The sequence below is a fragment of the Streptomyces olivaceus genome, assembly GCF_000721235.1.
Lineage (GTDB): Bacteria > Actinomycetota > Actinomycetes > Streptomycetales > Streptomycetaceae > Streptomyces > Streptomyces olivaceus.
Window position 1 is genome coordinate 57,086 of the sequence record NZ_JOFH01000012.1, and the last position, 56,847, is coordinate 113,932.

Here is a 56,847-nt window from a genome sequence, read left to right on the forward strand (position 1 = left end):
GCCGACCGGCCACCCGCAGCGCCGCCCCGCGACGCCGTGCCGCCGCGCGAAGCGGAGCCGCCCCGCGAGGAGGCGCCGCCGCGCGAGGGGGCAGAGCCGCGGGAAGGGGCGGAGCCCCGCGACGGAGCCGAGCCCCGGGAGGCCGGACCCCGCGACCCCGACGTGCCGCGCGGCGCCGGAGTGCCCTGCGCGCGCCGCGGTGCCCGCTCCGGATACGTGTCGGCCAGCGGTCCCGTCGGCACATCCGCCTCCGCGGAGCGCGGCGCGGGCGGCCGGACGTCGGCCAGGCCCTGGGCCTCCCGGGCGGCGATCTCCTTGAGGCGCAGCGACAGCTGCAGGGTGCTGGGGCGTTCGTCGGGGTCCTTCGCCAGACACGCCCGGACCAGCGGGGCGAGGGCGTCCGGCACGCCGTGCAGCTGTGCCTCCTCGTGCACCACGCGGTACAGCATCACCTCGGAACTGCCGTGCCCGAAGGGGGAGTCGCCCATCGACGCGTACGCCAGCGTGGCCCCGAGCGAGAACACGTCCGTCGCCGGTGTGACCGCGGCACCGCGCACCTGCTCGGGCGCGAGGAACCCGGGGGAGCCGACGGCGGTCCCGACGTGCGTGAGCGTGGAGGCGCCCGTCGCCCAGGCGATGCCGAAGTCGATGATCCGCGGACCCTTCGGGGACAGCAGGATGTTGGACGGCTTCAGGTCCCGGTGCACCACCCCGGCCTCGTGGACGGCGACCAGCCCCTCGGACAGTGCGGCGCCCACGGCCGCGACGTCGGCCGCGACGAGCGGACCCCCGTCGGCGACCTTGTCGTGCAGGGAGGGGCCGGGCACGTACTGGGTGGCGAACCAGGGGCGGTCCGCCTCCAGGTCCGCGGCGACCAGCCGGGCGGTACAGCCGCCCCGGATGCGCCGGGCCGCCGAGACCTCACGCGCGAACCGCGACCGGAACTCCTGGTCCTCGGCGAGGTCCGGCCGGATCACCTTCAGCGCGACCCGCTGCCCCTTCTTGTCGGAGCCCAGGTAGACCACGCCCATCCCACCCGCGCCGAGCCGCCTGTGAAGCCTGAACGAGCCGACGACGCGCGGGTCCTCGCGCCTCAGGCGCATCATCGCCATGTTCATCCCCGCTGCCCGGTCCCTGTGACGAGCCACAGCTTACGTTTCCACGGCCGCCCGCGCGCAGAGGCCGCGCCCTCCCGGGACGACGGATTGTCAGTGCCGGGCGGGAGAGTTGAGAAGCGGTCAGGAACACCTGAGCGGTCCCGGTGCCGGGCCGCAGGTGATCCCAATGCCTCGGCACCGGGGGCGGATTGGAGTGGGGGAGGGAGGCGGGCCCGGGGCCCGCGGAGGCACCGGTCCGCGGCTCCGGACCGGCGGTGCGGCCGTGCCCGGGCCGGGGGCACCGGGGGAGAAGGGCCGCGTGTCGGGTCACCCGGAGTGAGCGAAGTCACCGGACACTACGGCGATACCGGGGCACGCTGGGCGCCCCGTGGGGGAAGACCCCGAGACCCGTGCGCAGGTCTCCACCCAGGGGAGTACACCGCAGGTGGCGGCTCATCCTCCTGGAGGCCCGGCAATCGGTACGAGGGCATGACGTTTGGCGATCGCCGGACACCTAGATTTGAGGTCAAGCGGCGGGTGCAGCACTCGTCCCCCGAGGTCAGACACCCGCCGCTGCACGAGACAACGGAATCGGTCAGGAGAGGGACCATGGCCCAGACGATGCCGCGGACGCTGGTCCGCACGCGGGAGAGCCGCCGTCAGGGCCGCCGCCACCCCGTGGTGGCGACACTCATGGCCCTGCCCCTGGCGGTCCTGCTCCTCCTCGTCTTCGACGGGTGGGAGACAGTGGCCACACAAGCGTCGTCCGTGGGTGTGGTGCTGGGGCGCTGAGCGGCGACCCCAGGCCCGGAAGAGCGGTCCGGGCGGGGACATCCACCCATGAAACCCCGTGGGGACGGGGGTGCGGCGGACGGCAAAATGCCGGCGCAGCTGGGGAGCTGCGCCGGCATTGCTCTGTCCGCGGCCGCCCGCACAGCCATCCCGAATACGGCACAGATGGCATCGACGGCACCGACGGCACCGACGGCACGGCGACCGGGTCCGCCGGCGGAACCGCCGGCGCTCCGCTCAACGGAACCGGCAGCGCTCCGCACAGGGGTGCGACGGCGGTGCGTACGCTCACCCCCGTGACCACGGACGCCCTCCTCCCCGCCCTGGAAGCCCGCGTCAGGGCGACGGCCCACGCCCGCACGCCGGCCTGCCCCTGCGGCGCGGCCACCCTCGCCGACCGCCCGGACGCCACCGTGGTCCGGCACGCCGGCACCGTCGCCAAGGCCCACGCGGCGGACGCCGACCCCGCCGGACTGGCCCTCCGTGTCACCGCCGCCGCCCGGCTGACCGGCGTACTCCTGCCGCCGCTCGCCGAGGCGCCCGTCGTTCTGCACGGGCGGCTCGTGACCTACTGGCCGTACGGCGAGCCCGTGGACGCGGAGGATCCGGACGCCGCGCCCTGGGAGGCCGCCGCCGGACTCCTCGCCCGCCTCCACCGCACGCCGATTCCCACCCCGGTGCCCGCCATGCGCGGCCCCGCGAAGGCGGCCCGCGCCGTCGAGCTGCTCCTGGACACCGCGCCCCACCACCCCGCCACCGCCCCCGTCGTGGCGGCCTGGTCCGCGCTGCCCGCCTGGGCCCGCGGCGAGGCCGCCATGCCGGGCCCGGCCGGGCTCTGCCACGGCGACCTCCACCTCGGCCAGCTCGTCCGCCACCCCGCGCCCGCGGGCCCCTGGCTCCTGATCGACATCGACGACCTCGGCACCGGCCCGCCGGCCTGGGACCTGGCGCGTCCGGCGGCCTGGTACGCCTGCGGCCTGCTCCCGCCCGACGAGTGGCACCGCTTCCTGACCGCCTACCGGGCGTGCGGCGGCCCCGCCGTCCCGCCCGACGGCGACCCCTGGCCGGCGCTGGACGTCCCGGCCCGCGCGCTCACCGCGCAGACCGCCGCGCGAGCCATAGCCAAGGCGGCCGCGGCGGACCGGCCGCTGGACGAGGTGGAGCGGTCCCTGGTCGACGCCTGCACGCGCATGCCCTCCGCCCGAGTCCCAGGCCCGCACTGTTGAGCCGGAGTTGGGCGAAGTAGTGTGCAACCGACCCGCGGCCGGACAGAGTCTGTCCTGGCGATACGCGAAGCAGACCCGACCGGCGAGGAGTTGAGCCGAGCATGCAGTGCCCCAAGTGTCACGCACCGATGCACACCTACAACCGCAACGGCGTTCAGATCGAGCAGTGCAGCGGCTGCCGCGGGATCTTCCTCGACTACGGCGAGCTGGAGTCGCTGACCCGCCTGGAGGCCCAGTGGTCCCAGCCCGCTCCGCCGCCGCCCGCCCCGCCCGTCGCCCCGCAGGCGTACCCGGCCCCGCAGGCCCCGGCCTGGGGCGCCCCGCACGGCGGTCACCACGGTCACTACGGCCACCACCGCCAGAAGGGCTTCGGCCGCATGCTCTTCTCCAGCTGATCCGTCGCGCGCGGGCCCGTCCGGACGGGCCCGCACACGACGAAGCCCCCTGCCGTACGGGACGGCCGGGGGCTTCGGGCGGTGTGGACGATACTGGGATTGAACCAGTGACCTCTTCCGTGTCAGGGAAGCGCTCTCCCGCTGAGCTAATCGTCCGGGACGGTGCGAGTGCTGCGTGCGCGATACTGGGATTGAACCAGTGACCTCTTCCGTGTCAGGGAAGCGCTCTCCCGCTGAGCTAATCGCGCGGAGATCCTGCGGATCACTGATCCCTGCGGACCGGTGATCCTCGCGGACCAGTGGACGATACTGGGATTGAACCAGTGACCTCTTCCGTGTCAGGGAAGCGCTCTCCCGCTGAGCTAATCGTCCTTGGAGGTGGAGACGGGATTTGAACCCGTGTAGACGGCTTTGCAGGCCGTTGCCTCGCCTCTCGGCCACTCCACCAGGAGTGTAGGGGACCCGGGAGGCCCCCCGTTCCTGCGAGCGGACGACGAGGTTCGAACTCGCGACCTCAACCTTGGCAAGGTTGCGCTCTACCAACTGAGCTACGTCCGCCTGTCGATGCGGTCCGCATGCGCGTCCCGGCGACGTGATGAACTCTAGCGGATACCGGGGCCAGTACAAAAACGCGTTTGCCCAGCGTGCTGCGGTGCGCCTGCTCGCGGACCTGGTCAGGGCCGCCGGAAGGACACGTTCGGGTCACCTCGGGGACACCGGCCTAGACTCGCCCACGTGCCCGACCTCCCGCCTCTCGCCCGCTTCGGCGACCGTCTCGCCACCGGACTCCTCGACGTCACGAGCGATCCCGCCGCCCTGGAGTCCGAGGGGTTCTGGGCCGTCTGCGCCGACTTCGACGGCCGCGCGACCTGCGCACGCTTCGCCGACGTACGCACTGAGCCGGTGCCGGCACCCGTGCCGGGACGGTGGCGGGGCCCGGCCGTCGACGACTGGACGTCCTCCCTCGACCACGCCGCGTACACGGCGGCCGTGGTGCGCATACGCGAGCACATCGCGGCCGGCGAGGTCTACCAGGCCAACCTCTGCCGGGTGCTCTCGGCGCCCGTAGGCCCGGACGCCGACGTGGACGCCCTCACCGCCCTGCTGGCCCGGGGCAACCCGGCGCCGTACGGCGGAACGATTCGGCTGCCCGGGCACGGCGTCGAGACGGCCACCGCGTCGCCCGAGCTGTTCCTGCGCCGCAGCGGCCGCACCGTCGAGTCCGGGCCGATCAAGGGAACCGGCCGGACCGAGGCCGACCTGCTGCAGAAGGACTACGCCGAGAACGTCATGATCGTGGACCTGGTTCGCAACGACATCGGGCGCGTCTGCGCCACGGGCAGCGTCACGGTCCCCGCCCTGTGCGCCGTCGAGAAGCACCCGGGCCTCGTCCACCTGGTGTCCACCGTGCGCGGCGAGCTGTCCGCGCGGGCCGGCTGGCCCGAGCTGCTCGCCGCCGCGTTCCCGCCCGGGTCCGTCACCGGCGCGCCCAAGTCCAGCGCCCTGCGGATCATCGACGCGCTGGAGACGGCGCCCCGGGGCCCGTACTGCGGAGGCATCGGCTGGGTCGACGCCGACCGGGGCACCGGCGAGCTGGCCGTCGGCATCCGCACCTTCTGGATCGACCGCGCCGCGGGGCTGCTGCGCTTCGGCACCGGCGCGGGCATCACCTGGGGCTCCGACCCGGAGGGCGAGTGGCGCGAGACCGAACTGAAGGCTTCCCGGCTGCTCGCGGTAGCGTCGGGGGCGTACGAGGTGAACGGAAGTGGAGAGGCGCTGGTGACGTGAAGATCTGGCTCGACGGCGGGCTGCAGGACATCGAGTCCGCCCGCGTCTCCGTCCTCGACCACGGGCTGACCGTGGGCGACGGCATCTTCGAAACGGTGAAGGCGGTGGACGGCAGGCCGTTCGCGCTGACCCGGCACCTGGACCGGCTGACCCGCTCGGCACGCGGTCTCGGGCTGCCCGATCCCGACCTCGACGAGGTCCGCCGCGCCTGCGCCGCCGTGCTGCGGGCCAACCCGGCTCCGCTGGGCCGGCTGCGCATCACGTACACCGGCGGCCACGGCCCCCTCGGCTCCGACCGCGGCGAGCACGGCCCGACCCTCGTCGTCGCCCTCGGCGAGACCGCCCGCCGCCCCGACTCCACGGCCGTGATCACGGTGCCCTGGACCCGCAACGAACGCGGCGCGCTCACCGGCCTGAAGACCACGTCCTACGCCGAGAACGTCGTCGCCCTCGCCCGCGCCCGCGAACGGGGCGCCTCCGAGGCGCTGTTCGGCAACACGGTGGGGCAGCTGTGCGAGGGCACCGGGTCCAACGTCTTCGTCGTCCTCGACGGCGAGATCCACACCCCGCCCGTCGCCTCCGGCTGCCTGGCCGGCATCACCCGCGCCCTGGCCGTCGAGTGGACCGGCGCCCGCGAGAGCGACCTCCCGCTGGACGTCCTGGACCGCGCCGACGAGGTCTTCCTCACCTCCACCCTGCGGGACGTACAGGCCGTGCACCGCGTCGACGACCGTGAACCGGCGGGCGCTCCGGGGCCGGTGACGGCGAAGGCCATGCGGATCTTCGAAGAGCGCTCCGCGGACGACCTGGACCCGTAAACCGGGCGGCACGGCGGCTGCACGGCACCGTCAGCGGCCCCTGCCCGGCGGTCGCACGACACGGGGACCGGCACCGGCCCCCGCGTCCCTCCCCGGCGGCCCGCGGCGGAGTACCGCGCGGAAATTGGGCTGCTCCCGGGGCGCGCGGTGGGTAGAACTGCCGTGATGACCACGACCCTGCGGCCAACCGAGCCGCTCCAGCGCGCCGCCGACGGGACGCGCTCGCGCCGCTACCAGGTGTGCGTGAACAGCCGTCCCGTCGGCGCGCTGCACCTCGCCACCTCCGCCGCCCTCGGCGACTCGATCGCCGTGATCCGCGAGCTCCGCATCGACGAGCCGGACCGCAGGCGCGGCAGGGGCACGGTGGCCGCGCTCGCCGCCGAGGAGGTCGCGCGCGGCTGGGGCTGCCGGCAGATCGAGGCGGGCGTCCCCGGCGGCGACGAGGCGGGGCCGCGGCTCGCGCAGGCGCTCGGCTACGCCCTGCGCAACCGCACCATGACCAAACCGCTGGGCGACACCCCGCCCGCCCTGCCCCCGGGCAGCCGGGGGCGGTCCATGACCCACGACGAGTTCCGCGCCTGGCAGACCCACGAGTCGGAGCAGTACGCCCGCGACTGGATCGGGCGCGGGGTGCCCGAGGCCGACGCGTACGCGAAGGCGCGCCGCGACCACGAGGTGCTCCTGCCCGACGGCCCGGACACGGAGAACGTGCGCTTCGAGGTGCTGGAGCACGAGGGAGCGCGGGTCGGTGTCCTGTGGCTGGCGCTGCACGAGGACCGGGCCTTCGTCTACGACGTCGAGGCCGACGCAGCCCACCGGGGGCGGGGGCACGGCCGCACACTGATGCTGCTGGCCGAGTCCCGCGCGCTCACGGCGGGCCGGTCCCTGATCGGCCTCAACGTCTTCGCCGGCAACACCCCGGCCGAGCGGCTCTACGACTCGCTCGGCTACACCACCACGCGGTACGTCTACTGCAAGCCGCTGCTGTGACGGCCCCGACCGGGCCGCCGCCGCGACGGCCCGGCCGTCAGAGCGCCGGTGTACGGGGGCGGGTGCCGGTGTGCGGGGCGGGTGCGGCCCAGTGCCAGGGCCGCCCGCTTCAGTCCCCCTGCCCGGCCGACAGCCGGTCGGCGATCTCCTCGACGCGCTCGCGCAGCCCCTCCTGACTCCTGCCGCCGTCGAGGCGCTCGCCGTCGATGACGTACGTCGGAGTGCCGGTCACGCCGATCGCCTTGCCCTCGGCCTGGTCGGCGTCGACGATCAGGATGTGCCGGCCGTCCACGAGGGCCGTGTCGACCTCCTCGGCGTCCATCCCCAACTCCCGGGCCACCTCGACCAGGAGGGGCTCCCCCCTGCGGTCCAGTTCGGCGACCCGGTCCAGAACGGCCTCGACGTACGGCCAGCCCCGCCCCTGGGCGAAGGCCTCCTCGGCCGCCTGCGCCGCGGCGAAGGCGTGCTTGTGCTTCTCCAGGGGGAAGTGCCGCAGACGCACTTCCAGACGGTCGCCGTAGCGGGCGCGCAGGGCGCGGACGTCGTCCAGGGCGGCGTGGCAGTCCGGGCACTGGAGCTCGCACCAGACGTCGAGGACGGGTGCGGAGGGGCCGGGGGAGGAGTCGCTCATGCGCCCATTCTCCCAGCCCGGTCGGCGGCGCCCCGACCGCGGTCGCTCCCGCGCCCACCGGCACCTGCGGAGGAGCGGACCCCGAGATCTCCCTGATCTCGCGCCTCCGGCATGGCCCCGTGGCGTCCGGACGGTGCAGGATGGAAGGGACGAAGTACTCACGCCCGACCCGAGCCAGCCCTGGAGGACCGGATGATTGCCGAGACCGTCTGCTCCGCGGTGTCCGCGGCCGGCCTGGGCATCGCGGCGGTCACCGCGTACCGCAGGCGTTTCCTCACCGCGGTGCGCATCGCCGCCTACTCACTGGTCCCGATCGGCCTGGTGATGACCGGGGTCGTGGAGTGGCTGGCCGACACCGCCTTCAGCCCGGTGGCCTGGGCGGGCTTCGGGGTTCTGGGCCTGGCCTGGCTCCTCTTCATGATCACGCGCACCGTGGAGCGCCGCCGCGGCGGCACCCGCAAGGAGCGCAAGGAGGCCCGTGCGGCGGCCCGGCGCGACGCCGTGGCGCCGACGGCCGCCGCGCCGGGAGCCTCGGCACCCTCCCTCGGCCCCGGGAACAGGCAGGCGGCCAAGCCCGCCTCCCGGCCCGCGGACACACCCCGCGGCGACGACGACTTCAGCGACATCGAGGCCATCCTCAAGAAGCACGGGATATGACCCGGCGTTCCTGGCCTGAAACGACACAGTGGTCCGACCCCGACAGAGCACGCTCCGTAACGATCACGATCCGAACCGACATTGAGACATTCAACGACCTCCCGGTCTTTACGGGCGTGCTGATCGCGTAGCCCCTGCTCGCTGCGTCATCATCGCCGCGAGATGCCGGACACCACTCAGCTGGATACCCAGCTGGACACGAGACAGAGCGAAACCGGGCGGACACAGAGTGAACCGCGCGGCTGCCTCTTCGCCCTATCCCAGCCACCGCTCATGATCTTCCTAGCGGTGATCGGGTGTCTGCTGCTCATGGCTTCGTTGCACGATCTGCTGTTGCTGTGAGCCAAACCCGCGCTCCCCGGCGCCACCCGCCGGGGGCCGCGTCGCCCCTTCGGGCATCCCGCCGCCGTCCACGGGCGCGGATCAGCCCGCCGCCTCCTTGCGCCGGGCCCGGTAGGCGGCCACGTGCAAGCGGTTGCCGCACGTACGGCTGTCGCAGTACCGCCGCGAGCGGTTGCGGGAGAGGTCGACGAAGGCGCGCCGGCAGTCGGGGGCCTCGCAGCGTCTCAGCCGCTCCTGCTCCCCGGCGACGACGAAGAAGGCCAGGGCCATCCCGCAGTCGGCGGCCAGGTGGTCGGCTACGGAGGCGCCGGGCGCGAAATAGTGGATGTGCCAGTCGTAGCCGTCGTGATCGGTCAGCCGCGGTGTGGTGCCCGCGGCAGCCACCAGGTCGTTGATCAGTCCGGCGGCGGCTCGGGCGTCGGGAGCGGCGAAGACCGCCGCGAACCGGCCGCGGATCCTGCGCACCGCCGAGAGGTCGAGCTCCGAGAGCATGCCGATGTCGCTGACCTCGTGCGTCCCCACGAACTCCTGGAGGGCCGCGACGTCCGCCAGCCCGTCCGTCGCGGACTCGTCCTCCGGCACGGTGTTCACCAGATCCACCACGGTGTCGAGGGCACACCGGGTGTCGTGGGTGATCAGCACACTTCGCTCCCTGGCCATGGGTCGGGCGGGCGCCCGTCGATGCTGGCCGATGGTAGTGCCATCCGCGGCGGGCAGGATCCGGCCGCGACAGCGGTCCGGCCGCCGGTTGCCCCTATCAACGGAGGCCGCCCCGACTTGGTTCCCCGCGCGAGCCCGGCGTCCCCCGCCGGGGCCCCGGCCCGCCGCGGCCGCCCTCCGGACCTCCCGGCCCGCGTCCGCCGGCCCGCCCCTCCTGACCTCGGTGCCGGTCTCCCGGTCCCCTCCCGCAGCACGCACCGGCGCCGCCGCGCGGGGATCCGCGGCGGCGACGCCGGTGTGTGCCGTATGCGGTTGTCCGGGCCCGTGCCGTCACCCCGAGCAGACGGCGACGGGCGACTTCTGCGGAGCCCCCGCCCTAGCTTTCCGCCAGGATGTGCGAGAGCTCCTGATCGAGATCGAAATGCCGGTGTTCCGTGCCGGGAGGCACGGCGGCGTCTGTGCGCTTCAGGAAGGACTCCAGGGCCCGCGCCGGGGCCTCGAGCAGTGCCTCGCCCTCCGGGGAGCTGAGAGCGATGCAGACGACGCCCTGGCCGTGACTGCGGGACGGCCAGACACGGACGTCGCCGGTCCCGGTGGGACGGTGGAGACCTTCGGCGAGGAGGTCGCGGGCGAACACCCACTCGACGGTCTCCTCGGCTCCGGTGTGGAAGGTGGCGTGCACGGCGTAGGGGTCGGCCGTGTCGTACCGCAGGCCTGCGGGGACAGGCAGGGAGGACTCGCTCGACACAACGAGGCGCAGGTGCAGCTCGCAGCTGACCGTGGTGTTCATAAGCGCCAGGGCCTTTCGCTCAGTGTGCGCTCGGGGATTCGCACGTCGGCGAAATCGACATGCCACCTACGGTGCCGTTGTAAACCCCTCTGAGGGTTTTGCGTGTGTTTAGGTAACTCTTCCGGCCGAGCGATCGTTCGGGTCCTGAGCCCATTCCGGTGACAGGTTTCGCTCCGGTAGTGTTTGGCCGTATGAACACGGGGAGTAACAAGCCCGGCGAGGCTGCTGTGGCGGAAGACCGTACGGGGACGGACGAGACCGAGGCGGAGCGCGCGCTCGGCTCGCGTGCGCCGGAGTTCGTCAAGGCGCGCCGTGCCCTGCACCTGAGCTGGCAGGTCGGCGTCTTCGTCGTCGGCCTCGCGGTCGTGGTGACCGGCATCATCATGCTGCCGCTGCCCGGACCGGGCTGGGTCGTGATTTTCGGCGGCATGGCGATCTGGGCGACCGAGTTCGTCTGGGCCCAGCTCGTGCTGCGCTGGACCAAGCGCAAGGTCACCGAGGCGGCGCAGCGTGCCCTCGATCCGAAGGTGCGGCGCCGGAACATCATCCTGACCGCGATCGGCGTTGTGATCATCGCCGTACTGGCCGGGATCTACCTGTACAAGTTCGGCCTCCAGATGCCCTGGAAGATCAAGGACCAGTGAGGGCCCGCGAGGGTGCGGTGTCCCGGCTCTCCGTTGGTCACGGGCACCCCTGACATGGGGTAATGTTCTTCCTGCGTCCGGGCGATTAGCTCAGTGGGAGAGCGCTTCGTTCACACCGAAGAGGTCACTGGTTCGAACCCAGTATCGCCCACCGGATCATCAGCGGCCCGCTCACGATCGTGAGTGGGCCGCTGCGCTGTGCGCGGCCGCACCCGAGGCCGGCGCTCGGCCGTCTTCACCCAACCGTGACCCGGGAGAGCGCGGCCCGGTGGCCGGGCGCGCGCGTTCGGTCCGTCGGTCACGCGGCGCGGACCTGGACGTTCTCCGGCTTTCGCGAAGACCTTTCCGCGATGGCCGTTCGCGGCCTTCGCGCACCCCGCCCATCAATTCCTGCGGGAGTCATTGACGCGCCTACGGACCCTCCGTACCTTGTGCCAGCAAGCGCTTACTTGAAACGATTCATCCAAACGGTTCATGCAGCGGCAAGCCGCATCGCGAGGAGGCTCGTATGCAGCAGGGCGGGAATGTCGGACGGCGGACGGTTCTCAAGGCGGCCGGGGGTTCGCTGGCCGTCGCGGGGCTGGGAGCCACGGCCACCGCGTGCGGCGGCGGCAGCGGTTCGGGGGACGGTACGGTGACGATCCGTTACTCCTGGTGGGGTGCGGAGGACCGGGCCGAGCGCATCAACAAGACCATCGCCCTCTTCGAGAAGAAGTATCCGAAGATCAAGGTCAAGACCGACTTTCAGCCGTACACCGACTTCTGGAAGAAGTTCAACACGCAGGCCTCCGGTGGGAACCCGCCGGACGTCTTCCAGAATGCCATCGGATTCCTGCGCAAATACGACGCGAAGAACGTTCTGCTCGATCTCAGCCGGCAGGTCGAGGCGAAAAACCTCTCCATGGACGGATTCCGCGCCGGTCTCGAGAAGTTCGGCGAGATCGACGGCAAACTCCTGGGAGTTCCCGTCGGTTCGAACTCGATGGCCCTGGTCATCGACAAGCCCGTCTACACCCGGGCCGGCGTGAAGCCCGAACAGGGGTGGACGTGGGACGACTTCGACGAGGCGATGGCGAAGATCCGCGACAGGACCGGCCGGGCCGGCGACAGCGGGATGTACGGCGTCATGTACCTCTACGACCTGTACCTGCGCCAGAGCGGCAAGGCCTTCTTCACCGAGGACGGGCTCGGCTTCACCGAGGCGGACCTGACCGCGTGGTGGACCAAGGCGGAGAAGGGCGTCGAGGCCGGCCTGTTCGCCGACGCCAAGAAGGTCGCCCAGATCAAGCCCAAGGCGGCACTCTCCGCCGAACTGGCCGGCTCCGAATTCACCTGGGACAATTTCACCGTCCGCTACACCTCCGAGGGCAGGAGCGAGTACGGGCTCGCGCCGATCCCCACCACGGACGGCAAGCGGACCGGCCAGTACCTCGGCTCGCTGATGCTCAGCGGCTACAAGCGCACCGAACACCCCGAAGAAGTCGCCCGGTTCATCGACTTCATGGTGCACGACCCCGAGGTCGCCAGGATCATGGGCTACGACCGGGGAGTTCCCACCACCCAGGCCCAGTGGGACGCCTACCGGCCGACCGACCCGGTCAACAGAGCCATCGCCGCCTACGAGGAGTCCCTCGTCGAGTCCGGCGTCCTGGAGCAGATCACCCCGCACCCCAACGGCGCCGACATCTGCGAGGCCGCGTTCCTGCGCATCGCCGAGGAGATGGCGCTCGGCTCACGGTCGGTCGAGGAGGCCGTGCGGCAGTTCTTCACCGAGTCGAAGACGGCGCTCGCCGGCTGAGGGGACGCACCGTGACACACGCCTCCGCACTGGAGGACCCGGTCCGGGCAGCCGCCCCGCGGCACCGTCCGGCGAAGTCCCCGCGGCCCGCCGGACCGAAGGGCCGGGGCCGCCGGGAGAACCTGGCCGGCTACCTCTTCATGTCCCCCTGGATCGCCGGCTTCCTGCTGCTGACCGCGGGACCGATGGCCGCCTCGCTCTACTTCGCGTTCACCGACTACAACCTGTTCGACGCCCCCAGGTGGATCGGCCTGGACAACTTCTCCGAGATGTTCGGCGACCCCCGCTGGCGCCACTCGGTCCGCGTCACCCTCTGGTACGTCGTCGTCGGCACGCCCGTCAAGCTGCTCGCCGCGCTCGGGGTCGCACTGCTGCTGGCGCAGAAACGCCGCGGACAGGCGTTCTACCGGGCCGCGTTCTACGCCCCGTCACTGATCGGCGCGAGCGTCTCCGTCGCCATCGTGTGGAAGGCGATCTTCTCGGACGACGCGATCGTGGACCGTACGCAGCAGCTCTTCGGGATCGGCGCCGGCGGCTGGACCGGCGACCCCGAGCTGATCATCTACAGCCTCGTGGCGCTCACCGTCTGGCAGTTCGGCGCCCCGATGGTGATCTTCCTGGCCGGTCTCAAGCAGGTCCCGCGCGAACTGTACGAGGCGGCCGACGTGGACGGGGCGGGAAAGGCACGCCAGTTCTGGAGCATCACGCTGCCGATGATCTCCCCCGTCCTCTTCTTCAACGTCCTGCTGGAGACGATCCACTCCTTCCAGATCTTCAGCTCCGCGTACATCGTCGGCGGCGGCGCCGGAGGCAACGCCTGCGGTCCGGCGGACGGCACGATGGTCTACACCTGCTACCTGTACGTCCAGGGCTTCGAGAACAGCCGCATGGGCCTCGCGTCCGCCATGGCCTGGATGCTCCTCGTCGCGGTCGCCCTGGTCACCGCGGTGCTGTTCTGGTCCCAGAAACGCTGGGTGCACTACGAGGAGGGCGCCCGATGAGCACGCGGGCCACCGACACCACGCGGGCCACCGACACCACGCGGGCAACCGACGACGCACCGCCGCCCCCGCCCGCCCCTACCGCGGCGCTGCGGCGCCGGCTGCCCGGGTCGCTCGCCTGGCACCTCGGGTCGCTGGCGCTCCTCGCCGTGATCCTCTACCCGGTGCTCTGGGTGATCGGCGGCTCCTTCAAGGAGAGCGGCGACATCGTCGGCAGCCTGGACCTCTTCCCGGGCGACCCGATCACCTCCAACTACACCAGCCTGGCCGACGGCATCGCGGACGTCTCCGTCTCCACCTTCTTCTACAACTCGCTCTTCCTCGCCGTCGGTTCGGTGATCGGGATCGTGGCGTCCTGCTCGCTGACGGCGTACGCCTTCGCCAGGATCAGGTTCGCGGGCCGCAACCTGCTGTTCACGCTGATGATCGGCACGCTGCTGCTGCCGTACCACGTGCTGCTGATCCCGCAGTACGTGCTCTTCCGCAACCTGGACATGATCAACACGTACACCCCGCTCCTGCTGGGCAAGTACCTGGCCACCGAGGCCTTCTTCGTCTTCCTGATGGTGCAGTTCATGCGCAACCTGCCCAGGGAACTGGACGAGGCGGCCCGCCTCGACGGCTGCGGGCACCTGCGCATCTACTGGTCGATCGTGCTCCCGCTGTGCCGCCCGGCCCTGATCACCAGCGCCATCTTCACCTTCATCAACGCCTGGAACGACTTCATGGGCCCGCTGATCTACCTGAACGAGCCGGGCAAGTACACCGTCTCCCTCGGCCTGAAGATGTTCGTGGACCAGGAGGGCCTGGCGAACTACGGCGGCATGATCGCCATGTCGCTCGTCGCGCTGCTGCCGGTCCTCGCCTTCTTCCTGGCCTTCCAGCGCCATCTGATCGACGGCATGGCGACGTCCGGCCTGAAGGGCTGAGGTGAACCTCGTGACCGACGCATGACCGAGGCGCGTGCCGAGGCCCGTCCGGAACCGGGGGAGTCCCGGTTCTCCCGGGGCTTCGCCCTGTTCGCCGAGTGCCTGCTCACCGGCGTGTGGATCGCACTGGCGGCGCTGCCGCTGGTCACCGGCCCTGCCGCGTTCGCGGCCGGTGCCCGCCACCTCCGGCGTCGACTGGCCCACGAGCGCGGCGGCTTGCGGGAGTTCACGGCCGACTTCCGGGCCGCGGTACGCCGCGGGTGGCTTGTCGGGGTCGCCGGCTGGGCCGCCCTCGCCGTGGTGTGGGTCGACGTGCGAGCCGTACGGGACGGCCTGCCGGGCGGACCGCTGGTCGGCAGCGTCGGCGTGCTCGCCCTGATCGGCGCCGCCGTCGCCGGACTGCGCGCGGCGGCGCTCTGGCGGCCCGGCGCCTCCTGGCGGGCACTGCTCGCGAGGGCCGGCCGCCACACCGTGCTCGACCCCGCCGGCTCCTTCCTGCTCGTCGGCGGGCTGGCCGTCGTGGCCTGCTCCGCCTGGTTCAGCGCACCGCTGGCCGTCGCCGTCCTCGGAGCCGTCGCCGCGGCGGCCGTCGCCGTGGAGGAACGCCACCGGCGCCGCTGACGGCGGCGGACCGGCCCGGGCAGGCGTCCCGGCACCGGCCCGCCGGCCCAGGGAGCGGCCGCCTCCGACGTCCGGAACCTCGCACTCCCGGGGGACAGGACGCCGTAACGCCCCGTACCGGACGGCGACCCGGGCACACTGCGGACGTGGACTGGAACCATTACCGCTTCCGCAGCCTGTGGCCGCTTCCCGGCCCCGCCCCGCGGGTCTACCGGGCACTCGAACGGATCGAGGACTACCCCACCTGGTGGCCCCAGGTGCGCGAGGTCACCCGGCTCGACGACACCAGCGGGCTCCTGCGGGTGCGGTCCCTCCTCCCGTACGACCTGACCTCGACCCTCAGGGAGGGCCGACGCGACCCGGCGGCCGGGGTGCTGGAGGTCGCGATGAGCGGCGACATGGAGGGCTGGGCACGCTGGACCGTCGTCCCGCGCGGCTTCGGCACCCTCGCCCGCTACGACCAGGAGGTCGAGGTGCGCAAACCCCTGCTGCGCCGCCTCGCCGTGCCGGGGCGGCCCCTGTTCCGGGCCAACCACCGGCTGATGATGCGGGCGGGGCGGCGCGGCCTGGCCGAGCACCTGGAGGGCGGTCGGCAAGCGGTTTGATGGAAACGCGCGCGGCCCTGTATGGTTCAGTGCGTTCACGGGCGATTAGCTCAGTGGGAGAGCGCTTCGTTCACACCGAAGAGGTCACTGGTTCGAACCCAGTATCGCCCACCCGTGAAGGGCCGGTCCGTCGCAAGACGGACCGGCTTCTTCGTGCGCTCACGCCGCCGCCGGCAGGCCCGGCCTGAGCGGCCAGGCCGGGTCCACCGGCTCCTCCGTGCCGTTCAGCGCGAACCAGGCCTGCAGCCCCCGGGCCTGCCCCGCGTGCCAGACCGCCTGGAGCGAGTGCAGCTCGGCGGGGGAGAGGCGCTCCAGCCGCGCCGGGAACCGGCGCCCGAGCGCCCGTACGACCTCCAGCGCGGCCTGCGCGTCGGCCGCCGCCTCGTGCGCGTCGGTCAGCTCCACGCCGTAGTGCGCACAGAGGTCGGTGAGGGTGCGGCGGCCCTTGCGGTACCGGTCCAGCTGTTTGTCGAGCACCCGCGGGTCCAGCACGTGCAGCGGCGTCCGCTCCAGCCAGCGGCCGAGCGACGAGGCGCGGTGCCGGCGCAACTCCCGGTCCAGCAGGGTGAGATCGAAGGGCGCGTTCATCACCACGAGCGGGCGTCCCACCCGGGCCTGCTCGAACAGCGCCTCGGCCATCTCGTACATCACCGGCGCGGGCCACCGTCCGTGGCGCTGCACGTGCTCCTCGGTCAGCCCATGCACCGCCGTCGCCGACAGGGGCACCGGCACGCCGGGGCTCACCAGCCACCGCGTCGCACGAGGCCGCAGCCCCGACGCGTCCTGCACGACGAGGGCCGCCGACACGATCCGGTCGGTCTCGGCGTCCACGCCCGTGGTCTCCGTGTCGAAGGCGGCCAGCGGCCCCTCGAACCAGCTCGTCATAGGGCACTCAACTCCTCGTCCGCACACGGCGGCTGACGCGCCGCTCACTGCCCCGGTCCGGTGATACCCGGACTGTCGCGACATACGCCGGAAAGGCCCAACAGGAAGACAAGTTATTGCAGTTGAGGTGTCGGAGGTCACAACGTGTCGGCACCGTCCGACTGTTCACCACGGCCGCGACACGGCTCGTGCGGGGAGCCCGCGCGGGCGGTGGCCGCGGGGCGCCGGGACCGGGCGCCGGTCGGCGCCGAGATGTCGCCCGCGCGGGGCCCGCCGGACGAGAGCGGGCGAGGGCCGGCGGCGGGACCGTACCGGGGCCGGCGGAACGGACGGGGCGAGCGGGCCCAGGGAACTGTTTCGCGATGGACCGGGCCGGGTCGGTACGATCGACCCATGCGTGCGCTCCGGTATGGCGCCGCAGCCCCACTTCAGTCAGGAGAGACCGGTGTCAGACGTCCGTGTGATCATCCAACGCGATTCCGAGCGGGAAGAGCGCGTGGTGACGACGGGCACTACGGCCGCCGAGCTCTTCGCCGGCGAGCGCTCGGTCATCGCCGCCCGCGTGGCCGGTGAGCTCAGGGACCTCGCGTACGAGGTCGGGGACGGCGAGACCGTCGAGGGCGTCGAGATCTCCTCCGAGGACGGCCTGAACATCCTGCGCCACTCCGCCGCGCACGTCATGGCGCAGGCCGTGCAGGAGCTGTTCCCCGACGCCAAGCTCGGCATCGGCCCGCCCGTCAAGGACGGCTTCTACTACGACTTCGACGTCAAGGAGCCCTTCCACCCCGATGACCTCAAGGCCATCGAGAAGAAGATGCAGGAGATCCAGAAGCGCGGCCAGCGCTTCTCGCGCCGGGTCGTCACCGACGACGAGGCCCGCGAGGAGCTCGCCGACGAGCCGTACAAGCTGGAGCTGATCGGCCTCAAGGGCTCCGCCTCCCACGACGACGGCGCGGACGTCGAGGTCGGCGCCGGCGAGCTGACCATCTACGACAACCTCGACCCGAAGACCGGCGACCTGTGCTGGAAGGACCTCTGCCGGGGCCCGCACCTGCCCACCACCCGCAACATCCCGGCCTTCAAGCTGATGCGCAATGCCGCCGCCTACTGGCGCGGCAGCGAGAAGAACCCGATGCTCCAGCGCATCTACGGCACCGCCTGGCCCACCAAGGACGAGCTGAAGGCGCATCTGGAGTTCCTCGCCGAGGCCGAGAAGCGCGACCACCGCAAGCTGGGCAGCGAGCTGGACCTCTTCTCCATCCCGGAGCAGATCGGCTCCGGCCTCGCCGTCTTCCACCCCAAGGGCGGCATCATCCGCCGGGTCATGGAGGACTACTCGCGGCGCCGGCACGAGGAGGAGGGCTACGAGTTCGTCTACACCCCGCACGCGACCAAGGGGAAGCTCTTCGAGACCTCGGGCCACCTGGACTGGTACGCCGACGGCATGTACCCGCCCATGCAGCTCGACGAGGGCGTGGACTACTACCTCAAGCCCATGAACTGCCCGATGCACAACCTGATCTTCGACGCGCGCGGACGCTCCTACCGTGAGCTGCCGCTGCGCCTGTTCGAGTTCGGCACCGTGTACCGGTACGAGAAGTCGGGCGTCGTGCACGGCCTGACCCGGGCCCGTGGCTTCACGCAGGACGACGCGCACATCTACTGCACCCGCGAGCAGATGTCCGAGGAGCTCGACAAGACGCTCACCTTCGTCCTGAACCTGCTGCGGGACTACGGTCTGACCGACTTCTACCTGGAGCTGTCCACCAAGGACCCGGAGAAGTTCGTCGGCAGCGACGAGGCCTGGGAGGAGGCCACCGAGACGCTGCGCCAGGTCGCGGAGAAGCAGGGCCTGCCCCTGGTCCCGGACCCGGGCGGCGCCGCCTTCTACGGGCCGAAGATCTCCGTCCAGGCCAAGGACGCCATCGGCCGCACCTGGCAGATGTCGACCATCCAGCTCGACTTCAACCTGCCGGAGCGCTTCGACCTGGAGTACACCGGCGCGGACGGCGCCAAGCAGCGCCCGGTCATGATCCACCGCGCGCTGTTCGGCTCCATCGAGCGGTTCTTCGCGGTGCTCCTGGAGCACTACGCGGGCGCCTTCCCGGCGTGGCTCGCTCCGGTGCAGGCGGTGGGGATCCCGATCGGCGACGCGCACGTCGGGTACCTGGAAGAGTTCGCCGCCGCCGCCAAGAAGCAAGGGCTGCGCGTCGAGGTCGACTCGTCCTCGGACCGGATGCAGAAGAAGATCCGCAACGCCCAAAAGCAGAAGGTGCCCTTCATGGTCATCGCGGGCGACGAGGACATGGCGAACGGTGCCGTCTCCTTCCGCTACCGCGACGGTTCCCAGGAGAACGGCATCCCCGTCGACGACGCCATCGCCAAGATCGCGAAGGTCGTGGAGGAGCGGGCGCAGGTCTGACCCGCGTCACGCAGGGCCCCCGGGGGAGATCCCGGGGGCCTTTCCCGTCCCCCGGGTGCGACGCCATATGCTGCACGCATGACGAGTGAGCCGGAGCAGCAGCTGGGAGTGGGGACGCCGGACGCGTTCCAGCGTCTGTGGACGCCCCACCGGATGGCCTACATCCAGGGTGAGAACAAGCCGAGCGGCCCCGGGGCCGACGACGGCTGCCCCTTCTGCTCGATCCCGGCCAAGTCCGACGAGGACGGGCTCGTCGTGCGGCGCGGCGAGCACGTGTACGCGGTGCTCAACCTCTACCCGTACAACGGCGGGCACCTGATGACGGTCCCGTACCGCCACGTCGCCGACTACACGGAGCTGAACGCCGTGGAGACCGCGGAGCTGGCCGAACTGACCAAGCAGGCGATGACGGCGCTGCGCGCCGCCTCCGGTGCCCACGGCTTCAACATCGGCATGAACCAGGGCTCCGTGGCGGGCGCGGGCATCGCGGCCCACCTGCACCAGCACGTGGTGCCCCGCTGGGGAGGCGACACCAACTTCCTCCCCGTGATCGGCCACACCAGGGTCCTGCCCCAGCTCCTGGGCGACACCCGCAAAATGCTGGCGGACGCCTGGCCGACGGCCTGAGCATCCAGCCCGTCCGGCGTTTGAGGACGAGGCCGTCCAGGCCGAAGCGGGGTCTGGGGGCGCAGCCCCCAGGGACGCCCACCCCAGCACCCCGCCGACCGCCGGAGGCCTACGCGTCGTAGACGTCCGCCTTCTTCGGCGCGGCTTCCTGGACGGCTCCGCTCAGGCCGCCCGCGCGGGCACCGAACTTCTCCGTGTCCACGCCGTTCTCCTTCAGCACCTTGATCGCCGCCGTGTGCACCGCCCGGAGCACCGGCGTGGCCGCGCGCAGCGCGTCGTCCGCCATGAAGCGGTGGCGCCAGGGCCGGTCCGCCCAGGCGTGCCGCAGACCGAAGGGCTCGGGCAGGGAGAGCTTCCCGCCGAGCCAGTAGAGCAGCGGCGGGTACCACGTCAGCGGCGCCCGCGCGGTCAGCCGCACCACCTCGTCGGCGTCGACCAGCGGGAGCTTCACCGTGCGGGTCTCCCAGAACCTGACCGACTTCTGGACCTGCTTCTCCTTGGCGGCGGGCTTGCTGGTGAACAGGCTGTGCACCGGTCCCAGCGCATGGCCGGTGACCTCGATGCGCAGCGTCTCGTGCAGCACCGTCACCGTGATCAGCATGGAAAGGATCAACTGACCGTCCCACAGCGTCCACTGCACGCCGAGGTAGTGCCGGTCGCCCGCGCCGAACTGCTGTTTGTCGCAGATCTCCTGTATGGCGTGCTGCTTGACCTGGTACGCCTCTACGTCGGTACCGTCGGGCCGGGACACCGAGCCGGCGTTCTCACCGATCGGGGTGACGACCCAGTGCTTCACGCTCGGCTTGGGGAAGCCGCCGGTGTGCAGCGGGCCGCGCTCCAGCATGCGCAGCCGGTCGTGGACGGCCTTGATGACGTCCCAGCTGCGGAACGGGTTGATCTCCCGGTCAGGGTCGACCGGGACCAGCTCCTCCGCCAGCTGCCAGCTGCCCCACCGGGTGCCCATGCCGAGTATCCCCTTGGGGCCGGCGTAGAAGACGGAGTTGGACTGCTGCTCGGCGCCGAGCCGGGCCAGTGACTGCCGCAGTTCCTCGGCGGCCTTCTCGCCGGGGCTGCTCGGCACCGCCTCGGGAATCTTCGCCCCGACGCCCGAGCCGGAGAGCAGACCGCTCCAGCGCTCCCTGAGGTCGTGGGCCGTGCGCTCGCAGATGCGCTTGGCCCAGAACCAGCCGATCACCGGCGCGACGACGCAGGCACGCGCGTACCAGGCCCAGAAGCCGCTGAAGGGCATCTTGAGCAGGAAGAGCACGGCGAGGGCGCCGATCCCGAGCAGCAGCGCGGTGGCGAGCGCGCCGGCCCGCTTGTCCTCGCGCCTGGCCATGGTGGTGCGGATCTGGAAGACCAGCAGCCAGATCAGCAGCCCCGGCAGGAACAGCAGTCCGCAGATCACCATGACGGCACTGAGCCAGTTGTCCCGGTCCCTGCGGATGCGGTGCGCGGCGAGGCTGTGCTCCACGACCACCTGCGGCTGGGCACCGAAGGACTGGATCAGCGGAGCCCGGCCGGAACCCAGCATCCGGTCGATGATCGCCCGGGAGAACGCCTCGCCCAGGTTGGGCCGGAACAGCTTGATCTTGGGTTTGCTCACGGCCGACTTGTGCCACTCGCTGTTGGCCTTGAGTATCTCGTCGGCCTCGCTGTCCCGGTAGGCGGCCGAGGCCAGCGCGAAGGTGGCCGTCTGGCCTCCGTCGTCCGTACGCGGCACCTGCGGTCCGAAGAAGTCCGCGTAACCGCCGTCAACGGTCATTCCCGCCCCCGATCGCCACCACTGTTCGCTCCTGCGGCCTTCCCGACTTCCCTGCCCCGCACACCTGTTGATCTGGTCATCAGCGTATCCGCCGGCACCGCCGTGCGTCACGGGACGTCCGAAACCGCCCCCCCGACCGCGCGGGTCGGTCGCCGAGCGCGCCGTCGTGCGCCGGAGCGGAGGATGCCGGTACGACGCGCTCCACGGACCCTACGAGGCCGCCCGCAGCTCCTCGCGCAGCCGGTCCGCGACCTGGGCCGGCATCGGTTCGTGCCGGGCGTAGCGGCGGTCGAAGCGGGCGGTGCCGTGCGAGAGGGAGCGCAGGTCGACGGCGTAGCGGCCGATCTCGATCTCGGGCACCTCGGCCCTGATCAGGGTCCGGCCGCCGTCGGCCTGCTCGGTGCCGAGCACCTTGCCGCGCCGCCCGGACAGGTCGCTCATCACGGCTCCCACGTAGTCGTCGCCGACGAGCACACCCACCTCGGCGACCGGCTCGAGGAGATGGATCCGCGCCGCGGCCGCGGCCTCCCTGAGCGCCAGCGCGCCCGCCGTCTGGAAGGCGGCGTCGGAGGAGTCCACGGAGTGCGCCTTGCCGTCGAGCAGCGTGACCCGTACGTCGATCAGCGGGTGGCCCGCGGCGACGCCCTTGGCCGCCTGTGCGCGCACGCCCTTCTCGACGGACGGGATGAACTGCCGGGGCACCGCGCCGCCGACCACCTTGTCCACGAACTCGATGCCCGAGCCGCCCGGCAACGGCTCCACCTCGATCTCGCAGACGGCGTACTGGCCGTGCCCGCCGGACTGCTTCACGTGCCGGCCGCGCCCGGCCGCCCGGCCGCCGAAGGTCTCGCGCAGGGAGACCCGGTGGGGAACGACGTCGACCTGGACGCCGTAGCGGCTGCGCAGCCGCTCCAGTGCCACATCGGCGTGCGCCTCGCCCAGGCACCACAGGACCACCTGGTGGGTGTCCTGGTTGTGCTCCAGGCGCATCGTCGGGTCCTCGGCGACCAGCCGGGCCAGCCCCTGGGAGAGCTTGTCCTCGTCGGGCTTGCTGTGCGCCTCGATGGCGAGCGGCAGCAGCGGGTCGGGCAGCTCCCACGGCACCATCAGCAGGGGGTCGTCCTTGGCCGAGAGCGTGTCCCCGGTCTCCGCGCGGCTCAGCTTGGCCACGCACGCCAGGTCGCCCGCGATCGCGTGCGGCACCGGCCGCTGCTGCTTGCCGAACGGCGTGGACAGGGCGCCGACCCGCTCGTCCGCCTCGTGGAGGGCCCGGCCCTCGTGCCCCTGGTCGGTCAGTCCGTGCCCGCAGACGTGCACCGTCTGGTCGGCGCGCAGGGTGCCGGAGAAGACACGGACCAGGGAGATCCGGCCGACGTACGGGTCGGAGGACGTCTTGACGACCTCCGCGACCAGCGACTCCTCGGGGTCGCACATCCGCAGCCGGCGCGCGGCGGCGCCGCCGGGTGTGGTGACCCGGGGTGCCGCGCGCTCCAGGGGAGTGGGGAAGCCGCGGGTGATCAGCTCCAGGACCTCGACGGTGCCCAGGCCCTGCCGGGCGCCCTCGGCGGCGGGGGCGGCGGCCAGGACGGGAAAGAAGACCCCGCGTGCGACGGCCCGCTCCAGGTCCTCGATCAGCGTCTTGACATCGACCTGTTCGCCGCCCAGATAGCGCTCCATGAGGGTCTCGTCCTCGCTCTCCGAGATGATCCCCTCGATCAGCATGGAGCGGGCCTCGTCGAGCTGCGGCAGCTCCGCCTCGCCCGGCTCCGACGCCGCCCGCTCGCCGGTCGCGTAGTCGAACAGCTTCCGCGACAACAGCCCCACGAGCCCCGTCACGGGCGTGTGGCCGTCGGGCGCGGGCGCGCCGCGCAGCGGAAGGTACAGCGGCAGTACGGCGTCGGGGTCGTCGCCGCCGAAGGCCTCCGCGCAGACCCGCGTCATCTCCTCGAAGTCCGCGCGGGCGGCCTCCAGGTGCGTGATCACGAGGGCGCGCGGCATGCCGACGGCGGCGCACTCCTCCCAGACCATGCGGGTCGAGCCGTCCACGCCGTCGGAGGCCGAGACGACGAAGAGGGCCGCGTCCGCCGCGCGCAGACCGGCCCTCAGCTCGCCCACGAAGTCGGCGTACCCGGGGGTGTCGAGAAGGTTGATCTTGATGCCGTCCCATTCGACCGGCACCAGGGAGAGCTGTACGGAGCGCTGCTGCCGGTGCTCCATGTCGTCGTAGTCCGAGACGCAGCCGCCGTCCTCGACGCGGCCGGCCCGGTTCACCGCTCCCGCGGTCAGCGCGAGAGCCTCCACCAGGGTCGTCTTGCCCGATCCGGAGTGGCCGACCAGCACCACGTTCCGTACGGACGCGGGGTGGTCGGCCGCCGTTGCCCTTCCGGCGGCTCCGGGACGGGTGTGTGCCTTGTCGCCCATGTCCTTGCCTCCCGTGCACGGTGAGGTCGTCGGGGGCGCGGACACGCGGGACCGCGTGCACTGGCGGCTCCGGCGACGCCCGCGGTCCTTCGAGCTTTCCACTCCCGTCACGCCGCGTCCATACGAAGGACCCGATCCCGCCTCCCGTCCGCCGGCCACCGGCGGCCGAGGGTGCCCGTACCTCGCCCACACGCGCGCGTGACTACGATGGGCCAGCCGGTGGCCAGCAGGGGCCGCGGCGCCACACCGACCGTCGGGAAGGCCATGCTGAACAAGTACGCGCGTGCATTCTTCACGCGTGTCCTCACACCGTTCGCCGCGTTTCTCATCCGCCGGGGCGTCAGCCCGGACACGGTCACCCTCCTCGGCACCGCCGGTGTGGTCGCGGGTGCGCTGGTCTTCTACCCCATGGGTGAGTTCTTCTGGGGCACGGTCGTGATCACGCTCTTCGTCTTCTCCGACCTGGTCGACGGCAACATGGCCCGCCAGCTGGGCCGCTCCAGCCGCTGGGGCGCCTTCCTGGACTCCACCCTCGACCGGGTCGCGGACGGCGCGATCTTCGGCGGCCTCGCCCTCTGGTACGCGGGGTCGGGCGACGACACCATCCTGTGCGCGGTGTCGATCTTCTGCCTGGCCAGCGGTCAGGTGGTGTCGTACACCAAGGCGCGCGGCGAGGCGATCGGGCTGCCGGTCGCCGTCAACGGGCTGGTCGAGCGCGCCGAGCGCCTGGTCGTCTCCCTGGTCGCCGCGGGCTTCGCCGGGCTGCACAAGTTCGGTGTGCCCGGCATCCAGTACCTGCTGCCGGTCGCCCTGTGGATCGTCGCCGTCGGCAGCCTCGTCACGCTGGTCCAGCGGGTCGTCACGGTCCGCCGCGAGGCCGCCGAGGCGGACGCCGCCACCGAGGAGAGCCAGGGCACCGAGGCGGCGAAGTGAGCGCACGGGACCGGCTGACCGACGGTCTGTACGGCGCCGGCTGGAGCACCGTGAAGAAGCTCCCCGAGCCCGCCGCCGTACGCCTCGGCCGCACCGTCGCCGACCTCGCCTGGAAGCGGCGCGGCGCGGGGGTGCGCCGTCTGGAGGGCAACTACGCGCGCGTGGTGCCCGGCGCGGGCCCCGAGCGGCTCGCCGCCCTCTCGCGCGCGGGCATGCGCTCGTACCTGCGCTACTGGATGGAGTCCTTCCGGCTCCCCGCGTGGAGCACCGAGCGGATCAAGGGCGGCTTCGCCCCCGACGACCTGCACCACCTCACCGACGGCATGGACGCCGGCAGGGGCGTGATCCTCGCCCTGCCGCACCTGGCCAACTGGGACCTGGCGGGCGCCTGGGTCACCACGCGGCTCGGCATTCCGTTCACCACCGTCGCCGAACGCCTCAAGCCGGAGACCCTCTACGACCGCTTCGTCGCCTACCGCGAGGGTCTCGGCATGGAGGTCCTGCCGCACAGCGGCGGCACCGCCTTCGGCACGCTGGCCCGGCGGCTGCGCGACGGCGGCCTGGTCTGCCTGGTCGCCGACCGCGACCTGTCCGCCTCCGGCGTGGAGGTCGGATTCTTCGGCGAGACGGCCCGGATGCCGGCCGGCCCCGCCCTGCTCGCCCAGCAGACGGGCGCACTGCTGCTGCCGGTGACGCTCTGGTACGACGACTCGCCCGTCATGCGGGGCCGGGTGCACCCCGCGGTCGAGGTGCCCGAGTCAGGCACCCGGGCCGAGAAGACGTCTGTGATGACACAGGCGCTGGCCGACGCCTTCGCCACGGGGATCGCCGAGCACCCGGAGGACTGGCACATGCTGCAGCGCTTGTGGATCGGGGACCTGGACCCCGCGAAGGCACCCGGGGCGGACAGGGCCGCGGGGCCGGCCGCCGGGCGGGGCGGGGCGTCGTGAGGATCGGCATCGTCTGCCCGTACTCCTGGGACGTGCCGGGCGGCGTCCAGTTCCACATCCGGGACCTCGCCGAGTACTTCATCCGGCTCGGCCACGAGGTGTCCGTCCTCGCCCCGGCCGACGACGACACGCCGCTGCCCCCGTACGTCGTCTCCGCGGGCCGCGCGGTGCCGGTGCCGTACAACGGCTCGGTGGCCCGGCTGAACTTCGGGTTCCTGTCGGCGGCCCGGGTACGGCGCTGGCTGCACGAGGGCGCCTTCGACGTCATCCACATCCACGAGCCGACCTCGCCCTCGCTCGGCCTGCTGACCTGCTGGGCGGCGCAGGGCCCGATCGTGGCCACCTTCCACACCTCCAACCCGCGCTCCCGCGCGATGATCGCCGCGTACTCGATCCTCCAGGCGGCACTGGAGAAGATCAGTGCCCGGATCGCGGTGAGCGAGTACGCCCGGCGCACGCTCGTCGAACACCTGGGCGGGGACGCCGTCGTCATCCCCAACGGAGTCGACGTCGGCTTCTTCGCCGGCGCCGAGCCGAGACCCGAGTGGCAGGGGGACACGATCGGCTTCATAGGGCGCATCGACGAGTCCCGCAAGGGCCTCCCGGTGCTCATGCGGGCCCTGCCCGCCATCCTCGCCGCCCGCCCGCAGACCCGGCTCCTGGTCGCCGGCCGGGGCGACGAGGAGGAGGCCGTGGAGCGCCTGTCGAAGGAGCTGCGCACCCGCGTGGAGTTCCTCGGCATGATCAGCGACGAGGACAAGGCCCGCCTCCTGCGCAGCGTCGACCTGTACGTGGCCCCCAACACCGGCGGCGAGAGCTTCGGCATCATCCTCGTCGAGGCCATGTCGGCGGGCGCCCCCGTCCTCGCCTCCGACCTGGACGCCTTCGCCCAGGTCCTCGACCAGGGGTCGGCCGGCGAGCTCTTCCCCAACGAGGACGCCGACGCCCTGGCCGAGGCAGCCGTACGCCTCCTGGCCGACCCGGAGCGCCGCACCGCACTCCGGGACCGCGGCAGCGCCCACGTACGGCGCTTCGACTGGTCCACGGTCGGCGCGGACATCCTGTCCGTCTACGAGACGGTCACCGCGGGAGCGGCAGCCGTGGCAACGGACGACCGCGCAACGGGCCTACGAGCCCGCTTCGGCCTCGCCAGGGACTGAGCCGGCGGCCCTGCCAGGCGCTCCGCGCGCGGACACCGACGGCAGCGCAGCGCCGCAGCCGGGCGTTCACGCGGGGCCGCCGCCGTGCGCGGAGCCGCTCGGACCGCCCGGTGCACGCAGTACCCCGGAAGGCCTTGATCGGCGCCCGGCCTGCTGGTTGGCTCGCCGGTATGACCGAACTCGGAGCCGTCGCGTGGCCGCCTGCCCCGATCAGGACCGAGCGGCTCGTGCTCCGCGAGCCGGAGGCCCGGGACCGCGCGGTGTTCATCGAGCTGCTGGCGTCGGCGGAGGTGCACACCCACCTCGGAGGGCCCCGGCAGCGTGACGGACTCGAACGCGAGCTGCCCCGGGTGCCCGAGCGGTGGCCCGGGAGCTTCGTCGTCGAGCTCGACGGGACGATGATCGGTCAGATCCTGCTCAGAAGGGCAGCGGAGCGGCATCGCCCGGCTGCCGTCGGAAAGGCCGATCTCGGCTACCTGTTCCTGCCGCGGGCGTGGGGACACGGTTATGCCGCCGAGGCGTGCGCGGCGGCACTCGACTGGTTCGACGGCGCCCTTCCCGGTGAGCCGGTGGTGCTCGCCACCCGGACGGCCAACGTCGGCTCGATGCGCCTCGCGGCGAAGCTGGGCTTCACCGAGGTGGAGCGGTTCCGCGCGTGGGGCGCCGAGCAGTGGCTCGGTCTGCGGTCCCCGGCCGCAGCCTCCGGCTGAGCAGGCGGCGCTGAGCAGGCCGCACCGGGCAACGGTGCCGGTCCCGCGGCGCTCCTTGCCGACCGGGTCGCGAACCGGGGCGGGCCCGCGCGCCCGCTGCCGGGCAAGCGACTCCCCGGATCCCCGCGACAGACCGCGCACAGCCTGGAATAGGGTTGCGGCCCGTGACCACAACCCTCATCTGGATCCTGGTCGTTCTCGTGGCCGTCGGCCTGTACCTCAGTTGGACGGCGGGGCGGCTCGACCGGCTGCATGCCCGGATCGACGCCGCCCGTGCCGCCCTCGACGCGCAGCTGCTGCGCAGGGCGTCCGTGGCCCAGGAGCTGGCCACCGCCGGGGTGCTGGACCCCGCCGCGTCCATCGTTCTGTACGAGGCCGCGCATGCCGCCCGGCAGGCCGAGGAGGAGTTGCGGGAGGTCGCCGAGAGCGAGCTGAGCCAGGCCCTGCGCGCCGTGTTCGCCGAACCGCAGCTGGTAGACGCCCTGCGCGAGGCGCCCGGGGGAGAGGCGGCGGCGCACGAACTGGCGGAGGCGGTGCGGCGGGTGCCGATGGCCCGGCGCTTCCACAACGACGCTGTGGGCGCCGCCCGCAGGCTGCGCGAGCACCGCAAGGTCCGCTGGTTCCGCCTCGCCGGACACGCGCCCTTCCCGCTGGCCTTCGAGATGGACGACGAGTCGCCGGCCGCCCTGGTGGAGCGGGCGGCCTGATCCCAGGCTCTGGGCCTGGCTCCGACCGGCTCCGACCGGCTCCGACCGGCTCCGACCGGCTCCGACCGGTTCGGGCTGGTTCGGGTCGGAGGGTGAAAACGATCCACCGGCTCCTCATTGGCCCTTGCTGTGGCCTGCTCGCCTGGCGTTTCCTCGGTGCTGCAGAAAGCTGCAGAAACCCTTCCGGCAAGCGAGGTACCCGTGTCCAGCACGCTCTCCGAAACCCAGGCCACCGAGACCGGCACCGCCCGCGTGAAGCGCGGCATGGCCGAGCAGCTCAAGGGCGGCGTGATCATGGACGTCGTCACTCCGGAGCAGGCGAAGATCGCCGAGGACGCGGGCGCCGTCGCCGTCATGGCCCTGGAGCGCGTCCCGGCCGACATCCGCAAGGACGGCGGTGTGGCCCGGATGTCCGACCCGGACATGATCGAGGGCATCATCGGCGCCGTCTCCATCCCCGTGATGGCCAAGTCCCGCATCGGCCACTTCGTGGAGGCCCAGGTCCTGCAGTCCCTCGGGGTCGACTACATCGACGAGTCCGAGGTCCTCACCCCGGCCGACGAGGTCAACCACAGTGACAAGTTCGCCTTCACCACCCCCTTCGTCTGCGGTGCCACCAACCTCGGCGAGGCCCTCCGGCGCATCGCCGAGGGCGCGGCGATGATCCGCTCCAAGGGCGAGGCCGGCACCGGCAACGTCGTCGAGGCCGTCCGGCACCTGCGGCAGATCAAGAGCGGGATCGCCCGGCTGCGCGGCTGCGACAACAACGAGCTGTACGCCGCCGCCAAGGAGCTGCGCGCCCCCTACGAGCTGGTCAGGGAGGTCTCCGAGCTGGGCAGGCTGCCGGTCGTGCTGTTCTCCGCCGGCGGTGTCGCCACCCCGGCCGACGCCGCGCTGATGCGCCAGCTCGGCGCCGAGGGCGTCTTCGTCGGCTCCGGCATCTTCAAGTCCGGCGACCCGGCCAGGCGCGCCGCCGCCATCGTGAAGGCGACCACCTTCTACGACGACCCGAAGACCATCGCGGACGCCTCCCGCGACCTCGGCGAGGCCATGGTCGGCATCAACTGCGACACCCTCCCCGAGACCGAGCGCTACGCCAACCGCGGCTGGTGAGGCACCGAACCATGAGCGACACCCCCGTCATCGGCGTCCTGGCCCTGCAGGGCGACGTACGGGAGCACCTCGTCGCCCTGGCCGCGGCCGGCGCCGCCGCCAGGGCGGTCAGGCGCCCCGAGGAACTCGCCGAGGTGGACGGCCTGGTCCTCCCCGGCGGCGAATCCACCACGATCTCCAAGCTCGCCGGCCTCTTCGGCGTGCTGGAGCCCCTCCGCGCGCGCGTGCGGGAGGGCCTGCCCGTCTACGGCACCTGCGCCGGCATGATCCTGCTCGCCGACAAGATCCTCGACCCGCGCTCCGGACAGGAGACGGTCGGCGGCATCGACATGATCGTGCGCCGCAACGCCTTCGGCAGGCAGAACGAGTCCTTCGAGGCCGCCGTCGACGTACGGGGCGTCGGGGGCGGCCCCGTGGAGGGCGTCTTCATCCGCGCGCCGTGGGTGGAGTCTGTGGGCGCCGCCGCCGAGGTGCTCGCCGAGCACGACGGCCACGTCGTCGCCGTCCGCCAGGGCAACGCGCTGGCCACGTCGTTCCACCCGGAGCTGACCGGCGACCACCGCGTGCACCGCCTCTTCGCCGACACCGTGCGCGCGAACCGGGCGGCCCAGTCCTTGTAGGATTCCTGCGTTCGTTGCAGGAGATGGGTTACGCGAAGGAGACAGGCAGATGTCCGGCCACTCTAAATGGGCTACGACGAAGCACAAGAAGGCCGTGATCGACGCCAAGCGCGGCAAGCTCTTCGCGAAGCTGATCAAGAACATCGAGGTCGCGGCGCGCATGGGCGGCGTCGACATCGAGGGCAACCCGACGCTGTACGACGCCATCCAGAAGGCTAAGAAGCAGTCGGTCCCGAACAAGAACATCGACTCCGCGGTCAAGCGCGGCGGCGGCCTGGAGGCCGGCGGCGCCGACTACGAGACGATCATGTACGAGGGCTACGGGCCGAACGGCGTCGCGGTGCTCATCGAGTGCCTCACCGACAACCGCAACCGCGCCGCCTCCGACGTCCGCGTCGCCATGACCCGCAACGGCGGCTCCATGGCCGACCCGGGCTCGGTCTCCTACCTGTTCAACCGCAAGGGCGTCGTGATCGTGCCCAAGGGCGAGCTGGGCGAGGACGACGTCCTCGGCGCCGTCCTGGACGCGGGCGCGGAGGAGGTCAACGACCTCGGCGAGTCCTTCGAGGTGCTCAGCGAGGCCACCGACCTGGTCGCGGTCCGCACCGCCCTCCAGGACGCCGGCATCGACTACGAGTCCGCCGACGCCAACTTCGTCCCCACCATGCAGGTCGAGCTGGACGAGGAGGGCGCCCGGAAGATCTTCCGGCTCATCGACGCCCTGGAGGACAGCGACGACGTGCAGAACGTCTTCGCCAACTTCGACGTGAGCGACGAGGTCATGGAGAAGGTGGACGCGTAACGCGTCCGCCGGACGGCGGGAGGCGGGCCGGCGGGGGACACACCCCGTCGGCCCGCCGCTCTGTCAGCGGTACCCGATAGCCTGCACAAACAGGTGATCGACGAGAGGGGTGGGCGTGCGGGTACTGGGGGTTGACCCGGGGCTGACCCGTTGCGGGGTCGGTGTCGTGGAGGGCGTCGCGGGCCGGCCGCTCACCATGGTCGGCGTCGGTGTCGTCCGCACACCCGCGGACGCCGACCTCGGCCACCGCCTCGTCGCCGTCGAGCAGGGCATCGAGCGGTGGCTGGACGAGCACCGGCCGGAGCGCGTGGCCGTGGAGCGCGTCTTCAGCCAGCACAACGTCCGCACCGTCATGGGCACCGCGCAGGCCAGCGCCGTCGCGATCCTCTGCGCCTCCCGCCGCGGCATCCCGGTCGCCCTGCACACCCCCAGCGAGGTGAAGGCCGCCGTCACCGGCAGCGGGCGCGCCGACAAGGCGCAGGTCGGCGCCATGGTCACCCGCCTGCTGCGGCTCGCCGCCCCGCCCAAGCCTGCCGACGCCGCCGACGCCCTCGCCCTCGCCATCTGCCACATCTGGCGGGCCCCCGCGCAGAACCGGCTCCAGCAGGCCGTCGCGGACCACGCCTCCCGGGGCCCGCGCCCGCCGGCCCCTCACCCGTCGAAAGGCCGTACGGCATGATCGCCTTCGTCAGCGGCACCGTCGCCGCCCTCGCTCCCGACGCCGCGGTGGTCGAGGTCGGCGGCGTCGGCATGGCCGTCCAGTGCACGCCGAACACGCTCTCCACGCTCCGGCTCGGCAAGCCCGCCAGGCTCGCCACCTCGCTCGTCGTGCGCGAGGACTCGCTCACGCTCTACGGCTTCGCCGACGACGACGAGCGCCAGGTCTTCGAGCTGCTCCAGACCGCCAGCGGCGTCGGCCCCCGCCTCGCCCAGGCCATGCTCGCCGTGCACCAGCCCGACGCCCTGCGCAGAGCCGTCTCCACCGGCGACGAGAAGGCCCTCACCGCCGTCCCGGGCATCGGCAAGAAGGGCGCGCAGAAACTGCTCCTGGAGCTGAAGGACCGGCTCGGCGAGCCGATCGGCGCCCCGGCCGTCGGCGCCCCGGTCAGCACCGGCTGGCGCGACCAGCTGCACGCCGCCCTGATCGGCCTCGGGTACGCGACCCGCGAGGCCGACGAGGCCGTCACCGCCGTCGCGCCGCAGGCCGAGGCCGCCGGCGGCACCCCCCAGGTGGGGCAACTGCTCAAGGCCGCCCTGCAGACGCTGAACCGGGCCCGCTGACCGGCGCCGGCCGGCCGAGCCCGCCGGCCGCGCCCACCGCACGCGCGCGCCGCCACCGCCACCCCGACCCACGAGGCAAATCAATGAACTGGGACGACACGACCGACGCAGAGGCCGCCGCCGAGCGCCTGGTGGGCGCTGTCGCCGACGGCGAGGACCAGGCCGTGGAGGCCGCCCTGCGCCCCAAGGACCTGCACGAGTTCATCGGCCAGGAGAAGGTCCGCGAGCAGCTCGACCTGGTGCTGCGCGCCGCACGCGCGCGGGGGGCCACCGCCGACCACGTACTCCTGTCCGGCGCCCCCGGCCTCGGCAAGACCACCCTGTCCATGATCATCGCGGCCGAGATGGAAGCCCCCATCCGCATCACCTCGGGGCCCGCCATCCAGCACGCCGGCGACCTGGCCGCGATCCTCTCCTCGCTCCAGGAGGGCGAGGTCCTCTTCCTCGACGAGATCCACCGCATGTCGCGGCCCGCCGAGGAGATGCTCTACATGGCGATGGAGGACTTCCGCGTCGACGTCGTCGTCGGCAAGGGGCCGGGCGCCACCGCCATCCCCCTGGAGCTGCCGCCGTTCACCCTGGTCGGCGCCACCACCCGCGCGGGACTGCTGCCGCCCCCGCTGCGCGACCGCTTCGGCTTCACCGCCCACATGGAGTTCTACGGACCGTCCGAACTGGAACGCGTCATCCACCGCTCCGCGGGCCTGCTCGACGTCGAGATCGACACCACCGGCGCCGCCGAGATCGCCGGCCGCTCCCGCGGCACCCCCCGCATCGCCAACCGCCTGCTGCGCCGGGTCCGCGACTACGCGCAGGTCAAGGCCGACGGACTGATCACCCAGGAGATCGCCGGAGCCGCCCTCGCGGTCTACGAGGTCGACGCCCGGGGCCTGGACCGGCTGGACCGGGGCGTGCTCGAAGCCCTGCTCAAGCTCTTCGGCGGCGGCCCGGTCGGCCTGTCCACGCTCGCCGTCGCCGTGGGCGAGGAGCGTGAGACGGTGGAGGAGGTCGCCGAACCCTTCCTCGTACGGGAGGGGCTGCTCGCCCGCACCCCACGCGGGCGGGTCGCGACCCCGGCAGCCTGGGCGCACCTCGGCCTCACCCCGCCGAGCGCGCAGAACGCCGGAAAGGGACAACAGGACCTGTTCGGGACGTGACGTCCCCGCCTGGACGAGGACATTCGACCGAGCAGGAACCCCAGTGCCATGCTGAGCGTTGTTCCATGCGCGCGGACTCGCTTAGACTCCGCCGATGCCGCCCTTGTCGGCGGCGCACACACCCCCAACCATCAGGCCGCTCAGCATCGCGGTCGTGTGAAGGAAGTACCGACCCGTGAGTCTCGTGACCCTCCTCCCGTTCATCGTGCTCATCGGGGCCATGTTCCTGATGACTCGGTCGGCGAAGAAGAAGCAGCAGCAGGCCGCCAACATGCGTAACGAGATGCAGCCCGGTTCCGGTGTCCGCACCATCGGGGGCATGTACGCCACGGTCAAGGAGGTCAACGACGACACGGTCCTCCTCGACGCCGGCCCGGGCGTGGACCTGCTCTTCGCCAAGAACTCCATCGGTGCCGTCCTCACCGACGACGAGTACAACCGGATCGTCCACGGCATCGAGCACGACCTGAAGTCCGACACGGACATCGTCCCGGACGATGCCTCCTCCCTCACCGAGACCGACGCCTCCTCCGACGACGACGCCCCCGCCGACAAGTCCGTCGACCTCGGCAAGAAGGACGCGGACGACGAGCCGGCCGACGAGCCGGTGGCCGACGCCGCGCCCGCCGAGGCGAAGACGGACGACCAGGGGAAGAAGTCCGACGGCGGCTCCGAGGCGAAGTAAGCCGCGCCCGGGGTGTGCGGGACGTCCTCCCGCGCACCCCGCGCACCCCGCGCACCCCGCGCGACGCGCGGCTCGCACGGATCCGGACACCATGTGATGGCCGCCGGTGACGCCTTCTGGGCGCGAAGCGGCCCGAGAGGGAGTACGCAAAGGTGGCAGCACCTAAAAAGGGAAAGAGTGCGAGCGCTCAGAGCAAGCCCGGGCGCTCGCTGGCCCTGATTCTGATCGCCATCGTGGCGCTCACCGGCGGCATGTTCGCCTCCGGACACACGACTCCGCGTCTCGGCATCGACCTGGCAGGCGGCACCAGCATCACGCTCCGCGCGGTGCCGGAGGCGGGCCAGCAGTCCGCGATCAACAAGACCAACATGGACACCGCGGTCGAGATCATGGAACGCCGGGTCAACGGTCTGGGCGTCTCCGAGTCGGAGGTCCAGACCCAGGGCGACCGGAACATCATCGTCAACATCCCCAAGGGGACGAATTCCGGGGAAGCCCGGGAGCAGGTCGGCACCACGGCCAAGCTGTACTTCCGTCCGGTCGTGGCCACCGAACTCTCCGGCGCGAACGCGACCGGCAGCCCCTCGCCGAGCGAGGCCGGCGGCGACTCGGACAAGGCGACCGACAAGGCCACCGACGGGGCGACCGACGGGGCCACCGACGGTGACAAGGCCACGGACGGCGACAAGGCGACCGACGGCGACAAGGCGGGCGACACGCCGTCCGACTCGGCCTCGGCGAGCGCCACCACCCAGGGCCGCGCCGCCAGCGACGCCCTGAAGGCCGACCCGAGCCCCTCCGCGTCGGCCTCCGACGGAGCCTCCCCCTCTCCGAGCGCCTCCGGCGACGACGCCACCGCCAAACTGCAGGAGCAGTACGCGGCGCTGGACTGCACCGACCAGGACGCCCGCGCCAAGGCCGGCGACGGCGCCAAGCCCGGCGACTCCATGGTGGCCTGCGGCCAGAACTCCCAGGGGCAGTGGCAGAAGTACATCCTCGGCGCCGCCGCGGTCGACGGCACCGAGGTCGACGACGCCGAGGCCGTCTACAACACGCAGACCGCCGCCGGCTGGACCGTGACGATGAAGTTCACGGACAAGGGCGCCACGAAGTTCGCCGACATCACCGGCCAGCTGGCCAAGAACCAGTCCCCGCAGAACCAGTTCGCGATCGTCCTGGACAACGAGGTCGTCTCCGACCCGTACGTCAGCCAGGCGCTCACCGGCGGCAACGCGGAGATCTCCGGCAGCTTCGACCAGGAGGAGGCCCAGGGCCTCGCCAACATGCTGTCCTACGGCGCGCTGCCGCTGACCTTCAAGGAGGACAGCGTCACCACCGTCACCGCCGCGCTCGGCGGTGAGCAGCTCAAGGCCGGTCTGATCGCGGGCGCCATCGGACTCGCCCTGGTCGTCCTCTACCTGCTGTTCTACTACCGCGGGCTGTCGTTCATCGCCGTGGCCTCCCTGCTCGTCTCGGCCGGCCTCACGTACGTGATCATGTCGCTGCTCGGCCCGACCATCGGCTTCGCGCTGAACCTGCCGGCCGTGTGCGGCGCCATCGTCGCCATCGGCATCACGGCGGACTCGTTCATCGTGTACTTCGAACGCGTCCGCGACGAGATCCGGGAGGGCCGCACGCTGCGTCCCGCCGTCGAGCGGGCCTGGCCGCGCGCCCGGCGCACCATCCTGGTCTCGGACTTCGTGTCCTTCCTGGCCGCCGCGGTGCTCTTCGTCGTCAGCGTCGGCAAGGTGCAGGGCTTCGCGTTCACCCTGGGGCTGACCACCCTGCTCGACGTCGTGGTGGTCTTCCTCTTCACCAAGCCGCTGCTGACGCTGATGGCCCGGCGCAAGTTCTTCGCGAGCGGTCACAAGTGGTCCGGCTTCGACCCGAAGAGCCTGGGCGTCAAGCCGCCGCTGCGCCGCACCCGACGCCCGTCCCGTCCTGCCGCCGGCCCTGTCGACCCGAAGGAGGCGTGAGATGGGGAAGCTCGGCAACCTCGGCGCGCGACTGCACCACGGTGAGGTCGGCTACGACTTCGTCAAGAACCGCAAGCTCTGGTACGGCATCTCGATCCTCATCACCATCACGGCCATCGTCGGCCTGTCGGTGCGCGGCCTGCACATGGGCATCGAGTTCCAGGGCGGCGCGGTCTTCACCACGCCGAAGAACATGAGCGCCTCGGTCTCCCAGGCCGAGACCTACGCCGAGGACGCCTCGGGCCACGACGCGATCGTCCAGAAGCTCGGCGACGGCAGCCTCCGCATCCAGATCGCCGGCACCGACACCGGCCAGTCGGACAAGATCAAGGAGCAGCTCTCCGAGGACCTGGACACCCCGGCGGACGGGATCAACGCCGACCTGGTCGGTCCCAGCTGGGGCGAACAGATCGCCAACAAGGCCTGGCAGGGCCTCGGGATCTTCATGGTCCTCGTGGTGATCTACCTGGCGATCGCGTTCGAGTGGCGCATGGCGGTCGCCGCGTTCGTCGCGCTGATCCACGACATCACCATCACGGTCGGCGTCTACGCCCTGGTCGGCTTCGAGGTCACACCGGGCACGGTGATCGGTCTGCTGACCATCCTCGGCTACTCGCTCTACGACACGGTCGTCGTCTTCGACAGCCTCAAGGAGCAGACGCGGGACATCACCAAGCAGACCCGCTGGACCTACTCCGAGATCGCCAACCGCTCGATCAACAGCACCCTGGTCCGCTCGATCAACACCACGGTGGTCGCGCTGCTGCCGGTGGCCGGGCTGCTCTTCATCGGCGGCGGCGTCCTCGGCGCCGGCATGCTCAACGACATCTCGCTGTCGCTGTTCGTCGGCCTCGCCGCCGGTGCCTACTCGTCGATCTTCATCGCCACGCCGCTCGTCGCCGACCTCAAGGAGGCCGAGCCGCAGATGAAGGCCCTCAAGAAGCGGGTCCTCGCCAAGAGGGCCCAGGGCGCGGCCAAGGGCGAGCCCGAGCCCGCCACGGCCGGTGGGGCGCCGTACGCCGAGCAGGAGCCCGACGACGCCGCCCCCGCGGTCGTCGGCCCCCGCGACCAGCCCGTGTCCCGCAACCGGGGCCGCGGCCGACCCTCGGGGAAGCGCCGATGACCGCGGCGACCGGCCTCACGGAGCTGCTGCTCAGCCGGATCCGCGACGTGGCCGACTACCCGGAGCCGGGCGTGGTGTTCAAGGACATCACCCCGCTCCTGGCGGACCCGGCGGCGTTCACGGCCCTGACGGACGCCCTCGCCGAGGTCGCCCGGGACACCGGCGCCACCAAGGTCGTCGGCCTGGAGGCCCGCGGCTTCATCCTGGGTGCCCCGGTGGCGCTGCGGGCGGGCCTCGGCTTCGTCCCCGTACGCAAGGCGGGCAAGCTCCCCGGAGCCACCCTCGCCCAGGCGTACGACCTGGAGTACGGCTCCGCCGAGATCGAGGTGCACGCCGAGGACCTGAGCGCGGGGGACCGCGTGCTGGTCGTCGACGACGTCCTTGCCACCGGCGGCACCGCCGAGGCCTCGCTGACGCTGATCCGCCGGGCGGGCGCCGACGTCGCGGGCCTCGCCGTCCTGATGGAGCTGGGCTTCCTCGGCGGCCGGGCCCGGCTCGAGCCGGCCCTGGCCTCGGCACCGCTGACAGCGCTGCTCACGGTCTGAGACACGTGCGTCACGGGACGCGCGCGGCACGCCTGGGGCGGGCCCGGAGGAATCCGGCGCCCGCCTCAGGCGTTTCAGCTGTTGACGGGCCTCACACCGGCCTGAAAGCGATACCCGGGGGCAGGATCGCTACCATGGGGTCTCCGGAACCTGACCGGGGGACCCGGATCGCGCACGAGGAGTCCTCTTGCCAGACGAGGCCCAGCCACTGACCGCCGCCAAGCCCGAGTCCGCCTCGGCGTCCGCGGCGAAGCCCGCGCCGAGCGCGCCCCAGGCGAAGAACGACCCGCACGGGCCGATCCGGCACGCCCCGTCCGCGCCGGTGGACAAGCCGGCCGAGCAGCAGTCGCGCCCCAAGCCGATGCCGCCCGAGCGCCCGCGGAACGCGCCCGTGGTCCGCACCCCCGCCGGGCAGCCCGCCCGCTCCGGCTCCTCCAACCGCGTCCGCGCCCGCCTCGCCCGCCTCGGCGTCCAGCGCGCCAACCCGTACAACCCGGTCCTGGAGCCGCTGCTGCGCATAGTGCGCGGCAACGACCCGAAGATCGAGACGGCGACCCTGCGCCAGATCGAGCGCGCCTACCAGGTCGCCGAACGCTGGCACCGCGGCCAGAAGCGCAAGAGCGGCGACCCGTACATCACGCACCCGCTCGCCGTCACGACCATCCTCGCCGAGCTGGGCATGGACCCGGCCACGCTGATGGCCGGGCTGCTGCACGACACCGTCGAGGACACCGAGTACGGCCTGGAGGACCTGCGCCGCGACTTCGGCGACGTGGTCACCCTGCTCGTCGACGGCGTCACCAAGCTGGACAAGGTCAAGTTCGGCGAGGCCGCGCAGGCCGAGACCGTGCGCAAGATGGTCGTCGCCATGGCCAAGGACCCGCGCGTCCTGGTCATCAAGCTCGCCGACCGCCTGCACAACATGCGCACCATGCGCTACCTCAAGCGCGAGAAGCAGGAGAAGAAGGCGCGCGAGACCCTGGAGATCTACGCGCCGCTCGCCCACCGGCTGGGCATGAACACCATCAAGTGGGAGCTGGAGGACCTCGCCTTCGCGATCCTCTACCCCAAGATGTACGACGAGATCGTCCGCCTGGTCGCCGAGCGCGCCCCCAAGCGCGACGAGTACCTCGCCGTGGTCACCGACGAGGTCCAGCAGGACCTGCGCGCCGCCCGCATCAAGGCGACCGTCACCGGCCGGCCCAAGCACTACTACAGCGTCTACCAGAAGATGATCGTCCGCGGCCGGGACTTCGCGGAGATCTACGACCTGGTGGGCATCCGCGTCCTGGTGGACACCGTCCGCGACTGCTACGCGGCGCTCGGCACGGTCCACGCCCGCTGGAACCCGGTTCCGGGGCGGTTCAAGGACTACATCGCGATGCCCAAGTTCAACATGTACCAGTCGCTGCACACGACGGTCATCGGCCCCGGCGGCAAGCCGGTCGAACTGCAGATCCGCACCTTCGACATGCACCGCCGCGCGGAGTACGGCATCGCCGCGCACTGGAAGTACAAGCAGGAGGCCGTCGCCGGCGCCTCCAAGGTGCGCACCGACGCCCCGCGGTCGTCCGGCAAGAGCAAGGACGACCACCTCAACGACATGGCGTGGCTGCGGCAGCTCCTCGACTGGCAGAAGGAGACCGAGGACCCCGGCGAGTTCCTGGAGTCGCTGCGCTTCGACCTCTCCCGCAACGAGGTCTTCGTCTTCACCCCCAAGGGCGACGTCATAGCGCTCCCCGCCGGTGCCACCCCCGTGGACTTCGCCTACGCCGTCCACACCGAGGTCGGCCACCGCACCATAGGAGCACGGGTCAACGGACGGCTGGTCCCGCTGGAGTCCACCCTGGACAACGGCGACCTGGTGGAGGTCTTCACCTCCAAGGCGGCCGGCGCGGGCCCCTCCCGCGACTGGCTGGGCTTCGTGAAGTCGCCGCGCGCCCGCAACAAGATCCGCGCCTGGTTCTCCAAGGAGCGCCGCGACGAGGCGATCGAGCAGGGCAAGGACGCCATCGTCCGCGCGATGCGCAAGCAGAACCTGCCGATCCAGCGCATCCTGACCGGCGACTCCCTGGTCACGCTCGCCCACGAGATGCGCTACTCGGACATCTCCGCGCTGTACGCGGCGATCGGCGAGGGCCATGTCTCCGCGCCGAACATCGTGCAGAAGCTCGTCCAGGCGCTCGGCGGCGAGGAGGCGGCCACCGAGGAGATCGACGAGTCCGTTCCGCCGTCGCGCGGCCGCGGCCGCAAACGCCGGGCCAACGCCGACCCGGGCGTCGTCGTCAAGGGCGTCGACGATGTGTGGGTCAAGCTGGCCCGCTGCTGTACGCCCGTGCCCGGCGACCCGATCATCGGCTTCGTCACCCGCGGCAGCGGTGTGTCCGTTCACCGCAGCGACTGTGTGAACGTGGACTCGCTGTCCCGCGAGCCCGAGCGCATCCTCGAAGTCGAGTGGGCGCCCACCCAGTCCTCCGTCTTCCTGGTCGCCATCCAGGTCGAGGCCCTGGACCGCTCCCGGCTGCTCTCGGACGTCACCCGCGTGCTGTCCGACCAGCACGTCAACATCCTCTCGGCCGCCGTGCAGACCTCCCGCGACCGCGTCGCCACCTCCCGCTTCACCTTCGAGATGGGCGACCCGAAACACCTCGGGCACGTCCTGAAGGCCGTACGCGGCGTGGAGGGCGTCTACGACGTCTACCGGGTGACGTCGGCGCGCAGGCCGTCGTAGCCGCCGTGCCGTAGCCGCCGCGGGGGCCGTCACAGCCCCCGCAGGACGGTCGAAGGGCCCCGTACGCGCCGTACGGGGCCCTTCGGGTGTGCGCGGGTGCCGTGTCAGCCGCCGAACTCGTGCAGACCCTTCACGGCCTGGTCCAGCAGAGCCTGCCGGCCCTCCAGCTCACGCTCCAGCTTGTCCGCCTTGGCGGTGTTGCCCTGGGCGCGCGCCTGCTCGATCTGCGCGCGCAGCTTGTCCACGGCGGCCTGGAGCTGACCGGTCAGGCCCTCGGCACGCGCGCGTGCCTCCGGGTTGGTCCGGCGCCACTCGGCCTCCTCGGCCGCCTGGAGGGCCCGCTCCACGGCGTGCATCCGGCCCTCGACCTTCGGCCGGGCGTCCCGCGGGACGTGACCGATGGCCTCCCAGCGCTCGTTGACCGACCGGAACGCGGCACGGGCCGCCTTCAGATCGGTGACCGGAACGAGTCGCTCGGCCTCCACGGCCAGCTCCTCCTTGAGCTTCAGGTTCTCCGACTGCTCGGCGTCCCGCTCGGCGAAGACCGAGCTGCGGGCGGCGAAGAAGACGTCCTGGGCGCCGCGGAAGCGGTTCCACAGGTCGTCCTCGTGCTCGCGCTGGGCGCGACCCGCGGCCTTCCACTCGGACATCAGGTCGCGGTAGCGCGCGGCCGTCGGACCCCAGTCCGTCGAGTTCGACAGCGCCTCCGCCTCCGAGACCAGGCGTTCTTTGGTCTGCCGGGCCTCCTCGCGCTGCGCGTCCAGCTGCGCGAAGTGCTGCTTGCGGCGCTTGGAGAACGCCGAGCGCGCGTGCGAGAAGCGGTGCCACAGCTCGTCGTCGGACTTGCGGTCGAGACGCGGCAGGCCCTTCCAGGTGTCGACCAGGGAGCGCAGCCGCTCGCCGGCCGCCCGCCACTGGTCGGACCGGGCCAGCTCCTCGGCCTCGACGACCAGCGCCTCCTTGGCGCCGCGCGCCTCGTCGGACTGCTTGGCGCGCTGCGCCTTGCGCTCCTCGCGCCGCGACTCCACGGACGCGACGAGCTTGTCCAGCCGGGCCCGCAGCGCGTCCAGGTCGCCGACCGCGTGGTGCGCCTCCACCTGCTCGCGCAGGTGGCCGATGGCGGTCTGGGCGTCCTTCGTCGACAGGTCGGTGGTCTTCACGCGCTTCTCGAGGAGGCCGATCTCGACAACCAGGCCTTCGTACTTGCGCTCGAAATAGGCCAGCGCCTCCTCGGGGGAGCCCGCCTGCCAGGAGCCGACGACCTGCTCGCCGTCGGCCGTACGCACGTACACGGTCCCCGTCTCGTCGACGCGGCCCCACGGGTCGCTGCTCACAGCGCCTCCTCCACATGATGCCGACGGAGGGATTCGCTTCCCCCGGGCATCGTCCACAGTTTCGTCACGGCCAACATAGGCGACCGGCGGGCGGCCTGTCCGCATCCCGCACGACCGAACTTTCGCTGCTGAGGGTCAGGATTTCGTGACGGTGGCCTTGTCGATCACGACCGTCGCGTTGGGCGCGGTGTTGCCCGTCGTGGGGTCGGGTTCCTGGGCGCCCGCGGCCGCGATCTTCTTGAGAACCGTCATGCCCTCGTCGGAGACGGTACCGAACGGTGTGTAGTCGGGCGGCAGTTGGCTGTCCTGGTAGACCAGGAAGAACTGGCTGCCACCGGTGTCCCGCCCCTCCTGCGTCTGCGCGTTGTACTGGTTCGCCATCGCGACCGTCCCCGCCGGGTACACGTTGCCCTTGAGGCTCTCGTCCTTGAGGTTCTCGTCGGGGATCGTGTAGCCGGGCCCGCCCGCGCCGGTGCCCTGGGGGTCACCGCACTGAAGGACGTAGATGCCCTCGGGGGTGAGCCGGTGGCACTTGGTGTGGTCGAGGAAGCCCTTGCCCGCCAGGAAGGCGAACGAGTTGACGGTGTGCGGTGCCGCGTCCGCCTTCAGCGCGATGTCTATGTCGCCGCACGTCGTCGCCAGCTTCATGGTGTACTTCGCCGACTTGTCGACGGTCATCGCAGGTTCCTTCTTCCAGGTCTGCGTCTTGACCTCGCCCTCGGCGGGCTTGTCGCACGGGTCGGCCGCCTTGCTGCTCGCCGAGGCGCTCGGGGTCGCCTCCGCGTTCGCGTTCGTCGTGTCGTCGTCGTCCCCCAGGACCACTCCGGTCGTGTACAGCGCGACGCTGCCGATCAGAATCACGCCGAGGACCGACGCGATCGCCGCGTTGCGCATGCGCGCCTTGCGTCGTGCGGAGGTGCGTCGCTGCTGCTGCCGCAAGAACTTCTCCCGGGCGAGCTGACGCCGCCGCTGCTCCTGGGTGACCACCGGGTTCTCTCCTCATGCGTCTTCGTGTGCCGACCGGTACGCGTGGGTGCGATGAGCCGACCGTGGGCGTGTAGCCCCGTACCGTATATGGGTTCGCTGAGGAAACGGCACCGCCGGTAGGCTCTGACCATGGGCGCGGCCCGTTCGCCGGCCCACCCGCCACCGACCCGAACGAAGGACGACCGTGCTCATTGCCGGGTTCCCAGCCGGTGCCTGGGGGACGAACTGCTATCTCGTCGCCCCCGCCGCCGGTGAGGAGTGCGTGATCATCGACCCGGGCCACCAGGCGGCCCCCGGAGTCGAGGAAGCGGTCCGCAAGCATCGGCTCAAGCCCGTCGCCGTCGTCCTCACCCACGGCCACATCGACCATGTCGCCTCGGTCGTCCCGGTCTGCGGCGCGCACGACGTGCCGGCCTGGATCCACCCCGACGACCGGTACATGATGAGCGATCCCGAGAAGGGGATCGGCCGCAGCATCGGCATGCCGCTGATGGGCGAGCTGACCGTGGGGGAGCCGGACGACGTCAAGGAGCTGACCGACGGCGCGAGGCTGGCCCTGGCTGGCCTGGAGCTGACCGTCGCGCACGCCCCGGGCCATACCAGGGGGTCGGTGACCTTCGGGCTGCCCGAGGCGGCGGACATCCCGCCGGTGATGTTCTCGGGCGACCTGCTGTTCGCCGGCTCCGTCGGACGCACCGACCTGCCCGGCGGCTCCATGGACGACCTGCTCGGCTCGCTGGCGCGCGTGTGCCTGCCGCTCGACGACTCGACCGTGGTGCTGTCCGGCCACGGCCCCCAGACCACCATCGGCCAGGAGCGCGCCACCAACCCGTATCTGCGGCAGGTGGCGGCCGGCCAGGGCGCTCCCGACGCGCCCCGACGAGGAATGTGACGAGAGACCTTCCGTGAGCACCTTCAAGGCCCCCAGGGGCACGTACGACCTGCTGCCGCCCGACTCCGCCAAGTACCTGGCGGTCCGCGAGGCGATCGCGGCCCCGCTGCGCGACTCCGGCTACGGCTACATCGAGACGCCCGGCTTCGAGAACGTCGAGCTGTTCGCGCGCGGTGTCGGCGAGTCGACCGACATCGTGACCAAGGAGATGTACGTCTTCGAGACCAGGGGCGGCGACCGCCTCGCCCTGCGCCCGGAGACCACCGCCTCCGTGCTGCGCGCGGTCCTCGAGGCCAACCTGCACAAGGCGGGCAACCTGCCGGTGAAGGTCTGGTACTCGGGCTCGCAGTACCGCTACGAGCGCCCCCAGAAGGGCCGTTACCGCCACTTCTCCCAGGTCGGCGCCGAGGCGATCGGCGCCGAGGACCCGGCCCTGGACGCCGAACTGATCATCCTGGCCGACCAGTCGTACCGCGCGCTGGGCCTGCGGAACTTCCGCATCCTGCTCAACAGCCTCGGTGACCAGGAGTGCCGCCCCGTCTACCGGGCCGCCCTGCAGGACTTCCTGCGCGGCCTCGACCTGGACGAGGAGACGCTGCGCCGCGCGGAGATCAACCCGCTGCGGGTCCTGGACGACAAGCGCCCGGACGTCCAGAAGCAGCTCACCGACGCCCCGCTGCTGCGCGACTACCTGTGCGACGCCTGCAAGGCGTACCACGAGGAGGTGCGCGAGCTGATCACGGCGGCCGGCGTGGTCTTCGAGGACGACCCGAAGCTGGTCCGCGGCCTGGACTACTACACGCGCACGACCTTCGAGTTCGTCCACGACGGCCTCGGCTCGCAGTCCGCGGTGGGCGGCGGCGGGCGCTACGACGGTCTGTCGGAGATGATCGGCGGCCCCTCCCTGCCGTCGGTCGGCTGGGCCCTCGGCGTCGACCGCACCGTCCTCGCCCTGGAGGCGGAGGGCGTCGAACTGGACATCCCCTCGGCCACCTCGGTCTTCGCGGTCCCGCTCGGCGAGGAGGCCCGCCGGATCCTGTTCGCCAAGGTCACCGAGTTGCGCAAGAACGGCGTCGCCGCCGACTTCGCCTACGGCGGCAAGGGCCTGAAGGCCGCGATGAAGGCCGCGAACCGCTCGGGCGCCCGCTACGCGCTGGTCCTCGGCGAGCGCGACCTGGCCGAGGGCGTCGTCCAGCTCAAGGACATGGAGTCCGGCGAGCAGACCGCCGTCGGCGTCAACGAGATCGTGGCGGAGCTGGAGTCGAGGCTCGGCTAGCGGCACCCCCGCCGGGGGCACGCGTATTGGTTCAGGTGTGCCCCCGGGGAACGGGTGGTGGCCGGAAGACGCCACTTCGGAGTGAGTACCAATCCGTTCATATGCTCATCGAACGGTGGCCCTACAGGGTGGTGCGGCACAATGGCCCCTGCCCGAAGCAGGTCCCACTCTCCAGTGACGGAATCGGCGTGATGAGCAAGACGACAGTGAAGGACGCCTCCACCGTGGCAGAGCCCGCGCCGGACCCCGCCGCCGGAGCACCGCGCACCGAGGGCGGCAGCCGGGCCCTCGCGCTGCTGCTGGTGATCACGGGCGCGGCCGGCCTGCTCGCCGCCTGGGTCATCACGATCGACAAGCAGAAGATCCTCGAGGCCAAGATCGCCGGCACCACGTTCACGCCCGGCTGCAGCCTCAACCCGGTCGTCTCCTGCGGCAACATCATGGAGAGCGACCAGGCCTCCGTCTTCGGCTTCCCCAACCCGATGCTCGGACTCGTCGCCTACGGCATCGTGATCTGCGTCGGCATGAGCCTGCTCGCCCGCGCCACCTACCCGCGCTGGTACTGGCTCACCCTCAACGCGGGCTGCCTCTTCGGCGTCGCGTTCGTCTCCTGGCTGCAGTTCCAGTCCCTGTACCGGATCAACTCGCTGTGCCTGTGGTGCTGCCTGGCCTGGGTCGCCACGATCCTGATGTTCTGGTACGTGACGTCGTTCAACGTCCGCAAGGGCTTCCTGCCCGCGCCGAACTGGCTGCGCGGCTTCTTCGGCGAGTTCACCTGGGTCCTGCCGGTGCTGCACATCGGCATCATCGGCATGATGATCCTCACCCGCTGGTGGGACTTCTGGACCAGCTGACGGGCCGCCCGGCGGTCCCGGCGGGCGCCCGGGGCCACCTGGCCCGCCGCGTTGTCGGTGCGGTCCTTTAGGGTGCAGAGCGTGGAGCCCGACCTGTTCACCGCCGCAGCCGAAGAACGCCAGGAGAAGGACCCGACCGGCAGCCCCCTCGCCGTGCGGATGCGTCCGCGCACCCTCGACGAGGTCGTCGGCCAGCAGCACCTGCTCAAGCCCGGATCACCCCTGCGCCGCCTGGTCGGCGAGGGCGGCTCCGGGCCCGCCGGACCCTCCTCGGTCTTCCTCTGGGGCCCGCCCGGCACCGGCAAGACCACCCTGGCGTACGTCGTCTCCAAGGCCACCAACAAGCGCTTCGTGGAGCTGTCGGCCATCACCGCGGGCGTCAAGGAGGTCCGCGCGGTCATCGACGGCGCCCGCCGCGCGGTCGGGGGGTACGGCAAGGAGACCGTCCTCTTCCTCGACGAGATCCACCGCTTCAGCAAGGCCCAGCAGGACTCCCTGCTCCCGGCCGTCGAGAACCGCTGGGTCACCCTGATCGCCGCCACCACCGAGAACCCGTACTTCTCGGTGATCTCCCCGCTGCTCTCCCGTTCCCTCCTGCTCACCCTCGAACCCCTCACCGACGACGACGTGCGCGGCCTGCTCCGCCGGGCCCTCGCCGCCGAGCGCGGACTGGGCGGGGCCGTCGCCCTGCCCGGGGACACCGAGGAGCACCTGCTGCGCATCGCGGGCGGTGACGCCCGCCGGGCCCTGACCGCGCTCGAGGCCGCCGCCGGGGCCGCGCTGGACAAGGGCGAGACGGAGATCGGCCTGACCACGCTGGAGGAGACGGTCGACCGGGCCGCGGTCAAATACGACCGCGACGGCGACCAGCACTACGACGTCGCCAGCGCCCTGATCAAGTCCATCCGCGGCTCCGACGTGGACGCCGCCCTGCACTACCTGGCCCGGATGATCGAGGCCGGCGAGGACCCCCGCTTCATCGCGCGGCGCCTGATGATCTCCGCCAGCGAGGACATCGGCCTCGCCGACCCGAACGCGCTGCCGATCGCCGTCGCCGCCGCCCAGGCCGTCGCCATGATCGGCTTCCCCGAGGCCGCCCTCACCCTCAGCCACGCCACCATCGCCCTCGCCCTCGCCCCGAAGTCCAACGCCGCCACCATCGCCATCGGCGCCGCCCTGGAGGACGTGCGCAAGGGCCACGCCGGACCGGTCCCCGCACACCTGCGCGACAGCCACTACAAGGGCGCCGGCAAGCTCGGGCACGGGCAGGGGTACGTGTACCCGCACGACCTGCCGGAGGGCATCGCCGCCCAGCAGTACGCCCCGGACGAGCTGAAGGAGCGGACGTACTACACGCCGACCCGGCACGGCGCCGAGGCCCGGTACGCGGACGCGGTGGAGTGGACCCGCGGGCACCTCGGTCGCAAGCGGTCCTGAGCACCCTGTAGAATCCCCCGGAGCGCCGAGTCCCGTGCCGTCAGAACGGGACAACCGGCCGGAACCCCCAGCGGGTTCCAGGAGCGTCGCGCACCGTCGAATAGGTGTCGCGGGCAGCCCACCACCACCCGGCTTCCGGGAGCGGTCGGTGGGCCACTCGCGTGCTGCACGTATGTGCCCAGACCAGGGAGCGGCTGCCCGGCAGGTCCCCAGCGGACCCGACGGGTTTCCCCGGCTGCGGATTGCGACCTCCCTCAACCCTGACAAGCCGGAAATCCAGGAAAGAGACACAGACAGTGGCGAACCAGCCCCGTCCCAAGGTCAAGAAGTCGCGTGCCCTCGGCATCGCGCTGACCCCGAAGGCCGTCAAGTACTTCGAGGCCCGCCCCTACCCGCCGGGCGAGCACGGCCGCGGCCGCAAGCAGAACTCGGACTACAAGGTCCGTCTGCTCGAGAAGCAGCGTCTGCGCGCGCAGTACGACCTCAGCGAGCGCCAGCTCGTCCGCGCCTACGAGCGTGCCTCCAAGACCAACATGAAGACCGGCGAGGCCCTGGTCATCGAGCTGGAGCGCCGTCTCGACGCGCTGGTCCTGCGTTCGGGCATCGCCCGCACGATCTACCAGGCCCGTCAGATGGTCGTCCACGGCCACATCCAGGTCAACGGCCAGAAGGTCGACAAGCCGTCCTTCCGCGTCCGTCCGGACGACGTCGTGCAGGTGCGCGACCGCTCCAAGGAGAAGACGCTCTTCACCATCGCCCGCGAGGGCGGCTTCGCCCCCGACGGCGAGACCCCGCGCTACCTCCAGGTGAACCTCAAGGCCCTGGCGTTCCGCCTGGACCGCGAGCCGAACCGCAAGGAGATCCCGGTGATCTGCGACGAGCAGCTCGTCGTCGAGTACTACGCCCGCTGATCCCAGCCCGCGCGGTACCACACCTCAGCCCGCCGTCTCCCCGCCCCTGTGGGTGGGCGAGGCGGCGGGCTTCGGCGTCTGTGAGCCCGCCGCGCTCCGCCGGCCGGCCGGACGCGGCCCCGGCAGCGACACCGCCCCGCCCGGCCGGCGCAGCGCCCGCGACACCGCCTCCCGGCGGCCGAGCCGCGCCCCGTGCCGTACGCAGTCCTCGTACCGCTCGTCGCCCAGCTGCTCCCGGGCCGCCGCCTCGCACAGCTCGTGCGGGGCGTTGTAGTGCGCCGACCCGAACAGCGGCAGCCCCACCGACGGCCACATCCGGCCCGCCGCGCCCTGCAGCACCGCGGCCTCCGTCGCGTCGCCCTCCGCCAGGGTGACCAGCGCCAGCAGCTCCACCGCCAGCACCGAACCCAGCTGGTCCCGGAAACGGTGGGCACCGCCGAGGCAGTCGGCCAGCAGCGCGCGGGCGCAGACGGGATCGCCGTCGCTCCACGCCGCGTAGGCCAGGACGTACAGGGCGTAGCCCCGGGCCCAGCGCTCACCGTGGTCCTCGCACACCTGGCGCACGTCCGCGCTCAGCCGCACCGCCTCCCGCAGATCGCCCTGGAACGCCCGGGTCATCGCCAGTTCGACCTGGCACATCAGCACGTTGCTGTTCAGCTCGCCGATGTCCCGGTACCGCCGCAACGCGGAACGCAGCAGCCGCTCCGCGCGCCGTACGTCGTCCGTCACCAGCGCCAGACAGCCCGTGCGGTGCTCCGCGTAGGCCACCGCCGTGGGGTTCGCCGACCGCTCCGCCTCCTCCCGGCACTCCTGCAGCGCAGCCAGCGCGGGCACCGTGTCGCCCTGCAGGATCGCCACGTGGGCGAGGACCCACAGCGCCTTCAGCCGCGACTGGTCGCCCGCCGTCGGCTCCGCGTCCAGCCGCACCGCCTGCTCCAGCCAGCGCCGGCCCTCCGACAGCCGGCCGCAGCCCACCCAGTGGAACCAGAGGGAGCCCGCCAGGTACTGGCCCAGGTGCGCGCCGTCCGGCTCGGACAGGCAGTGCTCCAGGGCGCTGCGCAGGTTCGGCAGCTCCGCGTCGACCCGGGCGGCCACTTCGCCCTGCCGGGGCGAGAACCACTCCAGCTCGCACCAGGTGGCCAGCCCCACGTACCAGTCCCGGTGGCGCCGCCGCAGCCGGTGCGCGTCCCCCGCCGCCGCCAGCCAGTCGGCGCCGTAGGCCCGTACGGTGTCGAGCATCCGGTAGCGCACTCCGGCCGACGTCTCCTCGCGGGCCAGCACGGACTGGTCGAGGAGCGCGGAGAGCACGTCGAGCACGTCGTCGGCCGGCAGTTCCTCGCCGCTGCACACGTACTCGGCGGCCTCCAGGTCGAACGGCCCCGCGAACACCGACAGGCGCGCCCACAGCAGCCGTTCGCGGGCCGTGCACAGCTCATGGCTCCAGCCGATCGCCGTACGCAGCGTCCGGTGCCGGGGCAGCGCGGCGCGGTCCCCACCCGTCAGCAGCAGGAAGCGGTCGTCCAGCCGTTGCAGCACCTGCGCGGGAGACAGCGCGCCCAGGCGTCCCGCCGCCAGCTCGATCGCCAGCGGGATCCCGTCCAGGCGCCGGCACAGCTCGCGCACCTCCCCGTGGTCCTCGTCCAGGTCGGCGTCGTACCCGTAGGTGACGTTCCGCTGCCCCGCCCGGACCGTCAGCAGCTCCACCGCCTCCTCCGGGCCCAGCGGCGGCAGCGGAATCCGCCGCTCGCCGGGCACCTCCAGTGGCCTGCGGCCCACCGCCAGCACGCTGAGCCCGGGGGCGCGGCCCAGCAGGTCGGTCACCAGTGCCGCACAGGCGTCCACCAGGTGCTCGACCCCGTCCAGGAGCAGCAGCAGCTCGCGCTCGGCCAGGTGGGCGAAGAGCGTCTCGCGCGGCAGCCGCGTCGTGTGGTCGGTCAGGCCCAGCGCCTCCACGACCGCGTAGTCGACGAACTCCTCGTCCCGAACCGGCGCCAGCTGCACCCGCCACACCCCGTCCCGGGGAGAGCGGCGCGCGGCCGCCCGCGCGGCCAGCCGGGACTTGCCGACACCGCCGGTGCCGGTGACCGTCACCAGCCGCGCGGAGTCGAGGGTCCGGGCGAGCTCCGCCAGCTGTGCCCCTCTCCCCACGAAGGAGTCGAGCTCCAGGGGGAGATTGCCGCGCGGGACGCCGTCGCGCCGATGGTCTCGCATGAAACACGGAGCGTACTGAACCATATTCACTCCGTACAATCGCCGGGTGCGGCTTCCCGGGATCACGTCCCGCGCGGACGGTAATCCGGTATGGAGTCCCGCGCGGGGCGCGATAGGCTCGGTGAACGACTTTCCCGATGTTCAAACGCGTATTTCTTCACCGTCTTTCAGGGAGCGGGTGCACACAGTGTCCGGTGGCGAGGTGGCCGGGATCCTGGTGGCCGTCTTCTGGGCGATCCTGGTGTCCTTCCTCGCCGTAGCACTGGCGAGGCTGGCCCAGACGCTCAGGACGACCACCAAGCTCGTGGCGGACGTGACCGACCAGGCCGTCCCGCTGCTGGCCGACGCCTCGTCGGCGGTGCGCAGCGCGCAGACCCAGATCGACCGGGTCGACGCGATCGCCTCGGACGTCCAGGAGGTCACGTCGAACGCCTCGGCGCTGTCCACCACCGTGGCCTCCACCTTCGGCGGCCCGCTGGTGAAGGTCGCGGCGTTCGGGTACGGCGTGCGCCGGGCACTCGGCGGCCGCAAGGAGGACATGTCCGCCCCGGCCGAGCGGTCGCGGCACACCGTGGTCGTGGGCCGCACGCTCCCGGCCGCGCGGCGGACGAAGCGGAAGAAGGGCTGACCGAGCGATGTTCCGCCGTACGTTCTGGTTCGGCACCGGCGTGGCCGCCGGTGTGTGGGCCACCACCAAGGTCAACCGGAAGCTCAAGCAGCTGACCCCCGACAGCCTCGCCGCGACCGCGGCGAACAAGGCGCTCGACGTGGGCGGCCGGGTCAGGGACCGCGCGGTGGGCTTCGCGCTCGACGTCCGCGACAACATGGCGCAGCGGCAGGCCGAACTGGACGACGCGCTGGGCCTGAAGGCCCCCGTCGACCCGGAACTCGCGGCTCCCCGGCGCCGTGCCGCCATCGAGAACAGCAACGACCCGAAGTACACCGTCGACGACAGCACGGCGTACTCGTACAACCGGAATGAGGACCACTGATGGAGTCGGCCGAGATTCGTCGCCGCTGGTTGAACTTCTTCGAGGAGCGCGGTCACACCGTCGTCCCTTCGGCGTCGCTCATCGCGGACGACCCGACTCTGCTCCTCGTCCCGGCCGGCATGGTGCCCTTCAAGCCCTACTTCCTGGGTGAGGTCAAGCCGCCCTTCGACCGCGCCACCAGCGTGCAGAAGTGCGTCCGCACGCCCGACATCGAAGAGGTCGGCAAGACCACCCGCCACGGCACGTTCTTCCAGATGTGCGGCAACTTCTCCTTCGGCGACTACTTCAAGGAAGGCGCCATCAAGTACGCCTGGGAGCTGCTCACCGGCGCCCAGGACAAGGGCGGTTACGGCCTCGACCCCGAGCGCCTGTGGATCACCGTCTACCAGGACGACGACGAGGCCGAGCGCATCTGGCACGACGTCGTGGGCGTCCCCTCCGAGCGCATCCAGCGCCTCGGCAAGAAGGACAACTACTGGTCCATGGGCGTCCCCGGACCCTGCGGCCCCTGCTCCGAGATCAACTACGACCGGGGCCCCGAGTTCGGCGCCGAGGGCGGCCCCGCCGTCAACGACGAGCGGTACGTGGAGATCTGGAACCTCGTCTTCATGCAGTACGAGCGGGGCGAGGGCATCGGCAAGGAGGAGTTCGAGATCCTCGGCGAGCTGCCGAGCAAGAACATCGACACCGGCCTCGGCCTGGAACGCCTCGCCATGATTCTGCAGGGCGTGCAGAACATGTACGAGATCGACACCTCCATGGCCGTCATCAGGAAGGCCACCGAACTGACCGGCGTGGCCTACGGCGAAGCCCAGGCCTCGGACGTCTCCCTGCGCGTGGTCACCGACCACATGCGCACCTCCGTGATGCTCGTCGGCGACGGCGTCACCCCCGGCAACGAGGGCCGCGGGTATGTGCTGCGCCGCATCATGCGCCGCGCCATCCGCAACATGCGCCTGCTCGGCGCCACCGGGCCGGTCGTCAAGGACCTGATCGACGTCGTGATCGAGATGATGGGGCAGCAGTACCCCGAGCTGATCACCGACCGCGAGCGGATCGAGAAGGTGGCCCTCGCCGAGGAGAACGCCTTCCTGAAGACGCTGAAGGCCGGCACCAACATCCTCGACACCGCCGTGAGCGACACCAAGGCCTCCGGCGGCACCGTCCTCGCCGGCGACAAGGCGTTCCTGCTCCATGACACCTGGGGCTTCCCGATCGACCTCACCCTGGAGATGGCCGCCGAGCAGGGGCTCTCCGTGGACGAGGACGGGTTCCGCCGCCTGATGAAGGAACAGCGCGAGCGGGCCAAGGCCGACGCCCAGGCCAAGAAGACCGGCCACGCCGGCGCCGGTGCCTACCGGGAGATCGCCGACAAGGCGGGCGCCACCGACTTCATCGGCTACACGAACACCGAGAGCGAGTCCACGATCGTCGGCATCCTCGTCGACGGCGCCTCCTCCCCGGCCGCCGTCGAGGGCGACGAGGTGGAGATCGTCCTGGACCGCACCCCGTTCTACGCGGAGGGCGGCGGCCAGATCGGCGACACCGGCCGCATCCGGGTCGACACCGGCGCCGTGATCGAGGTCCGCGACTGCCAGAAGCCGGTGCCCGGCGTGTACGTCCACAAGGGCGTCGTCCAGGTCGGCGAGGTGGTCGTCGGCGCCACGGCGCAGGCCCTGATCGACGACCGGCGGCGCAAGGCCATCGCCCGCGCCCACTCGGCCACCCACCTCACCCACCAGGCCCTGCGCGACGCCCTCGGTCCGACGGCCGCGCAGGCCGGTTCCGAGAACCAGCCCGGCCGCTTCCGCTTCGACTTCGGCTCGCCGTCCGCGGTGCCGACGGCCGTGATGACCGACGTCGAGCAGAAGATCAACGAGGTGCTCGGCCGCGACCTCGACGTGCGCGCCGACGTCATGGGCATCGACGAGGCCAAGAAGCAGGGCGCCATCGCCGAGTTCGGCGAGAAGTACGGCGAGCGGGTGCGGGTCGTCACCATCGGCGACTTCTCCAAGGAGCTGTGCGGCGGCACCCATGTGCACAACACCGCCCAGCTCGGCCTGGTCAAGCTGCTCGGCGAGTCCTCCATCGGCTCGGGCGTGCGCCGCATCGAGGCCCTGGTGGGCGTCGACGCCTACCACTTCCTCGCCCGCGAGCACACGGTCGTCGCCCAGCTCCAGGAGCTGATCAAGGGCCGTCCGGAGGAGCTTCCGGAGAAGGTCTCCGCCATGCTCGGCAAGCTGAAGGACGCCGAGAAGGAGATCGAGAAGTTCCGCGCCGAGAAGGTCCTCCAGGCCGCCGGCTCCCTCGCCGACTCGGCCCGCGACGTGCGCGGTGTGGCCCTGGTGACCGGGCAGGTCCCGGACGGCACGACCGCCGACGACCTGCGCAGGCTGGTCCTCGACGTGCGCGGCCGCATCCAGGGCGGCCGGGCCGCGGTCGTGGCCCTGTTCACGACGGTGAACGGCAAGCCGCTGACGGTCATCGCCACCAACGAGGCCGCCCGCGAACGCGGCCTCAAGGCCGGTGACCTGGTGCGCGCGGCCGCCAAGACCCTCGGCGGCGGCGGTGGCGGCAAGCCGGACGTCGCCCAGGGCGGCGGCCAGAACCCGGCCGCCGTCGGCGACGCCGTCGACGCGGTCGAGCGCCTCGTGGCGGACACGGCCAAGTGACCGGACCCGAGCACGACCGGACCGGCGATCGGGCGGACGACCCGGTGGCCGGCCCGGCGATGCGCCGCGGACGGCGCCTGGCCGTCGACGTCGGGGACGCCCGGATCGGGGTCGCCTCGTGCGACCCCGACGGGATCCTCGCCACCCCGGTGGAGACCGTCCCCGGCCGCGACGTCCCCGCCGCGCACCGCCGCCTGCGGCAGCTGGTGGGGGAGTACGAGCCGATCGAGGTCGTCGTCGGCCTGCCCCGCTCCCTCAAGGGGGGCGAGGGCCCGGCCGCGGCCAAGGTCAGGCGCTTCACGCAGGAGCTGGCCAGGGGCATCGCACCCGTCCCGGTCCGCCTCGTGGACGAGCGGATGACCACGGTCACCGCCAGTCAGGGACTGCGCGCCTCGGGAGTGCGGTCGAAGAAGGGGCGGTCGGTCATCGACCAGGCCGCCGCTGTGATCATCCTTCAGCAGGCACTGGAATCCGAACGGGTGTCAGGCAGCCCGCCCGGTGAGGGCGTCGAAGTGGTCATCTGATCGCGATACGGTAACGTTCCGCGCGATGCGGAGGCATTCGAACAGCCACCGCACAGAAAGAGGCGGAACGGAAGCGGGCCCTTGGACCGACAAGGACCCCGGTCCCCGTCGCCTCGCGGCTCTAGGGGATCCATGACTGAGTATGGCCGGGGCCCAGGCTCCGAACCGTGGCATCCGGAAGACCCGTTGTACGGGGACGGCGGATGGGGCGGGCAGCAGGGCCAGGCGGCCCAGCAGCCCCCCTACGGCGGCCAGCCGCAGCAGTACGCGGAGCAGCAGGCTCAGCAGCAGTACGCCCAGTGGGGCGACGGCGGCCAGTCCGCGTACGGCGGCGGTCAGCCCCACGGCCAGTACGGCCACCAGCACCCCGAGCCGCAGTACGACCAGTACGGCCGGCCGCAGTACGACCAGCAGCAGTACAGCCAGCAGTACGCCCCCCAGGCCCAGCCGCAGCAGGGGTACGGCAACGGCGGCTGGGACACCGGTGCGCAGCCGCAGGCCCAGTACCCGGCCGACCCGTCCGACCCCTACGGACAGCAGGCCGCGGGCTACGGCCCGGAACAGCCCGACCAGTACGGCACCCCGGACGCCTACCCGCCGCCGGAGCCGCCGGCCCGCCGGCGTGCCGAGCCCGAGCCCGAGCGCACCGACTGGGACCCGGGCCCCGACGAGGGGGAACACGCCTTCTTCGCCGGCCGGGACGACGACGGCGACGACGGTGAGGCGGCGGACGGCGGACGCGGGGAGCGGCGGGGCCGGGGCGGCAAGCCCAAGAAGCGCCGCAGCGGATGCGCCTGCCTGGTCGTCTCCGTCGTTCTGGGCGGCGGTGTCCTGGGCGTCGGATATTTCGGTTACCAGTTCTACCAGGATCGTTTCGGCGCGGCCCCGGACTTCGCCGGGGACGGCAACGGCGAGCAGGTGACCGTCACCATCCCCAAGGGAGCCGGCGGATCCATCATCGGCCAGGAGCTCAAGCGCAGGGGTGTGGTGAAGAGCGTCGACGCCTTCATCTCCGCCCAGGAGAGCAACCCCCAGGGCAAGACCATCCAGGACGGCGTGTACACGCTGCAGAAGGAGATGTCGGCGAAGAGCGCGATCGAGCTGCTGCTCAGCCCGGAGAGCCGCAGCGTCCTGATCATCTCCGAGGGCAAGCGCAACGCCGACATCTACAAGCTCATCGACAAGCGCCTCGAAGTGAAGGACGGCACCACCGCCGAGGTCGCCAAGTCCGAGTACAAGAGCCTCGGCCTGCCCGACTGGGCGCTGAACCACGCGAACGTGAAGGACCCGCTGGAGGGCTTCCTCTACCCGTCCAGGTACTCGGCGGCCAAGGGCCAGAAGCCCGAGGAAGTGCTGAAGCAGATGGTGGCACGTGCCGGCGAGCAGTACGAGAAGACGGGCCTGGAGAAGAAGGCGTCGGGCCTCGGCCTCGAAGGGCCGTGGGAACTGCTCACCGTGGCGAGCCTGCTGCAGGCGGAGGGCAAGACCCACGACGACTTCCGCAAGATGTCCGAGGTCATCTACAACCGGCTCAAGCCCGACAACTACGAGACGAACCAGAAGCTCCAGTTCGACTCGTCCTTCAACTACCTGATGGGCCAGAGCAACATCCACATCAGCGAGTCCGAGATCAACAGCAACAAGGACCCGTACAACACCTACACCAACCGGGGACTGCCGCCCGGGCCCATCGGCAACCCCGGCGAGGAAGCCCTCCAGGCGGCCATGAACCCGACGAAGGACGGCTGGTTCTACTTCGTGGCCACCGACGGCCTGAAGGAGACCGAGTTCGCCAAAACACACGACGAGTTCCTGAAACTGAAGGAAAAGTTCGATGCTGCCAGCGCCGCCGGCTGACGGCCGCCGGGCCGCCGTGCTCGGCTCCCCGATCGCCCACTCCCTCTCCCCGGTGCTGCACCGGGCCGCGTACACGGAGCTGGGACTGACGGAGTGGACGTACGGCAGGTTCGACGTCGACGAGGCGGCGCTGCCGGGCTTCTTCCGGGACCTGGGCCCCGAGTGGGCGGGACTGTCGCTGACCATGCCGCTCAAGCGGGCGGTCATCCCGCTGCTCGACTCCGTCAGCGAGACTGCGGCCTCCGTGGACGCGGTGAACACCGTGGTCTTCGGCGCGGACGGCCGCAGAACCGGCGACAACACCGACATCCCCGGCATGGTCGCCGCCCTGCGCGAACACGGTGTCGAGAAGGTCGAGAGCGCCGCGGTCCTCGGCGCCGGCGCCACCGCGTCCTCGGCGCTCGCCGCCCTGGCCAGGATCTGCGTCGGCGAGGTCGCCGTCTACGTCCGCAGCGCGGAGCGCGCCGCCGAGATGCGGGGCTGGGCCGAGCGGCTGGACGTGG

Annotated in this window: 53 protein-coding genes and 7 tRNA genes (2 of these 60 only partly in view); 45 read left to right on the forward strand and 15 right to left on the reverse strand. The window is 71.7% G+C overall.

Annotated features, from left to right (window positions below; genetic code table 11):
* On the reverse strand, window positions 1–1,118 hold the 5' portion of the coding sequence (locus tag IG94_RS0114720) for a serine/threonine-protein kinase (RefSeq protein ID WP_052410693.1). 340 nt of this gene lie to the left of the window's left edge; 1,118 of the gene's 1,458 nt are visible here — the first part of the coding sequence; it begins with the start codon at window positions 1,116–1,118; the stop codon falls past the left edge of the window.
* A gap of 588 nt (window positions 1,119–1,706) precedes the next feature.
* Between IG94_RS0114720 and IG94_RS0114725 the strand changes: the two genes are divergently transcribed.
* From IG94_RS0114725 to IG94_RS0114735, 3 genes are all read left to right on the forward strand, one after another.
* Window positions 1,707–1,889 (forward strand): hypothetical protein, encoded by a 183-nt coding sequence (locus tag IG94_RS0114725; RefSeq protein WP_031035639.1) that lies wholly within the window; start codon window positions 1,707–1,709, stop codon window positions 1,887–1,889.
* A 296-nt stretch (window positions 1,890–2,185) separates the two neighbouring features.
* Window positions 2,186–3,115, forward strand: a complete 930-nt coding sequence (locus tag IG94_RS0114730) for a phosphotransferase (protein ID WP_031035641.1) — start codon at window positions 2,186–2,188, stop codon at window positions 3,113–3,115.
* Window positions 3,116–3,216: 101 nt separating this feature from the next.
* The gene (locus IG94_RS0114735) at window positions 3,217–3,510 is read left to right on the forward strand and encodes a TFIIB-type zinc ribbon-containing protein (protein ID WP_078892300.1); all 294 of its coding nucleotides are present in this window, start codon (window positions 3,217–3,219) and stop codon (window positions 3,508–3,510) included.
* Window positions 3,511–3,594: 84 nt separating this feature from the next.
* Here IG94_RS0114735 and IG94_RS0114740 read toward each other — a convergent pair.
* The 5 genes from IG94_RS0114740 to IG94_RS0114760 all read right to left on the reverse strand — a co-directional run bounded on the left by IG94_RS0114740 (window position 3,595) and on the right by IG94_RS0114760 (window position 4,068).
* Window positions 3,595–3,666: transfer RNA gene (locus IG94_RS0114740), tRNA-Val, on the reverse strand.
* A 20-nt stretch (window positions 3,667–3,686) separates the two neighbouring features.
* A tRNA-Val gene (locus IG94_RS0114745) sits at window positions 3,687–3,758 on the reverse strand.
* Window positions 3,759–3,810: 52 nt separating this feature from the next.
* Window positions 3,811–3,882: transfer RNA gene (locus IG94_RS0114750), tRNA-Val, on the reverse strand.
* 1 nt (window position 3,883) lies between these two features.
* A tRNA-Cys gene (locus tag IG94_RS0114755) sits at window positions 3,884–3,957 on the reverse strand.
* A gap of 38 nt (window positions 3,958–3,995) precedes the next feature.
* A tRNA-Gly gene (locus tag IG94_RS0114760) sits at window positions 3,996–4,068 on the reverse strand.
* Between the two features lie 177 nt (window positions 4,069–4,245).
* Here IG94_RS0114760 and IG94_RS0114765 point away from each other — a divergent pair.
* From IG94_RS0114765 to IG94_RS0114775, 3 genes are all read left to right on the forward strand, one after another.
* Window positions 4,246–5,298 (forward strand): chorismate-binding protein, encoded by a 1,053-nt coding sequence (locus IG94_RS0114765; RefSeq protein ID WP_031035644.1) that lies wholly within the window; start codon window positions 4,246–4,248, stop codon window positions 5,296–5,298.
* A complete protein-coding gene (locus tag IG94_RS0114770) occupies window positions 5,295–6,116 on the forward strand; it encodes an aminotransferase class IV (protein ID WP_031035646.1) in 822 nt (273 codons plus the stop codon). Before IG94_RS0114765 ends, IG94_RS0114770 begins: the two co-directional genes overlap by 4 nt.
* A 165-nt stretch (window positions 6,117–6,281) precedes the next feature.
* Complete coding sequence (locus tag IG94_RS0114775; RefSeq protein WP_031035648.1) at window positions 6,282–7,106, forward strand: GNAT family N-acetyltransferase; 825 nt, start codon at window positions 6,282–6,284, stop codon at window positions 7,104–7,106.
* Window positions 7,107–7,215: 109 nt separating this feature from the next.
* On the opposite strand, the gene IG94_RS0114780 is transcribed toward IG94_RS0114775, so the two are convergent.
* Window positions 7,216–7,737, reverse strand: coding sequence for a DsbA family protein (locus tag IG94_RS0114780; protein WP_031035651.1), 522 nt, complete (start codon window positions 7,735–7,737; stop codon window positions 7,216–7,218).
* Window positions 7,738–7,929: 192 nt separating this feature from the next.
* On the opposite strand from IG94_RS0114780, the gene IG94_RS0114785 reads away from it, so the two are divergent.
* Window positions 7,930–8,394 carry a hypothetical protein gene (locus tag IG94_RS0114785; protein WP_031035653.1) on the forward strand — a complete coding sequence of 155 codons (465 nt, stop codon included), beginning with the start codon at window positions 7,930–7,932 and terminating at the stop codon, window positions 8,392–8,394.
* Window positions 8,395–8,556: 162 nt separating this feature from the next.
* Window positions 8,557–8,736, forward strand: a complete 180-nt coding sequence (locus IG94_RS0114790; RefSeq protein ID WP_031035655.1) for a hypothetical protein — start codon at window positions 8,557–8,559, stop codon at window positions 8,734–8,736.
* 81 nt (window positions 8,737–8,817) lie between these two features.
* Here IG94_RS0114790 and IG94_RS0114795 read toward each other — a convergent pair whose 3' ends face one another.
* Complete coding sequence (locus tag IG94_RS0114795) at window positions 8,818–9,378, reverse strand: CGNR zinc finger domain-containing protein (protein ID WP_031035657.1); 561 nt, start codon at window positions 9,376–9,378, stop codon at window positions 8,818–8,820.
* Window positions 9,379–9,772: 394 nt separating this feature from the next.
* Window positions 9,773–10,186, reverse strand: a complete 414-nt coding sequence (locus IG94_RS0114800) for an SsgA family sporulation/cell division regulator (protein ID WP_004002642.1) — start codon at window positions 10,184–10,186, stop codon at window positions 9,773–9,775.
* 191 nt (window positions 10,187–10,377) lie between these two features.
* On the opposite strand from IG94_RS0114800, the gene IG94_RS0114805 reads away from it, so the two are divergent.
* The 8 genes from IG94_RS0114805 (at window position 10,378) to IG94_RS0114840 (ending at window position 15,895) form a co-directional block, all read left to right on the forward strand.
* Window positions 10,378–10,830, forward strand: coding sequence for a TIGR02611 family protein (locus tag IG94_RS0114805; RefSeq protein WP_031035661.1), 453 nt, complete (start codon window positions 10,378–10,380; stop codon window positions 10,828–10,830).
* Window positions 10,831–10,909: 79 nt separating this feature from the next.
* Window positions 10,910–10,981: transfer RNA gene (locus IG94_RS0114810), tRNA-Val, on the forward strand.
* Window positions 10,982–11,338: 357 nt separating this feature from the next.
* Window positions 11,339–12,628, forward strand: coding sequence for an ABC transporter substrate-binding protein (locus tag IG94_RS0114815; RefSeq protein ID WP_031035663.1), 1,290 nt, complete (start codon window positions 11,339–11,341; stop codon window positions 12,626–12,628).
* Between the two features lie 11 nt (window positions 12,629–12,639).
* Window positions 12,640–13,629 (forward strand): carbohydrate ABC transporter permease, encoded by a 990-nt coding sequence (locus IG94_RS0114820; RefSeq protein WP_031035665.1) that lies wholly within the window; start codon window positions 12,640–12,642, stop codon window positions 13,627–13,629.
* The gene (locus IG94_RS0114825; RefSeq protein WP_031035668.1) at window positions 13,626–14,558 is read left to right on the forward strand and encodes a carbohydrate ABC transporter permease; all 933 of its coding nucleotides are present in this window, start codon (window positions 13,626–13,628) and stop codon (window positions 14,556–14,558) included. The genes IG94_RS0114820 and IG94_RS0114825 overlap by 4 nt, the downstream gene beginning before the upstream one ends.
* A 21-nt stretch (window positions 14,559–14,579) precedes the next feature.
* A complete protein-coding gene (locus IG94_RS0114830; RefSeq protein ID WP_031035669.1) occupies window positions 14,580–15,179 on the forward strand; it encodes a hypothetical protein in 600 nt (199 codons plus the stop codon).
* 146 nt (window positions 15,180–15,325) lie between these two features.
* Complete coding sequence (locus IG94_RS0114835; protein WP_031035671.1) at window positions 15,326–15,784, forward strand: SRPBCC family protein; 459 nt, start codon at window positions 15,326–15,328, stop codon at window positions 15,782–15,784.
* Between the two features lie 39 nt (window positions 15,785–15,823).
* Window positions 15,824–15,895, forward strand: a tRNA-Val gene (locus tag IG94_RS0114840).
* Between the two features lie 48 nt (window positions 15,896–15,943).
* Here IG94_RS0114840 and IG94_RS0114845 read toward each other — a convergent pair.
* Window positions 15,944–16,669, reverse strand: coding sequence for a 3'-5' exonuclease (locus tag IG94_RS0114845; RefSeq protein ID WP_031035674.1), 726 nt, complete (start codon window positions 16,667–16,669; stop codon window positions 15,944–15,946).
* A 445-nt stretch (window positions 16,670–17,114) separates the two neighbouring features.
* Here IG94_RS0114845 and thrS point away from each other — a divergent pair, with 445 nt between their 5' ends.
* Both thrS and IG94_RS0114855 read left to right on the forward strand, forming a co-directional pair.
* Entirely contained in the window at window positions 17,115–19,091 is a 1,977-nt protein-coding gene (thrS, locus tag IG94_RS0114850; protein WP_031035676.1) for a threonine--tRNA ligase, read from the forward strand.
* A gap of 78 nt (window positions 19,092–19,169) precedes the next feature.
* Window positions 19,170–19,718, forward strand: coding sequence for an HIT family protein (locus IG94_RS0114855; protein ID WP_031035678.1), 549 nt, complete (start codon window positions 19,170–19,172; stop codon window positions 19,716–19,718).
* A 109-nt stretch (window positions 19,719–19,827) separates the two neighbouring features.
* Here the strand turns inward: IG94_RS0114855 and IG94_RS0114860 are convergent, their stop codons facing one another.
* Together IG94_RS0114860 and IG94_RS0114865 are read right to left on the reverse strand one after the other, a co-directional pair.
* Complete coding sequence (locus IG94_RS0114860; RefSeq protein ID WP_031035680.1) at window positions 19,828–21,483, reverse strand: hypothetical protein; 1,656 nt, start codon at window positions 21,481–21,483, stop codon at window positions 19,828–19,830.
* A 210-nt stretch (window positions 21,484–21,693) separates the two neighbouring features.
* On the reverse strand, window positions 21,694–23,904 hold the full coding sequence (locus tag IG94_RS0114865) for an elongation factor G-like protein EF-G2 (RefSeq protein ID WP_031035682.1): 2,211 nt from the start codon (window positions 23,902–23,904) through the stop codon (window positions 21,694–21,696).
* 207 nt (window positions 23,905–24,111) lie between these two features.
* Here IG94_RS0114865 and pgsA point away from each other — a divergent pair, with 207 nt between their 5' ends.
* The 16 genes from pgsA (at window position 24,112) to relA (ending at window position 40,397) form a co-directional block, all read left to right on the forward strand.
* Window positions 24,112–24,837 carry a phosphatidylinositol phosphate synthase gene (pgsA, locus tag IG94_RS0114870; RefSeq protein WP_031035684.1) on the forward strand — a complete coding sequence of 242 codons (726 nt, stop codon included), beginning with the start codon at window positions 24,112–24,114 and terminating at the stop codon, window positions 24,835–24,837.
* Window positions 24,834–25,787: a phosphatidylinositol mannoside acyltransferase gene (locus IG94_RS0114875; RefSeq protein ID WP_031035686.1), complete on the forward strand. Its 954-nt coding sequence runs from the start codon at window positions 24,834–24,836 to the stop codon at window positions 25,785–25,787. Before pgsA ends, IG94_RS0114875 begins: the two co-directional genes overlap by 4 nt.
* A complete protein-coding gene (locus IG94_RS0114880; protein WP_031035688.1) occupies window positions 25,784–26,947 on the forward strand; it encodes a glycosyltransferase family 4 protein in 1,164 nt (387 codons plus the stop codon). The genes IG94_RS0114875 and IG94_RS0114880 overlap by 4 nt, the downstream gene beginning before the upstream one ends.
* Before the next feature lie 170 nt (window positions 26,948–27,117).
* Entirely contained in the window at window positions 27,118–27,657 is a 540-nt protein-coding gene (locus tag IG94_RS0114885; protein WP_031035690.1) for a GNAT family N-acetyltransferase, read from the forward strand.
* Window positions 27,658–27,821: 164 nt separating this feature from the next.
* Window positions 27,822–28,364, forward strand: coding sequence for a LemA family protein (locus tag IG94_RS0114890; RefSeq protein WP_031035693.1), 543 nt, complete (start codon window positions 27,822–27,824; stop codon window positions 28,362–28,364).
* 201 nt (window positions 28,365–28,565) lie between these two features.
* The gene (gene pdxS / locus IG94_RS0114895; RefSeq protein WP_031035696.1) at window positions 28,566–29,477 is read left to right on the forward strand and encodes a pyridoxal 5'-phosphate synthase lyase subunit PdxS; all 912 of its coding nucleotides are present in this window, start codon (window positions 28,566–28,568) and stop codon (window positions 29,475–29,477) included.
* A gap of 11 nt (window positions 29,478–29,488) precedes the next feature.
* Window positions 29,489–30,097, forward strand: coding sequence for a pyridoxal 5'-phosphate synthase glutaminase subunit PdxT (pdxT, locus tag IG94_RS0114900; RefSeq protein ID WP_031035698.1), 609 nt, complete (start codon window positions 29,489–29,491; stop codon window positions 30,095–30,097).
* 49 nt (window positions 30,098–30,146) lie between these two features.
* Window positions 30,147–30,899 carry a YebC/PmpR family DNA-binding transcriptional regulator gene (locus IG94_RS0114905; RefSeq protein ID WP_031035700.1) on the forward strand — a complete coding sequence of 251 codons (753 nt, stop codon included), beginning with the start codon at window positions 30,147–30,149 and terminating at the stop codon, window positions 30,897–30,899.
* A 115-nt stretch (window positions 30,900–31,014) separates the two neighbouring features.
* Window positions 31,015–31,578, forward strand: coding sequence for a crossover junction endodeoxyribonuclease RuvC (gene ruvC, locus IG94_RS0114910; protein WP_031035702.1), 564 nt, complete (start codon window positions 31,015–31,017; stop codon window positions 31,576–31,578).
* On the forward strand, window positions 31,575–32,180 hold the full coding sequence (gene ruvA / locus IG94_RS0114915; protein ID WP_031035704.1) for a Holliday junction branch migration protein RuvA: 606 nt from the start codon (window positions 31,575–31,577) through the stop codon (window positions 32,178–32,180). Before ruvC ends, ruvA begins: the two co-directional genes overlap by 4 nt.
* 83 nt (window positions 32,181–32,263) lie before the next feature.
* Window positions 32,264–33,337, forward strand: coding sequence for a Holliday junction branch migration DNA helicase RuvB (gene ruvB, locus IG94_RS0114920; RefSeq protein WP_031035706.1), 1,074 nt, complete (start codon window positions 32,264–32,266; stop codon window positions 33,335–33,337).
* Window positions 33,338–33,512: 175 nt separating this feature from the next.
* Window positions 33,513–34,022: a preprotein translocase subunit YajC gene (gene yajC, locus IG94_RS0114925; protein WP_031035708.1), complete on the forward strand. Its 510-nt coding sequence runs from the start codon at window positions 33,513–33,515 to the stop codon at window positions 34,020–34,022.
* 152 nt (window positions 34,023–34,174) lie between these two features.
* A complete protein-coding gene (gene secD / locus IG94_RS0114930) occupies window positions 34,175–35,998 on the forward strand; it encodes a protein translocase subunit SecD (RefSeq protein WP_078892301.1) in 1,824 nt (607 codons plus the stop codon).
* Window position 35,999: 1 nt separating this feature from the next.
* Window positions 36,000–37,121 (forward strand): protein translocase subunit SecF, encoded by a 1,122-nt coding sequence (secF, locus tag IG94_RS0114935; protein ID WP_031035713.1) that lies wholly within the window; start codon window positions 36,000–36,002, stop codon window positions 37,119–37,121.
* The gene (locus IG94_RS0114940) at window positions 37,118–37,666 is read left to right on the forward strand and encodes an adenine phosphoribosyltransferase (RefSeq protein WP_031035715.1); all 549 of its coding nucleotides are present in this window, start codon (window positions 37,118–37,120) and stop codon (window positions 37,664–37,666) included. Before secF ends, IG94_RS0114940 begins: the two co-directional genes overlap by 4 nt.
* Window positions 37,667–37,853: 187 nt before the next feature.
* Window positions 37,854–40,397 carry a GTP pyrophosphokinase gene (gene relA, locus IG94_RS0114945; RefSeq protein ID WP_031035717.1) on the forward strand — a complete coding sequence of 848 codons (2,544 nt, stop codon included), beginning with the start codon at window positions 37,854–37,856 and terminating at the stop codon, window positions 40,395–40,397.
* A 104-nt stretch (window positions 40,398–40,501) separates the two neighbouring features.
* Here the strand turns inward: relA and IG94_RS0114950 are convergent, their stop codons facing one another.
* Together IG94_RS0114950 and IG94_RS0114955 are read right to left on the reverse strand one after the other, a co-directional pair.
* Window positions 40,502–41,731, reverse strand: a complete 1,230-nt coding sequence (locus IG94_RS0114950; RefSeq protein WP_031035719.1) for a DUF349 domain-containing protein — start codon at window positions 41,729–41,731, stop codon at window positions 40,502–40,504.
* 135 nt (window positions 41,732–41,866) lie between these two features.
* Window positions 41,867–42,718: a peptidylprolyl isomerase gene (locus IG94_RS0114955; RefSeq protein WP_031035721.1), complete on the reverse strand. Its 852-nt coding sequence runs from the start codon at window positions 42,716–42,718 to the stop codon at window positions 41,867–41,869.
* Between the two features lie 184 nt (window positions 42,719–42,902).
* Here IG94_RS0114955 and IG94_RS0114960 point away from each other — a divergent pair, with 184 nt between their 5' ends.
* From IG94_RS0114960 to rpsD, 5 genes are all read left to right on the forward strand, one after another.
* The gene (locus IG94_RS0114960; RefSeq protein ID WP_031035723.1) at window positions 42,903–43,610 is read left to right on the forward strand and encodes an MBL fold metallo-hydrolase; all 708 of its coding nucleotides are present in this window, start codon (window positions 42,903–42,905) and stop codon (window positions 43,608–43,610) included.
* Between the two features lie 13 nt (window positions 43,611–43,623).
* Complete coding sequence (gene hisS / locus IG94_RS0114965; protein WP_031035725.1) at window positions 43,624–44,886, forward strand: histidine--tRNA ligase; 1,263 nt, start codon at window positions 43,624–43,626, stop codon at window positions 44,884–44,886.
* Between the two features lie 191 nt (window positions 44,887–45,077).
* Window positions 45,078–45,740 (forward strand): vitamin K epoxide reductase family protein, encoded by a 663-nt coding sequence (locus IG94_RS0114970; protein WP_031035726.1) that lies wholly within the window; start codon window positions 45,078–45,080, stop codon window positions 45,738–45,740.
* An 81-nt stretch (window positions 45,741–45,821) separates the two neighbouring features.
* Window positions 45,822–47,177: a replication-associated recombination protein A gene (locus tag IG94_RS0114975; RefSeq protein ID WP_031035728.1), complete on the forward strand. Its 1,356-nt coding sequence runs from the start codon at window positions 45,822–45,824 to the stop codon at window positions 47,175–47,177.
* Window positions 47,178–47,473: 296 nt separating this feature from the next.
* Window positions 47,474–48,088: a 30S ribosomal protein S4 gene (gene rpsD / locus IG94_RS0114980; RefSeq protein ID WP_031035730.1), complete on the forward strand. Its 615-nt coding sequence runs from the start codon at window positions 47,474–47,476 to the stop codon at window positions 48,086–48,088.
* 24 nt (window positions 48,089–48,112) lie between these two features.
* Here rpsD and IG94_RS0114985 read toward each other — a convergent pair whose 3' ends face one another.
* A complete protein-coding gene (locus tag IG94_RS0114985; RefSeq protein WP_031035732.1) occupies window positions 48,113–50,299 on the reverse strand; it encodes an ATP-binding protein in 2,187 nt (728 codons plus the stop codon).
* A 178-nt stretch (window positions 50,300–50,477) separates the two neighbouring features.
* On the opposite strand from IG94_RS0114985, the gene IG94_RS0114990 reads away from it, so the two are divergent.
* From IG94_RS0114990 to IG94_RS0115015, 6 genes are all read left to right on the forward strand, one after another.
* Window positions 50,478–50,927, forward strand: coding sequence for a DUF948 domain-containing protein (locus IG94_RS0114990; protein WP_107060560.1), 450 nt, complete (start codon window positions 50,478–50,480; stop codon window positions 50,925–50,927).
* Between the two features lie 7 nt (window positions 50,928–50,934).
* Complete coding sequence (locus IG94_RS0114995) at window positions 50,935–51,291, forward strand: hypothetical protein (protein ID WP_031035736.1); 357 nt, start codon at window positions 50,935–50,937, stop codon at window positions 51,289–51,291.
* Window positions 51,291–53,963: an alanine--tRNA ligase gene (gene alaS / locus IG94_RS0115000; protein ID WP_031035738.1), complete on the forward strand. Its 2,673-nt coding sequence runs from the start codon at window positions 51,291–51,293 to the stop codon at window positions 53,961–53,963. Before IG94_RS0114995 ends, alaS begins: the two co-directional genes overlap by 1 nt.
* A gap of 59 nt (window positions 53,964–54,022) precedes the next feature.
* Window positions 54,023–54,487, forward strand: coding sequence for a Holliday junction resolvase RuvX (gene ruvX, locus IG94_RS0115005; protein ID WP_031035740.1), 465 nt, complete (start codon window positions 54,023–54,025; stop codon window positions 54,485–54,487).
* A 132-nt stretch (window positions 54,488–54,619) separates the two neighbouring features.
* Window positions 54,620–56,344, forward strand: coding sequence for an endolytic transglycosylase MltG (gene mltG, locus IG94_RS0115010; RefSeq protein ID WP_043483658.1), 1,725 nt, complete (start codon window positions 54,620–54,622; stop codon window positions 56,342–56,344).
* Window positions 56,322–56,847: the 5' portion of a shikimate dehydrogenase gene (locus IG94_RS0115015; RefSeq protein WP_211269669.1), read on the forward strand. 320 nt of this gene lie beyond the right edge of the window; only the first 526 of its 846 coding nucleotides appear in the window; the start codon lies at window positions 56,322–56,324; its stop codon lies beyond the right edge, outside the window. The genes mltG and IG94_RS0115015 overlap by 23 nt, the downstream gene beginning before the upstream one ends.

Bases quoted from the DNA above. Each gene is read 5' to 3' on its own strand.
- IG94_RS0114725 (WP_031035639.1), top strand. From the start codon at position 1,707: ATGGCCCAGACGATGCCGCGGACGCTGGTCCGCACGCGGGAGAGCCGC.
- IG94_RS0114735 (WP_078892300.1), top strand. From the start codon at position 3,217: ATGCAGTGCCCCAAGTGTCACGCACCGATGCACACCTACAACCGCAAC.
- IG94_RS0114775 (WP_031035648.1), top strand. From the start codon at position 6,282: ATGACCACGACCCTGCGGCCAACCGAGCCGCTCCAGCGCGCCGCCGAC.
- IG94_RS0114780 (WP_031035651.1), bottom strand. From the start codon at position 7,737: ATGAGCGACTCCTCCCCCGGCCCCTCCGCACCCGTCCTCGACGTCTGG.
- IG94_RS0114785 (WP_031035653.1), top strand. From the start codon at position 7,930: ATGATTGCCGAGACCGTCTGCTCCGCGGTGTCCGCGGCCGGCCTGGGC.
- IG94_RS0114790 (WP_031035655.1), top strand. From the start codon at position 8,557: ATGCCGGACACCACTCAGCTGGATACCCAGCTGGACACGAGACAGAGC.
- IG94_RS0114800 (WP_004002642.1), bottom strand. From the start codon at position 10,186: ATGAACACCACGGTCAGCTGCGAGCTGCACCTGCGCCTCGTTGTGTCG.
- IG94_RS0114805 (WP_031035661.1), top strand. From the start codon at position 10,378: ATGAACACGGGGAGTAACAAGCCCGGCGAGGCTGCTGTGGCGGAAGAC.
- IG94_RS0114815 (WP_031035663.1), top strand. From the start codon at position 11,339: ATGCAGCAGGGCGGGAATGTCGGACGGCGGACGGTTCTCAAGGCGGCC.
- IG94_RS0114825 (WP_031035668.1), top strand. From the start codon at position 13,626: ATGAGCACGCGGGCCACCGACACCACGCGGGCCACCGACACCACGCGG.
- IG94_RS0114830 (WP_031035669.1), top strand. From the start codon at position 14,580: ATGACCGAGGCGCGTGCCGAGGCCCGTCCGGAACCGGGGGAGTCCCGG.
- IG94_RS0114845 (WP_031035674.1), bottom strand. From the start codon at position 16,669: ATGACGAGCTGGTTCGAGGGGCCGCTGGCCGCCTTCGACACGGAGACC.
- IG94_RS0114855 (WP_031035678.1), top strand. From the start codon at position 19,170: ATGACGAGTGAGCCGGAGCAGCAGCTGGGAGTGGGGACGCCGGACGCG.
- IG94_RS0114860 (WP_031035680.1), bottom strand. From the start codon at position 21,483: ATGACCGTTGACGGCGGTTACGCGGACTTCTTCGGACCGCAGGTGCCG.
- IG94_RS0114865 (WP_031035682.1), bottom strand. From the start codon at position 23,904: ATGGGCGACAAGGCACACACCCGTCCCGGAGCCGCCGGAAGGGCAACG.
- pgsA (WP_031035684.1), top strand. From the start codon at position 24,112: ATGGGCCAGCCGGTGGCCAGCAGGGGCCGCGGCGCCACACCGACCGTC.
- IG94_RS0114885 (WP_031035690.1), top strand. From the start codon at position 27,118: ATGACCGAACTCGGAGCCGTCGCGTGGCCGCCTGCCCCGATCAGGACC.
- pdxT (WP_031035698.1), top strand. From the start codon at position 29,489: ATGAGCGACACCCCCGTCATCGGCGTCCTGGCCCTGCAGGGCGACGTA.
- IG94_RS0114905 (WP_031035700.1), top strand. From the start codon at position 30,147: ATGTCCGGCCACTCTAAATGGGCTACGACGAAGCACAAGAAGGCCGTG.
- ruvA (WP_031035704.1), top strand. From the start codon at position 31,575: ATGATCGCCTTCGTCAGCGGCACCGTCGCCGCCCTCGCTCCCGACGCC.
- ruvB (WP_031035706.1), top strand. From the start codon at position 32,264: ATGAACTGGGACGACACGACCGACGCAGAGGCCGCCGCCGAGCGCCTG.
- secF (WP_031035713.1), top strand. From the start codon at position 36,000: ATGGGGAAGCTCGGCAACCTCGGCGCGCGACTGCACCACGGTGAGGTC.
- IG94_RS0114940 (WP_031035715.1), top strand. From the start codon at position 37,118: ATGACCGCGGCGACCGGCCTCACGGAGCTGCTGCTCAGCCGGATCCGC.
- IG94_RS0114970 (WP_031035726.1), top strand. From the start codon at position 45,078: ATGAGCAAGACGACAGTGAAGGACGCCTCCACCGTGGCAGAGCCCGCG.
- IG94_RS0114985 (WP_031035732.1), bottom strand. From the start codon at position 50,299: ATGCGAGACCATCGGCGCGACGGCGTCCCGCGCGGCAATCTCCCCCTG.
- IG94_RS0114995 (WP_031035736.1), top strand. From the start codon at position 50,935: ATGTTCCGCCGTACGTTCTGGTTCGGCACCGGCGTGGCCGCCGGTGTG.
- alaS (WP_031035738.1), top strand. From the start codon at position 51,291: ATGGAGTCGGCCGAGATTCGTCGCCGCTGGTTGAACTTCTTCGAGGAG.
- ruvX (WP_031035740.1), top strand. From the start codon at position 54,023: ATGCGCCGCGGACGGCGCCTGGCCGTCGACGTCGGGGACGCCCGGATC.
- mltG (WP_043483658.1), top strand. From the start codon at position 54,620: ATGACTGAGTATGGCCGGGGCCCAGGCTCCGAACCGTGGCATCCGGAA.